General features: G+C 64.6%; 46 protein-coding genes (2 of these 46 running past the window's edge). 26 read left to right on the forward strand and 20 right to left on the reverse strand.

The genetic code is table 11. The annotated features are described in order from the left end of the window. The 3 genes from IFT80_RS02080 to IFT80_RS02090 form a co-directional block, all read right to left on the reverse strand. Positions 1-1,633: the 5' portion of an ABC transporter ATP-binding protein gene (locus tag IFT80_RS02080; protein WP_192136626.1), read on the reverse strand. Its footprint begins 134 nt before the window's first position; only the first 1,633 of its 1,767 coding nucleotides appear in the window; the start codon lies at positions 1,631-1,633; the stop codon falls past the left edge of the window. Continuing rightward, positions 1,627-3,429, reverse strand: coding sequence for an ABC transporter ATP-binding protein (locus IFT80_RS02085; RefSeq protein WP_192136627.1), 1,803 nt, complete (start codon positions 3,427-3,429; stop codon positions 1,627-1,629). Before IFT80_RS02085 ends, IFT80_RS02080 begins: the two co-directional genes overlap by 7 nt. Positions 3,430-3,534: 105 nt before the next feature. Beyond that, positions 3,535-4,056: a sigma-70 family RNA polymerase sigma factor gene (locus IFT80_RS02090; protein ID WP_122478551.1), complete on the reverse strand. Its 522-nt coding sequence runs from the start codon at positions 4,054-4,056 to the stop codon at positions 3,535-3,537. Positions 4,057-4,238: 182 nt separating this feature from the next. Between IFT80_RS02090 and IFT80_RS02095 the strand changes: the two genes are divergently transcribed. Continuing rightward, positions 4,239-6,407, forward strand: coding sequence for a condensation domain-containing protein (locus IFT80_RS02095; RefSeq protein ID WP_192136628.1), 2,169 nt, complete (start codon positions 4,239-4,241; stop codon positions 6,405-6,407). Between the two features lie 437 nt (positions 6,408-6,844). Here the strand turns inward: IFT80_RS02095 and basC are convergent, their stop codons facing one another. Next, complete coding sequence (gene basC / locus IFT80_RS02100) at positions 6,845-8,164, reverse strand: putative histamine N-monooxygenase (RefSeq protein WP_192136629.1); 1,320 nt, start codon at positions 8,162-8,164, stop codon at positions 6,845-6,847. Positions 8,165-8,225: 61 nt separating this feature from the next. Next, entirely contained in the window at positions 8,226-12,584 is a 4,359-nt protein-coding gene (locus IFT80_RS02105) for an amino acid adenylation domain-containing protein (protein ID WP_192136630.1), read from the reverse strand. Positions 12,585-12,701: 117 nt separating this feature from the next. Between IFT80_RS02105 and IFT80_RS02110 the strand changes: the two genes are divergently transcribed. From IFT80_RS02110 to IFT80_RS02125, 4 genes are all read left to right on the forward strand, one after another. Then, a complete protein-coding gene (locus IFT80_RS02110; protein WP_192054382.1) occupies positions 12,702-13,877 on the forward strand; it encodes an isochorismate synthase in 1,176 nt (391 codons plus the stop codon). Between the two features lie 28 nt (positions 13,878-13,905). Beyond that, positions 13,906-15,741, forward strand: a complete 1,836-nt coding sequence (locus tag IFT80_RS02115) for a (2,3-dihydroxybenzoyl)adenylate synthase (protein ID WP_192136631.1) — start codon at positions 13,906-13,908, stop codon at positions 15,739-15,741. 62 nt (positions 15,742-15,803) lie between these two features. Further along, positions 15,804-17,030, forward strand: coding sequence for a histidine decarboxylase (locus tag IFT80_RS02120; protein WP_192136632.1), 1,227 nt, complete (start codon positions 15,804-15,806; stop codon positions 17,028-17,030). A 58-nt stretch (positions 17,031-17,088) separates the two neighbouring features. Further along, a complete protein-coding gene (locus tag IFT80_RS02125) occupies positions 17,089-17,406 on the forward strand; it encodes an isochorismate lyase (protein ID WP_197975687.1) in 318 nt (105 codons plus the stop codon). A gap of 115 nt (positions 17,407-17,521) precedes the next feature. Here the strand turns inward: IFT80_RS02125 and IFT80_RS02130 are convergent, their stop codons facing one another. Beyond that, positions 17,522-18,016, reverse strand: coding sequence for a DUF1543 domain-containing protein (locus IFT80_RS02130; protein ID WP_192136633.1), 495 nt, complete (start codon positions 18,014-18,016; stop codon positions 17,522-17,524). A gap of 95 nt (positions 18,017-18,111) precedes the next feature. Then, positions 18,112-19,047, reverse strand: coding sequence for an alpha/beta fold hydrolase (locus tag IFT80_RS02135; RefSeq protein WP_192136634.1), 936 nt, complete (start codon positions 19,045-19,047; stop codon positions 18,112-18,114). A gap of 93 nt (positions 19,048-19,140) precedes the next feature. Between IFT80_RS02135 and IFT80_RS02140 the strand changes: the two genes are divergently transcribed. Then, positions 19,141-19,725, forward strand: coding sequence for a CGNR zinc finger domain-containing protein (locus IFT80_RS02140; RefSeq protein ID WP_122478533.1), 585 nt, complete (start codon positions 19,141-19,143; stop codon positions 19,723-19,725). 7 nt (positions 19,726-19,732) lie between these two features. Here IFT80_RS02140 and IFT80_RS02145 read toward each other — a convergent pair whose 3' ends face one another. After that, the gene (locus tag IFT80_RS02145; RefSeq protein WP_192136635.1) at positions 19,733-21,136 is read right to left on the reverse strand and encodes a heavy metal sensor histidine kinase; all 1,404 of its coding nucleotides are present in this window, start codon (positions 21,134-21,136) and stop codon (positions 19,733-19,735) included. Continuing rightward, the gene (locus IFT80_RS02150) at positions 21,109-21,804 is read right to left on the reverse strand and encodes a heavy metal response regulator transcription factor (protein ID WP_122478529.1); all 696 of its coding nucleotides are present in this window, start codon (positions 21,802-21,804) and stop codon (positions 21,109-21,111) included. Before IFT80_RS02150 ends, IFT80_RS02145 begins: the two co-directional genes overlap by 28 nt. A gap of 222 nt (positions 21,805-22,026) precedes the next feature. On the opposite strand from IFT80_RS02150, the gene IFT80_RS02155 reads away from it, so the two are divergent. The 3 genes from IFT80_RS02155 (at position 22,027) to IFT80_RS02165 (ending at position 24,237) form a co-directional block, all read left to right on the forward strand. After that, positions 22,027-22,632, forward strand: coding sequence for a hypothetical protein (locus IFT80_RS02155; RefSeq protein ID WP_192054513.1), 606 nt, complete (start codon positions 22,027-22,029; stop codon positions 22,630-22,632). Positions 22,633-22,850: 218 nt separating this feature from the next. Next, positions 22,851-23,474 (forward strand): cytochrome b/b6 domain-containing protein, encoded by a 624-nt coding sequence (locus tag IFT80_RS02160; protein ID WP_185793563.1) that lies wholly within the window; start codon positions 22,851-22,853, stop codon positions 23,472-23,474. Beyond that, on the forward strand, positions 23,467-24,237 hold the full coding sequence (locus IFT80_RS02165; protein WP_192102208.1) for a molybdopterin-dependent oxidoreductase: 771 nt from the start codon (positions 23,467-23,469) through the stop codon (positions 24,235-24,237). The genes IFT80_RS02160 and IFT80_RS02165 overlap by 8 nt, the downstream gene beginning before the upstream one ends. Positions 24,238-24,416: 179 nt before the next feature. On the opposite strand, the gene IFT80_RS02170 is transcribed toward IFT80_RS02165, so the two are convergent. The 3 genes from IFT80_RS02170 to IFT80_RS02180 all read right to left on the reverse strand — a co-directional run bounded on the left by IFT80_RS02170 (position 24,417) and on the right by IFT80_RS02180 (position 28,363). Beyond that, on the reverse strand, positions 24,417-25,382 hold the full coding sequence (locus tag IFT80_RS02170; RefSeq protein WP_192136636.1) for a methyltransferase: 966 nt from the start codon (positions 25,380-25,382) through the stop codon (positions 24,417-24,419). Between the two features lie 16 nt (positions 25,383-25,398). Further along, a complete protein-coding gene (locus tag IFT80_RS02175; RefSeq protein ID WP_192136637.1) occupies positions 25,399-26,760 on the reverse strand; it encodes an iron-containing redox enzyme family protein in 1,362 nt (453 codons plus the stop codon). A gap of 85 nt (positions 26,761-26,845) precedes the next feature. Further along, the gene (locus IFT80_RS02180; protein ID WP_342214322.1) at positions 26,846-28,363 is read right to left on the reverse strand and encodes an MFS transporter; all 1,518 of its coding nucleotides are present in this window, start codon (positions 28,361-28,363) and stop codon (positions 26,846-26,848) included. 104 nt (positions 28,364-28,467) lie between these two features. Between IFT80_RS02180 and IFT80_RS02185 the strand changes: the two genes are divergently transcribed. The 9 genes from IFT80_RS02185 (at position 28,468) to IFT80_RS02225 (ending at position 40,462) form a co-directional block, all read left to right on the forward strand. Next, entirely contained in the window at positions 28,468-29,520 is a 1,053-nt protein-coding gene (locus IFT80_RS02185) for a LacI family DNA-binding transcriptional regulator (protein ID WP_192054399.1), read from the forward strand. Between the two features lie 817 nt (positions 29,521-30,337). Next, positions 30,338-31,369 (forward strand): GDP-mannose 4,6-dehydratase, encoded by a 1,032-nt coding sequence (gene gmd, locus IFT80_RS02190; RefSeq protein ID WP_122478519.1) that lies wholly within the window; start codon positions 30,338-30,340, stop codon positions 31,367-31,369. Positions 31,370-31,412: 43 nt separating this feature from the next. Beyond that, complete coding sequence (locus IFT80_RS02195) at positions 31,413-32,567, forward strand: outer membrane beta-barrel protein (protein ID WP_192136638.1); 1,155 nt, start codon at positions 31,413-31,415, stop codon at positions 32,565-32,567. A gap of 26 nt (positions 32,568-32,593) precedes the next feature. Continuing rightward, the gene (locus IFT80_RS02200) at positions 32,594-33,100 is read left to right on the forward strand and encodes a polysaccharide biosynthesis/export family protein (protein ID WP_122478517.1); all 507 of its coding nucleotides are present in this window, start codon (positions 32,594-32,596) and stop codon (positions 33,098-33,100) included. Position 33,101: 1 nt separating this feature from the next. After that, the gene (locus tag IFT80_RS02205; protein ID WP_122478515.1) at positions 33,102-35,324 is read left to right on the forward strand and encodes a GumC family protein; all 2,223 of its coding nucleotides are present in this window, start codon (positions 33,102-33,104) and stop codon (positions 35,322-35,324) included. Positions 35,325-35,438: 114 nt separating this feature from the next. Further along, a complete protein-coding gene (locus IFT80_RS02210) occupies positions 35,439-36,833 on the forward strand; it encodes an undecaprenyl-phosphate glucose phosphotransferase (RefSeq protein WP_122800674.1) in 1,395 nt (464 codons plus the stop codon). A 14-nt stretch (positions 36,834-36,847) separates the two neighbouring features. Then, complete coding sequence (locus tag IFT80_RS02215) at positions 36,848-38,206, forward strand: lipopolysaccharide biosynthesis protein (RefSeq protein WP_185793558.1); 1,359 nt, start codon at positions 36,848-36,850, stop codon at positions 38,204-38,206. Continuing rightward, entirely contained in the window at positions 38,203-39,150 is a 948-nt protein-coding gene (locus tag IFT80_RS02220; protein WP_122478509.1) for a glycosyltransferase family 2 protein, read from the forward strand. The genes IFT80_RS02215 and IFT80_RS02220 overlap by 4 nt, the downstream gene beginning before the upstream one ends. Before the next feature lie 28 nt (positions 39,151-39,178). Then, positions 39,179-40,462 carry a hypothetical protein gene (locus tag IFT80_RS02225; protein WP_185793557.1) on the forward strand — a complete coding sequence of 428 codons (1,284 nt, stop codon included), beginning with the start codon at positions 39,179-39,181 and terminating at the stop codon, positions 40,460-40,462. Here the strand turns inward: IFT80_RS02225 and IFT80_RS02230 are convergent. Next, a complete protein-coding gene (locus IFT80_RS02230) occupies positions 40,446-41,495 on the reverse strand; it encodes a glycoside hydrolase family 5 protein (protein WP_342214323.1) in 1,050 nt (349 codons plus the stop codon). The genes IFT80_RS02225 and IFT80_RS02230 overlap by 17 nt on opposite strands. Before the next feature lie 181 nt (positions 41,496-41,676). On the opposite strand from IFT80_RS02230, the gene IFT80_RS02235 reads away from it, so the two are divergent. Beyond that, on the forward strand, positions 41,677-42,411 hold the full coding sequence (locus tag IFT80_RS02235; protein ID WP_122478503.1) for a WecB/TagA/CpsF family glycosyltransferase: 735 nt from the start codon (positions 41,677-41,679) through the stop codon (positions 42,409-42,411). A 67-nt stretch (positions 42,412-42,478) separates the two neighbouring features. Here the strand turns inward: IFT80_RS02235 and IFT80_RS02240 are convergent, their stop codons facing one another. The 3 genes from IFT80_RS02240 to IFT80_RS02250 form a co-directional block, all read right to left on the reverse strand. Next, positions 42,479-42,691, reverse strand: coding sequence for a hypothetical protein (locus tag IFT80_RS02240; protein ID WP_185793556.1), 213 nt, complete (start codon positions 42,689-42,691; stop codon positions 42,479-42,481). Positions 42,692-42,784: 93 nt separating this feature from the next. Beyond that, positions 42,785-43,459 carry a histidine phosphatase family protein gene (locus tag IFT80_RS02245; protein ID WP_122478499.1) on the reverse strand — a complete coding sequence of 225 codons (675 nt, stop codon included), beginning with the start codon at positions 43,457-43,459 and terminating at the stop codon, positions 42,785-42,787. Positions 43,460-43,643: 184 nt separating this feature from the next. Next, entirely contained in the window at positions 43,644-44,420 is a 777-nt protein-coding gene (locus IFT80_RS02250; protein ID WP_185793555.1) for an IclR family transcriptional regulator, read from the reverse strand. Between the two features lie 114 nt (positions 44,421-44,534). Here IFT80_RS02250 and IFT80_RS02255 point away from each other — a divergent pair, with 114 nt between their 5' ends. The 5 genes from IFT80_RS02255 (at position 44,535) to dld (ending at position 50,664) form a co-directional block, all read left to right on the forward strand. Continuing rightward, the gene (locus IFT80_RS02255; protein WP_342214324.1) at positions 44,535-46,058 is read left to right on the forward strand and encodes an MFS transporter; all 1,524 of its coding nucleotides are present in this window, start codon (positions 44,535-44,537) and stop codon (positions 46,056-46,058) included. An 8-nt stretch (positions 46,059-46,066) separates the two neighbouring features. Next, a complete protein-coding gene (locus tag IFT80_RS02260; RefSeq protein WP_240998795.1) occupies positions 46,067-47,095 on the forward strand; it encodes an HlyD family secretion protein in 1,029 nt (342 codons plus the stop codon). Position 47,096: 1 nt separating this feature from the next. Then, on the forward strand, positions 47,097-48,503 hold the full coding sequence (locus IFT80_RS02265) for an efflux transporter outer membrane subunit (protein WP_192136639.1): 1,407 nt from the start codon (positions 47,097-47,099) through the stop codon (positions 48,501-48,503). A 65-nt stretch (positions 48,504-48,568) separates the two neighbouring features. Further along, positions 48,569-48,985: a RidA family protein gene (locus IFT80_RS02270; RefSeq protein ID WP_192136640.1), complete on the forward strand. Its 417-nt coding sequence runs from the start codon at positions 48,569-48,571 to the stop codon at positions 48,983-48,985. Then, positions 48,982-50,664, forward strand: coding sequence for a D-lactate dehydrogenase (dld, locus tag IFT80_RS02275; RefSeq protein WP_192136641.1), 1,683 nt, complete (start codon positions 48,982-48,984; stop codon positions 50,662-50,664). The genes IFT80_RS02270 and dld overlap by 4 nt, the downstream gene beginning before the upstream one ends. Before the next feature lie 253 nt (positions 50,665-50,917). On the opposite strand, the gene IFT80_RS02280 is transcribed toward dld, so the two are convergent. Genes IFT80_RS02280 through IFT80_RS02295 form a run of 4 tightly spaced genes read right to left on the reverse strand, consistent with a single transcriptional unit; the run spans position 50,918 to position 54,619 of the window. Next, the gene (locus IFT80_RS02280; protein ID WP_122714218.1) at positions 50,918-51,328 is read right to left on the reverse strand and encodes a PPC domain-containing DNA-binding protein; all 411 of its coding nucleotides are present in this window, start codon (positions 51,326-51,328) and stop codon (positions 50,918-50,920) included. Continuing rightward, a complete protein-coding gene (locus IFT80_RS02285; RefSeq protein WP_192054417.1) occupies positions 51,325-51,876 on the reverse strand; it encodes a hypothetical protein in 552 nt (183 codons plus the stop codon). Before IFT80_RS02285 ends, IFT80_RS02280 begins: the two co-directional genes overlap by 4 nt. After that, positions 51,876-53,453, reverse strand: a complete 1,578-nt coding sequence (locus IFT80_RS02290) for an acyl-CoA synthetase (protein ID WP_197975689.1) — start codon at positions 53,451-53,453, stop codon at positions 51,876-51,878. Before IFT80_RS02290 ends, IFT80_RS02285 begins: the two co-directional genes overlap by 1 nt. After that, entirely contained in the window at positions 53,450-54,619 is a 1,170-nt protein-coding gene (locus IFT80_RS02295) for an acetyl-CoA acetyltransferase (protein ID WP_192136642.1), read from the reverse strand. The genes IFT80_RS02290 and IFT80_RS02295 overlap by 4 nt, the downstream gene beginning before the upstream one ends. Before the next feature lie 412 nt (positions 54,620-55,031). Between IFT80_RS02295 and IFT80_RS02300 the strand changes: the two genes are divergently transcribed. Beyond that, positions 55,032-56,063 carry a TRAP transporter substrate-binding protein gene (locus IFT80_RS02300; RefSeq protein WP_122478479.1) on the forward strand — a complete coding sequence of 344 codons (1,032 nt, stop codon included), beginning with the start codon at positions 55,032-55,034 and terminating at the stop codon, positions 56,061-56,063. Continuing rightward, on the forward strand, positions 56,060-57,671 hold the 5' portion of the coding sequence (locus IFT80_RS02305) for a TRAP transporter large permease (RefSeq protein ID WP_197975690.1). 272 nt of this gene lie beyond the right edge of the window; the window shows 1,612 of its 1,884 coding nt (coding positions 1-1,612); it begins with the start codon at positions 56,060-56,062; its stop codon lies beyond the right edge, outside the window. The genes IFT80_RS02300 and IFT80_RS02305 overlap by 4 nt, the downstream gene beginning before the upstream one ends.

Genomic DNA, 57,671 nt, shown 5'->3' on the forward strand with positions numbered 1-57,671 from the left:
CACTCTCCAGCACCACGATCTGGTCGGCCATTTCCACCGTCGACAGCTGGTGCGCGATCACCACCAGCGTGCGCTTGCCGCGCAACCGGGCCAGGGTTTGCGCGATGGCTGCCTGGTTTTCGGCATCGAGGGCCGAGGTGGCTTCGTCGATCAGCAGGATCGGCGCATCCTTGAGCAGTGCCCGGGCAATCGCGATGCGCTGGCGCTCGCCGCCGGAAAGCCGTGCGCCGCCTTCGCCGACCTGGGTGTCGAGCCCGTGCGGCAAACGTGCGACGATCTCCAGCACGCCGGCCTGCTCGGCAGCCTGCAGGATCTGCTCGCGACTGGCATCGGCCCTGCCGACGCCGATGTTGGCGGCGATGCTGCCCTGGAACAGGTAGGCGTCCTGGAATATCTGACTGGTCTGCGCCGCCAGCCAGGCGCTGGACAGCTGCCGAACGTCCACACCGCCGATCTGTACGCTGCCCTGGCCAACGTCGAAGAAGCGCGCGATCAATCGCACCAGAGTGGTCTTGCCCGATCCTGAGGCGCCGACCACGGCGGTCATTCTTCCCGCCGCGATGTGCAGGTTGATCCCCTGCAGGATCGGCGCCTGGTCGGCGGTGTAGCCGAAGCTCACGTCGTCGAACGCCACGCTGTTGTCGGCAGGCTCCGCCGCTGTCTGCGGCATCGGCAGCGGCTGCACGGCGAACAGCTCATCGACCACGGCCAGTTGTCCGCGCGCGCCGCGCAACACTTCGCTGTAGCTGGCGACCTCCAGCAGCGGGTCGATGAACCGACTGGCCAGCACCAGCGCCACCACCAGCGCTGCCATCGAAGCGGGTGTCGCGCTGCCGGCAGACGAGTGCAACGCCCACCCGGCAGCTGCCAGCAGTGCTGCGAAGCTGGCCTGGACGGCCCAGCTGTTGAGTACCACCGACATGGCCGAGACGTGAATCAGGCGCCGGGCCGACTGCTGCTGGCCGGCAATCGCCTGCTGCACAAACCGTGCGCCACCGTCTTCGCCGTTGAATGCGCGCAGGACCGACTGGGCCTGGGCGAACTCCACCATGCGCCGACTGGCTCGGGCGCTGCTGGCATGGAATCGGGCGTCGCTGCGTTGCCCCATCCGGGCCGTCAGGGTGAACACGGCAAGCAACAGCGGCAGGGTCACCGAGGCGATCAGGGCCATCTGCAGATTCAACCAGAACAGCCCGGCCACTACTGCCAGCGGGGTGATGACGCTGGTGATCAGGGGCGTCAGGACGTGGGCGGGCAGTTGTGCCAAGGCCATCATGCCCTGGGTCGAGACATGGCTCAGACGAGCGGTGTTGTCTGGGTCGAACCAGCCGACCGGCAGTCGCGCGACGTGCTCGCTCAAGCGATGGCGGCCGGTTTGCAGCACGGCCATGCCGAAGCGTACGCCGGCTTTCTCGACCACCCGACGCAGCGCCCAGCACAACCCTGCGCCGACCAGCATCGGGACCAGCCCGCGCGTGGCGGCCGTGATGTCGTGGCCCAGCAACCCGGTGAGCACGGGTATCACGGCGACGATGGTCAGCCCGTTGAGCAGCCCGTACAGCAGGGTCAGCCCCAGGTAGCGATAGAGCACGTCGGCGTCGTTGCCCAGCAGCCGCAGGAAAGTGTTCAGCATGGGCCGTGCTCCGCAAGCTCGGTGTTCGGGTAGTCGCCCGCTTGCCACAGCCGGGCGTACCGGCCGCCAGTGGCGAGCAATTGCGCGTGGGTGCCTTGCTCCTGAATGCTGCCGTGGTCGATCAGGATGATGTGGTCGGCGTGCATCACCGTATTTAGACGGTGGGCGATCACCAGCACGGTGCGGCCCTGGGCGAAGCGTGAAAGGGCCTGCTGGATGTGCACCTCGTTCTCGGCGTCGGCGGCGGCGGTGGCTTCGTCGAGGACCAGCACGGCCGGGTCGAGCAGCATGGCGCGGGCAATGCTGACTCGCTGCAGTTCGCCTCCGGACAGTTGCGCGTCTTCGCCCACCACCGAATCGTAGCCACGGGGCAGGGCGATGATCCGCTCGTGCACATTGGCCAGGCGCGCTGCCTGCTCGATCTCGTCGAGGCTGGCCGAGGCGCGGCCCAGGGCGATGTTGTCGCGCAGGCTGGCGTGGATCAGGCGCACGTCCTGCAGTACGAAGCCGATATGCCGATACAACTGCGTGCTGTCGATCTGGCGCAGGTCGACGCCACCCAGGGTAATGCGCCCGGTATCCGGGTCGAAGAAGCGCAACAACAGGCGCGCCAGGGTCGACTTGCCAGCGCCGGACGGCCCCACCACGGCCGTGACCGTGCCGGGCCTGAGGGTCAGATCGATGTTGCTCAACGCCGGCGTTTCGCCGTCGTAGCTGTAGCTCAGGTTCTGCACCTGCAGTTCGGTTCGTGCCGGCAGGTCGATGGCTGCAGCCGTTGGCCTGGCCAGTTCCGGGGTGGCCAGCAATTGCTGAATGCGCAGGGCCGCGCCCGTTGCGTTGTGCAGGTCATGGGTGATGTAGCTGAGCAGCAGCAAGGGCGCGCACAGGCTGGGCGCCACCAGGACGAAGGGCAGCAGGTCGATGGCTTCGATCCAGCCCAGCCAGGTGAACAGCGTGCCGAACGCCAGCACGATGCCGAGCACCACCACCGGGGTGATCAGCGCATGGGCATTGGCCATGGCACTGACCAGGGGGCGGGCGAAATCCTCGAACGCCAGCGCGAAGCCGTCCACGGCCTCACGGTAGTTGGCCTGGGCCTTGCCCTCGATACCGAAGGACTTGACCACGGTGATGCCGTTGACGAATTCCACCACGGCGTTGTTGATGCGCGCCATCCCGGCGCCGAACGCCTGCATGTTGGCGCTGCTTGCCCGGGTTGCCCTGGAAACGAACAGGAAAAACAGCGGAAAGGGCAGCAGGGAGATGACCGCCATGCGCCAGTCCGTGGCGAACAGGTACACCGTGGCGAACGACACCGCCCCCAGCGAGCGACCGACCGTGGTGTAGAAGTGCGCGGTCAGGCTGTGCAGGGTATCGACGTCATCCTGCATTGCCTGCTTGACCTCGCCCGAGGCCCGCGCGGTGAACCAGCCCAACGGTACCTTGCCCAGCCTGCGGGTAATGGCCAGGCGCAGGTGCGAGGTGATCTGGTTGTCGAGCAGATGGGCGAGCATTTCGCCCAGCGAGAGCAGGATCATGCCCAGCATCAGGCAGGCCAGGCTGCCGGCGATGACGGGCCACACGTGCGCAGTCGACTCCAGCGCCCAGACCCCGCCGTCGGCCGGGTCCAGCGCCAGGCCGGCGAGGTAGGCGATTGCGGCCAGTGGCAGCAAGGTCAGGGCGGTACCCAGGCCGGCGAGGATGGCCGCCACGATCAAGCGGCTACGAATGGGCCGGAGCAGCTGGGATATCGCGCCTTCGGCGACAGGGGGGTCGGTAGCGGGTGCGGCGCTCATTGAATCTCCGTAAAGAGGGCAGGGCCCTCGGCAAGGTGTGCAGGCTCGGCACAGGTCGTGGATGCACGGTGCTTACCGTGTATTACGAGCGACGGCGAATATTCCTCAATGGCTGCAGCGATCGCTGGCGAAGGGCTGGCAGGCGCGCATGGCGCTGGCGATGTACTTCTCCACGGACGACACCGACACATTGATCTGACTGGCGATTTCGCGATGGCCCATTCCGCTCAGGCGATGCAGGAGCAGGGCCTGGCGGGCCTTGGCCGGCTGCTGGTTGATGACGGCGTCGACCTGGGTCAGTGCTTCGAACGCCAGGGCGCGACTCTCTTCCGATGGCCCCAGTGGCACGTCCTGGTGCCTCAGGCGTTCCAGGTGCCCGGCTTCCAGGCTGCGACGACGGTAGAGGTCGATGAGCATGCCCTTGGCGATCTGCGTGAGGTAGCAGCGACAGTGCTCGGGCGCTGGCACGGCGCCCTTGCGGATGAGGTTGAGGTAGATGTCGTGCGCCAGGTCCGCGGCGTCCGTCGAGTTGCCCAGCTTGCGTCGCAAAAGGCCGCTGAGCCAGCCGTGATGATCTTTGTAGAGCCGCTCCACTTGTTGTCTGAGCGCGAACGATCCGTTGTCCACGATGCCTTTCCCCACCCCATGTCGACGCTGCGATTTTGACGAATGCTAATAAGTATGATTATCATTTGCACGATACGGTGTTTGTTTCGCGAGTGCAAACGCACCGCTCTTCCTCGCCGTCCTGCCGCGTTCATGCATCGGCCGCGGCCTTGTTTTTCCTGCCAACCAAGGTGCTTATTTCCATGATGGAAACCCGTCCTGACAACGTATTGCAGACGCCGCTTACGCCCCATGAAGAGCAGGCGTGGCTGCTCCAGCAGCAGTATCCCGAGCAGATCCGCAAGCATTTCTGCGCCTGGTCGCTAGGCTGCGCATTCGATACCCAGCGCCTGGAGTCCGCCCTGAGGGCGGTCATCGATGCACTGCCGGCGCTCAATGCCCGTTATCTGTTCGACGATGAAGGCGAGTTGCGCAAGGTCACGGCCGAGGATTGGCAAGCCTGTGTCGCCGTGCTGCACGTCGATACTCAGGCGCAGGCAGGCGACCTGCTGCTGGCCCGTCAGGCGTCGCCCTGGGACGCCGAAACCCAGGCGCCGCTCGCTGCCCTGGTGATCCAGACCGGGCAGGGCGTGATCCTCGGGTTCGTGCTGCATGAGGTGCTGGACCAGACCTGTCGCGAAGACGACCTGTATCGACTGGTCTTGGATGCCTACGACGGTCGTCCCGTGGGCGTGCCGCACCTGCCGTGGCTGATGCGCCAGGCCACCGACAGCCCACCGCTGGCCTCGCCATCGGCCGACCCCGAGGGGTCGACCGATGCCGACGCCATGGCCGCGCTGATCCTCGGCGAGTTCCGCAACACGCTGGCGGAGCCGGGCATGACGCTGGAAGACGACTTCTTCGAATTCGGTGGCCATTCCCTGCTGGCGACGCGAATCATCGGCAAACTTGCAGACAGCCACGGCGTGGAGGTGGACTTCAACGACTTCTTCAGCGCGTCCACGGCGGGCGCGCTGGCACAACGGGCACGTCGCCGCGAACAGCGTGCATTGGCCGCTGCAGTGGCCTCGTCGACACCTGTGCGAACCGCCCCTTTCGCACCGGCGCAGGCTTCGCTCGGGCGTGCGTACGCCGCCTTCGATTTCGGCACGATCTTCAACCTGCCGTTCGCCGTGGCGTTTCGCGAACCGGTCGACGAGGCCGTTTTCGAGCGCGCCTTCCACGATCTGGTCGAGCGCCATGCCAGCCTGCGCACGACCTTTCATTTCGATGAAGGCGAACCCTACCAGCGGCAGGTACCCCTGGAGCGGCTGAGCCAGTACCGCTGGTTCTGGTCCAGCCAGCACAGCGAGGGTGCCAGCCTGGCCAGCGAAGCGGGGCATGTTTTCGACCTGTCCCGCGAGCTGCCGATGCGCGTGCGCTTCCTGCGTGACGGGCAACAGGCGGGGCAGACGCTTTCGCTACTCGTCCACCACATGGCCATCGACGAGTGGTCGCTCAACGTGATGATGCAGGACCTGAGCCAGGCCTACGCCGCGCGCGCCGCCGACCGGGTGCCGGTCTGGCACGAGCCGGCGCCGGCCTTTCACGAGTACGCCACGCGCGCTCGCATCGCCGGCATCGACCCACGGCACCTGGCCTACTGGACCGACATGCTGGGCGATGCCACGCGCGGCCTGCAGTTGCCTGACCAAGCCGGTGCGGCCGGCGCGCGTGCGAGCGAATCCGGCATCCAGGCACAATGGTTCGAGATCACCCCGAGCCAGGCGCTGACCGATGGCCTGCAGCGGTTTGCCAGGCACAACAATGCTTCCCTGTTCGGCGTGCTGTACACCGCCATTGCCTTGGCCTTGCACAAGGTCGGCGGCCTCGAGGAACTGGTGATCGGTACCTCGGCTTCCGGGCGCACCGATCCGGCCTACTACAACACGGTCGGCTACTTCACCACGATGGTCGCCCATCGCGTGCGCTTCGATGCGCAGCAGGCACTGGGGTCTATGGTCGAGGCAGTCAGCAGCCTGATCAACGATTCCATGGCCTACGCTGACGTGCCGCTGGAGCAGATCCAGCAGGCATTGGGCATGACCCCCGCGGACGGCCTGCTGTTCGACGTCTACATCCAGATTCACGCCAGCAACGCCTTGAATGGCGCGCTGCGTGGGGCCGACGGCGAAGCGATCCGCTACCGGCAGGTCGACCCGGAAAAGAGCCAGTCGATGTTCGGCATGCAGTTCGAAATCATGGAAAACATGTTTGAGGGCCAGCGCTCGTTGCGACTGGTCGTCACCTATCAAACCGCGCGCTACAGCGCCATGCAGATGGACCGGGTCAGCCGCGCGATCGAGCAGGTGTTGACCGCGTTCACTGACAGGGAAGGAGCAAAAGCATCAGTGGGGCAGTTGAGCGTCTAGCGCCGTCCCTTGTAGGAGCGGTCATCGGCCGCGAAGGGTTCACCGCGGTGTATCAGGCTAACCGCGGTGTCCTTTTCGCGGCCACTGACCGCTCCTACGGATGTTGTGCGATTCCCTGTGGGAGCGGTCACCGGCCGCGAAGGGTTCACTCCGGTGTGTCAGGCGGACCGCGGTGTCCTTTTCGCGGCCACTGACCGTTCCTACGGATGTAGTGCGATTCCCTGTGGGAGCGGTCATCGGCCGCGAAGGGTTCACCGCGGTGTGTCAGGCTGACCGCGGTGTCCTTTTCGGGGCCACGGACCGCTCCTACGGATGTAGCGCGACTCCCTGTAGGAGCGGTCATCGGCCGCGAAGGGTTCACTGCGGTGTGTCAGGCTGACCGCGGTGTCCTTTTCGCGGCCACGGACCGCTCCTACGGAGGGGTGCGATGGCGCGGTTCAGTCCTGATGCATGCCGTAGCGCTGGAAAGACGAGCGTTTCGGCAGTCGGTAGCGGGCGCGCCCCAGCAGTTGGTTGACGATGGTGGCGTTGCGCGTCGGGGCGATGCCCAGGTCGGGTGAGCCGACGCCGTGCTGAAAGATTTCCGCGTTCTGGATGAAGATCTTGCCGGCGCCGTCGTCACGGCGGCGCGCGGTGAAATCCGCCTGCACCACGCAGTCACCATAGCTGTCGGTGTCCAGCAGTGTGTCCTTGAGCCGTTCGAACCACTGCGGCCAGGTGTGCCGGTAGCCCGTCGCCGCAACGATAGCGTCCGCTTCGAGGGTGCCGGTCTGGTCCAGTTCACGGTGCCGGTAGGCGATACGCAGTGCGCCGTGAACATCCTCCACACGCTGCACATCGCAGTTCGACAGCAAGGTCAGCCCTGGGTCACGCCCGCCGATGGAGCGCTCGTAGATCAGGTCGTACAAGGCGCCGATGGTCGAAAAACTGATGCCCTTGTACAGCAGCCCTTGCCCGGCAACGACTTCGCGCCGTCGCTCGGGCGCCAGACTATGGAAGTAGTCCATATAGGCAGGGGTGAAGCATTCCTGGCCCAGCTTTGAGTATTCCATCGGATGAAAGCCCGGCGAGCGCGTGATCCAGCGGATCGAGGCGCCTGCCGCGACCCGCGCCGGCGTCAGTTCGCTGAACAGTGCCAGTACACATTCCGCTGCGCTTTGCCCGGAACCGATGACGGTAACCTGCCGGCACTCGGCCAGCTCCGCCTGGCGTTTGCCGAATTGCGCCGAGTGCATGATCGGCGCAGTGCTCCTGACCTGTGCCCACTGGGGCAGCAGGGGCTGGGTGCCGATGCCTACGGCCAGGTGTCGGCTGCGGTAATGACGCTTGAACCCCGAGATCGACTGGCTCTGGATCAGGAAGCGCTGGGTGTCGGCGTCATGGGTCACCTCGCAGACTTCCTCGTCGAAACGGCAGGCACCCAGGCGCTGCGCTGCCCAGCGGCAGTAGTGGTCGTATTCCAGCCGAGGTACCTGGAAGTTGTCGTAGTAATAGAACGCGTGCAGCCGATCGTGGTGATGCAGGTAATTGAGGTAGCTCAACGGGTGGGTTGGATCGGCCATGGTCACCAGGTCCGCAAGAAAGGGCACCTGCAAGGTGGTGCCGGGAAGGAGCAGGCCCTCGTGCCAGCGAAACTCGCTCTTGCGTTCCAGGAACAGATGACTCACCTCGGGGTGGCCATCGAGCAGCGCGGCCAGGCCCAGATTGAACGGGCCGATGCCTATGCCCGCAATGTCTATCGTCGTTACATCCGTCATCCCGTCTCTCCATGAGCATTGTCGGGTGGGCGCGACGCCGTTGCAGGGCGCCGCATTCGATTCAGTCGGTCAGCGTGGCTGCGCTCCTGGCGAGCAGGCGCTGCACGTCGTGGGCGTTACGGCACTGCAGCAGTTGGCCGGGCGACAACGTCACTGCGAAACGCTCGCGTAGCCCGGCCGCAATGGCTTTCAGGTGCTGTGGTCGCAAGCCCAGGCTAATGAAGTGGGTGGTAACGTCGTCGGCATGCTGCGCCGGGCGGCCCAACACGCTCAGGTAGACCTGCAGCACGGACAGCGCCAGCGTGTCGGCAGCCGGCGACGACTCGGTGGCCGGTACGGCGAGCAGCGCGCGTGCCTGCCGGCGGTCGACCTTGCCGTTCTGCGACAGCGGCAGCTGGTTGACGGCCAGCAGGCGCGTTGGCAGGTGCGAAGGCTGCAGGTGTTCGCGGGCGTAATTGCGCACTTGGACGACGCTGACTGGCGGCATGCCGGCAGCGCTCACGTACAGCACGCCGAGGTTGGTTTCGCCCTGGCTGGAGTCCTGGTAATCCACTACCAGCACTTGGCACAGCGCAGGATGGTTGCTCAGGACCTTCTCGACATCGGGCAGCGAGACGCGCACGCCGCGTACCTTCACATAGCCGTTGACCCGGCTGTCGAAGAGCAGGGTGCCATCGCTCCGGTAGCGTCCGCGGTCGCCGCTGCGAAAGGCCCTGATCGGGTGGCCCTGTTCATCGCCGACCGTGATGAAATCGGTCTGCGCGTATTCGCCGCCTTCCAGATAACCGAGCGCCAGGTTCACGCCCGCGGTATGGATACGCCCCACAACGCCCGGCGGGCAATGCCGGCCGTGGTCATCGAGCAGCAGATAACGGTTGCCCGGCAACGGCTCGCCGTAGGGAATCAGCGTGCGATCGTCGCTGCCGATCTCGTGCCAGATGCTCCAGATGGTGGTTTCGGTGGGCCCGCCCAGGGAGATCAGGCGGGCGTGCGGCAGGCATTCGCGCAACTGGGCGATCACCACCGGCTTGATGTAGTCGCCACCCTGGGCGATCAGGCGCAGGCTGCGCAGGTCATGCTCGCCGCGACCGGCCAGGAGCATTTCCACGATCGCTGGTACCGAACACCAGAGGCTGACCCGATGCTCGGCGATCAACTGGTTCCAACGCACCGCGTCCTTGTCCTCGCTCACCGCCGGCAGCACCAGCGTGGCTCCGGCGCTGAGGCTGCCGAAGACGTCGAACAGCGACATGTCGTGGTGCAGCGGCGTCACTGACATGAGCACGTCGTTCTGGCTGACTTGCCACCGCGCCAGCGTGCTGCCGATGACGTTGGCGGTCGCGCGGTTGTTCAGCACCACGCATTTGGGTTGGCCCGTGGTCCCCGAGGTGTACAGATAATAGGCGGGCGCTTCACTCAGGGAAAAATCGGGCAACGACACGGGGAAGGGCGCGTGCTTGGCGAGCAGCTCGGCCATGATGGCCATCGGCTGTTCGATGGGTTCGAGATCGGCCAGCACGACCAGATCAGGTTGGCAGTTGTCCAGCAGGTAGCGGCGGCGTTGCTCGGGTGCTTGAGCATCGATGGGCACCCAGATCACACCCGTCAGCGCGCAGGCCAGAGTCAGCATCGTGTGCTCCGGGCTGCGCGGCAGACAGATCGCGACCACGTGACCGCGCGTGAGGCCTCGGGCCTGCAAGGCGGCGATCACCCGTGCCACGCCGTCGCCCAGTTCGGCGTAGCTCAGCCGCCGGGATCCGCAGATGAGTGCAGTGCGGGTGTTGTCGGCATCGAAAACCTGCTCGGCGATGTGGGCCAGGAAAGGTGTCTGGCAGGCATCGCGCTCGGGGCTGTTGCGGCGATAGTGGGCGGTGTCGAGCAGCGGCGCCGTTTCCAGGGTGAAGCTGTCGTGGGCGGCGATCTGGCTGACGGCGTCGTCCAGCATGCGCAGAATGTCGCTGACTTGCGCCGAATCCATCACCTCGTGCGCATAGTCGATATCGACCCGCAGCGAGCCTTGGGCGTCGGTCGACAGGCGAATGTCCATGGCCACCTGCGGCGTCTGGGTCAGCCCGCCGTGCAGGCCCATGGCGCTGTCGGCTGGCGTCACCGGCCACGACAGGCCGCTGGTGATCACCACCGGCAACACCGGCCCCGGACCGTGGCGCTCGAACAGCAAACGAGTCAGGTCGACACCGGAATACGCCAGGTGCTGCAGTCCCTCCAGCACATCCACCTGCAGCGCCTTGGCACGTTCGGTGAACGGTCGCCGATCGGCAATCCAGTTGATGGCGATAAAGCTCGAGTGGTTGGCCAGGTCGGCGCTGCGGGTTGGCGCGACCGGCAGGGCGACGCACAGATCGCCCTCGTCGAGCCAGTGCGAGAGCACTTCCAGAACCACCGCCATCAGTGCGGAATTCTTGAACAGGCGCTGTTGTGCGGCCCGTCGGCTCAGCGCTGCAAAGCGCGATTGGGGCACCCGCAGACTCTGCCGTTGGTAGCGAGACGGACCAGCCTGGGCAAGCGGTCGTTTCCACGGCAGGCAGGGCGGCCCGCTGACCGCCGCAAGCTTCTCGCGCCAGTAGGCCATGTCTGCCTTGCGTTGCTCGTTCGCGGCCGGTGCTGGCAGCGGGGCCGCTGCTGCCGAGGGCTGCTCGGGCGTGCCGGTGAACAACTCCACCATCAACGCTGCGATGGAGTGGCCGTCCACAATCAGGGCGTCCATGCGCACGAACACGACGTGCTGGTCCTGCGCCAGTTCGAACAGCGTGACGTTCCACGGCGCCGCGTGCAGGCCGAACACGGCATGTGCGTAAGCTTCGCGGCGCTCTTCCACCTCGCGCAGGCCATCGCTCAGGGGCAAGTGGCGCAGGTCGATTTCATCCAGATGGGGCTCGGCCACATCGCTGACGTACTGCACGCAGCGCTGGGCATCGATGTGGGTACGCAGGCTCGGGTGGCGCCGGACCATGTCGGCCAGGCGGGCACGCAGCACGGCTGTGTCGATGTGCCCGCGGTATTCGCGAAATTCTTGCATGGCCACGCCGCCCAGCGGCATGTGCGCGCCGCGCCCCAGCAGGTAGGCCTGCTGCAAAGCGTTCAACGGGCGTCGGGCCGGCGACGACGACAGGGGTTGATCCAGGCGGGTCGGATCGGCGGCAACCGCTTGCACCCGCGCGACGAAGCGCTCGAACAGAGGGGACACCCAGGCCAGCGGCAGGGCATCGACACGGATGTCCCAGTTGATCGAAAGCCCTTGGTCGATGTGAGCGACCTGAACGTCCAGGGCCACCTGCGGACCTTGGGAGATCACCCAGTTCATCGGGCCGAACGCCCGCCGCACACGTTCGGAGAACAGCTCGCCCTTGCTGCGCTCCAACGCAGCGGTGAAGACCACCGGCGCCAGTTGCGCCGAGCCCGTATGCCGCGACAGGTCGCGCATCAGGTCGACGCCGGAATAGGCGCAGTGCTCCAGGGCCTGGATCAGGCTGTCACCCAGCTGTCGGCACAGAGTCGCGGGACTGCTGGCGTCGGCCATCTCCACGTCGACGATCAGCACGTTGGCGAATTCGCCGATGATGCCCTGCACCTGGGGCTGCACCGGCGCGCGCCAGAAGCTGGGGACATTGAGGCGAAAGCGTGGATCGCCGGTGCGCTCGCCCAGCACCGACGCGAACAGCCCCAGCATCAGGCTGGACAGGGTCAGTCGGCGCTCCCGCGCCAGCTTCTGCAGGGCCTGGTAGTGCCCGGCGTCGAGCCAGGTATGCAGGCGCTGGCTGTGCGGCTGCGCTGCGCTTGATTCGAGCAGGGGCAGGGTTGGGGCGGGCGCGATGTGGTCCAGGCGCTGGCGCCACCAGTGGCGATCGCGGTCGCGGGCAGCCTTCACCGCAGGGTCTGCCCGCAAGGTGTCCAGCCACTGGAAAAACGTCGGCGGCGTCGAAGCCGGCTGCTCGGGTGCTTCGTAACCGACGGCCAGGTCTTCCATCAGCGTGGGAAAACTGGACGGGTCGATGGCGATCATGTCGCTGTCGACGTGCAGGCGGAAGCGATTCTCGGGCAGCAGGCTGACGCCCACGCGCAGCCCGCCGACGTCTACCAGATCCAGCTGCTGATGGGTCCAGGCTTCGCGTTTGCGCTGTAGCGCCTGTTGCAATTGCACGGCCGGCAGATCGCTCAAGTCGTCGACTTCAAGCGCCGGCCCGCGCGCCGTTGGCGGGGTGTGTTGCAAGCCCTCGGGGCTGACCCGCAGGCGCAGCATGGGGTGACGGCTACAGGCATCTTGCAGCGCCGAGCGCAGGCGTTCGAGGTCGATTCCAGCGCCATCGAACTCGGCGTACAGGTGAGCTGACACGCTCCCCAAGGCCGCATGAGCAGTACGCCCGATCCAGCAGGCGGCTTGCATCGAAGTTAACTCTCGCATGGCTCACTCGTCTCACATGATTGACAACGTTCCGTTTATGTCGTCACCATTAGAAACAATAATCATTCACATTCGCAATTAAAACTTACATTCCAGGGCAGGGAGGCGACACCTCAGATGAGATCAGCCATCGTCAGGGCGACTGCGCCGCAAGACGTGCAACACGTTGTGCAAGATGACAATTTTTCGTTCATGTCGGGTCAGCGCGAGTTGCGTGCCCGCGGGCTGGCACAGCGCATCGAGACTCCGGCGGTGGGCGGGCAGGACGCGCAGGGTCGCTTCCAGCAAGCCATCCAGCGCGCTTTCGAGCAGGCGCGAAAGGCCGGGCAGGCCGTGCCGATGGTGGTCGGTGCGATTCCCTTCGACCCGTCCGAAGCGTCGTGCCTCTACGTTCCGGAGCAGGCGCAGTGGCACGACTTGGAGCCGGGCGGGGCGGGTACGCCGAGCCCCATGCCGTCGTTGCTGGAGCAGCGCAACCTGCCCGACCAGCACGCGTTCATGCGCTCGGTCGAGCACGCCGTGGCCAACTTCGGCTACAGCGACGTGCGCAAGGCGGTGCTGTCGGTGCAGCGCGAACTGGTGTTCAGCCAGGCCATCGACGTGAATGCCCTGGCCCATAACCTGCGGGTGCAGAACCCGAGCGGTTATCACTTTCGCGTGCCCATGGCCGACGGCGCCACCCTGCTGGGCGTGAGCCCCGAGTTGCTGGTGCGCAAGCACGGCGCCTCGTTCGTTTCCAATCCGCTGGCCGGTTCGGCCAAGCGACTGACCGATGCCGACGCCGATCGACGCAATGCCCAGTGGTTGTCCGAATCGGACAAGGACCACTACGAGCATGGCTTCGTCACCGCAGACATCGCCGCGCGGGTCAGCGAGCTGTGCACCCGGCTGGACGTACCGCCGCGGCCTTCGCTGATCAGCACCCCGACCCTCTGGCACCTGTCGACGCGCATCGAAGGCACCCTTGCCGACCCCTCGGTGTCGGCCCTGCAACTGGCCTGTCGCCTGCATCCCACGCCTGCCGTGTGCGGTTTCCCCACCGAATTGGCGCGGCGTCTGATTCGTTTCGTCGAACCCACCGAGCGCGGCCTGTTCACCGGAATGGTCGGCTGGTGCGACGCCCAGGGCAACGGCGAATGGGTCGTGACCATTCGCTGCGGCACGGTTTCAGGCCCGCGGGTCAGGCTGTTCGCCGGCGCCGGCATCGTCGAAGCCTCGCAACCGGCGGCGGAATGGGCCGAGGTCCAGACCAAGCTGCGCACCATGCTCCAGGCGTGCGGACTGCACGCGTGATTTCCCCTTCCTCATGACGAGTGAAACCATGACTATCGAATTCACCCGCTGGCCACAGGACCGTGCCCAGGCCTACCGCGACCTCGGCTACTGGCTCGACCGGCCACTGACGCGGATCCTCGAAGAGCGCTGCAAGGCACAACCCGACGCACCGGCAATCATCTGTGGCGAGCGCAGCTTCACCTACGCCGAGCTTGACCGCCTTTCGTCCAACCTGGCCTCGCGCCTGGCTGCGCGCGGCCTGGGCCGCGGCGATGCGGCGCTGGTCCAGCTGCCCAACATTGCCGAGTTCTACATTGTATTGTTTGCCTTGTTCAAGGCCGGCATCGTGCCGCTCAACGCGTTGTTCAGCCACCGCAAGCTGGAGCTGGGGGCGTACGTCAAGCAGCTGTCGCCGCAATTGTTGATCGCCTCGCGCGAGCACGAAGTGTTTCGCGATGACAGCTATGAAAGCCTGTTCGAACAAGCGACGGCCCAGCCTCGGGTCGCTCTGTTTCTGGGCGATTCGCGTAACCAGCACAGCCTCGCCCAATGGCTCGAGACGCCGGCCACCGAGCAGGTCGCCTACGCGCCCACAGCCGCCGATGAAGTGGCCCTGTTCCAGTTGTCCGGGGGCAGCACCGGCACGCCCAAATTGATCCCGCGTACCCACAACGACTACCACTACAACGCGCGCGCCTGCGCCGAAGTCTGCTCCCTTACGACACAGACACGCTTTCTGTGTGCCCTGCCGGCCGCGCACAATTTCCTGCTCAGCTCGCCAGGCGCGCTGGGCGTGTTTCACGCCGGTGGCTGCGTGATCATGGCCGACAACCCCGAGCCGCTGGCGTGCTTCGCCCTCATCCAGCGGCATGCGGTCAATACCGTGGCCCTGGTACCCAGTGCCGTGGCCCTGTGGCTGCAGGCCGCGCCTCAGCACCGCCCGCAGCTGCAGTCGCTGCACCACCTGCAGGTGGGCGGCGCGGTGTTCGCCGACTCGTTGGCGCGCCAGGTGCCGACGGTGCTGGGCTGCCAGTTGCAGCAGGTGTTCGGCATGGCCGAAGGGTTGATCAACTACACCCGGCTGGACGACAGCGACGAGCAGGTGTTCACCACCCAGGGGCGTCCGGTCAGCCTCGGCGATGAAATCCGGATCGTCGACGAGCAGGGCGCCGAGGTGCCCACCGGCGAGACGGGAATGCTCGCCACCCGAGGCCCGTATACCTTCTGCGGCTATTACAACAGCCCGGAGCAGAACGCCCAGGCGTTCGACGAACAGGGCTATTACTATTCCGGCGACCTGGTGCAGCGCCTGCCCAGCGGTGATCTGCGCGTGGTCGGCCGTATCAAGGATCAGGTCAATCGTGGTGGCGAGAAGATCGCTTCCGAAGAGATCGAAAACCTCATCGTGCTGCACCCGGACGTGACCCATGCCGGGCTGGTGGCAATGCCGGACCAGGCCCTGGGCGAGAAGAGCTGCGCGTTCGTGGTCAGCCGCGATCCGACGCTCAAGGCGCCCGCGCTGCGCCGTCACCTGCTGGCGCTGGGCATCGCCGAATACAAGTTGCCCGATCGCATTCGGATGATCCCGAGCATGCCGTTGACGGCCGTGGGCAAGATCGACAAGAAGCGGCTGCGCCAGCTGCTGGCGGTGGAAGACAACCGCAGCTGGCTGCAGACACGTCTGCTGCAACTGATCGAGGACGGTGACGCCCTCGACCCTCAGGAGAATCTGAATTTCTACGGGCTGGATTCCCTCCAGGTGATGCGCCTGGCGGCCGAGCTCAAGGAGCGCGGCGTGGCCGTGAGCTTCGAGGAACTGGCTACCGAACCGACCCTGGCCAACTGGTGGGCACTGGTTGAGAGCCGTCAGAAAGCTGCCTGATTCAAACGGCGAGCCGTGCCGGCGCAGTGCGGCTCGCCTGGTCATTCCAGAAAGGATCCACGATGACATTGTCTACTGCCGACACCGCTCGACTCGATGATTTCTGGCGACACTGCCTGGAGCATCAATTCTTCAATATTGGCTACCCGGAAAATGCCGATTTCGACTACAGCACGCTGGAGCGCTTCCTGCGCTTTTCCATCAACAATTGCGGCGACTGGGGCGAACACAGCAACTACGTGCTCAACTCCTTCGACTTCGAAAAAGACGTGATGGCGTACTTCGCCGACCTGTTCGACATTCGCCGCGAGGACAGCTGGGGCTATGTCACCAACGGCGGCACCGAAGGCAACATGTTCGGCTGCTACCTGGCGCGAGAGCTGTTTCCCGATGGCACCTTGTACTATTCCAGGGATACCCACTATTCAGTGGCCAAGATCGTCAAGCTGCTGCGCATCAAGTGCCGCGCGGTGGACGCGCTGCCCAATGGCGAGATCGACTATGACGACTTGCTGGCGAAGATCGCGGCGGACGGGGAAAGGCACCCGATCATCTTTGCCAACATCGGCACTACCATGCGCGGCGCCGTCGACGACATCGCCATCATCCAGGCGCGCCTGCAACAGGCCGGTATTGCGCGGCGCGACTACTACCTGCACGCCGATGCCGCCCTGAGCGGGATGATTCTGCCGTTCGTGGATACGCCGCAGCCATTCACCTTTGCCGCGGGCATCGATTCGATCTGCGTATCCGGGCACAAGATGATCGGCTCGCCGATTCCCTGCGGCATCGTCGTGGCCAAACGCAGGAACGTCGAGCGCATCTCGGTGGAGGTGGACTACATTTCGGCGAGCGACAAGACCATCAGCGGTTCGCGCAACGGCCACACGCCGATGATCATGTGGGCGGCGCTGCGCACCCATTCTCCGGCCCAGTGGCGCCGCCGGGTCGCGCATAGCCTGAAGAGTGCCCAATACGCGGTCAATCGGTTGCGTGCCGGCGGCATCGACGCGTGGCGCAACCCGAACTCCATCACTGTGGTGTTTCCCTGCCCCTCGGCGGGCATTGCCCGCAAGTACGGTCTGGCCACCTCGGGCGATACCGCGCACCTGATCACCACGCCGCATCACCGCGACACCCGGGTCATCGATGCGCTGATCGACGAGGTGATCGCCGAGGCGCGCCCGGAGGCCTGGCGCGCCACTTTGCAGCGAAGCTGGCACGCGAACACCCAACTGCCGCCACGCAGCACGTCCTGGGCCGGCGGAGCCAGGCTCGACGGGCGGTGATGACCGGCTCATGGCGTGACACGTTGCCCATTCCACCTGAAGAACGAGGGAGACCATCTTGAATCAGCCACCCACACCCCAGGACTGTGCCAACCTGGAAGACATCCGTTGCGGCATCGACTGGCACGACCGGCAGATCTTCGACGCCCTGGTGCAGCGTTTGCAGTACGTCAAGGCCGCAGCGCAGTTCAAACCCAGCGAGCAATCGATTCCGGCACCCGAGCGAGTTGCTGCCATGCTCGAACAGCGCCTGGAATGGGCCGCTTTGGCAAGCTTCGACCCGGCGTTCACCGAGGCACTGTTCGAACGGATCATCCACTGGAACATCCAGCAGCAGATCGCCCACTGGCGCACGACCCGAGCGTCCAGCGCCTGATCCACCGCGGCGCCCTCTTCGCGGGCAGAGCCCGCTCCCACAAGGGGGGCGGGGTTCGATGTTCTGTGGGAGCGGGCTCTGCCCGCGAAGGGCGCGTTGCGGTAGGCCTGATGTTCTACGGCAGCACGATGTATTCGTTGCGCTGTTGAATGCCTTGGTGGGGCCCCTCGATCAGGTGCACGTAACGACCGCCGACCTGGTCGATCGGCACGCAATCGTCCACGTCCAAGACGGCGTCGGTGTGGGGCTGGCGCCAGTGTTCGAGGCACTGGCGGCGGGCGCTGCTCTTGGCATCGCGCGCCGTGTGCGCCACCACCAGCAGGTAGTGGTGTGCTTCGCCGAACGACTGCGCCTCGTAGCCACCAAGATTGATCACATACAGCCGCGGCATGCCGGCGCCAGGCGCCAGCGGGCTGAACTCGACCTTCCACTGTTCGACACCGTCCACCGCCATCCAGGCATCGATGTGCAAACCTTTCTGACTGCCGAACCAGTCTGCCCTCAGCTGCGGATAGGTCGCTTCGAGCGAGTCGGCGACGACGCAGGCGATGTCGTGCACTTCGATGCGTGCCTTGGGGTGCTTGCCGCCAAGCAGAACGACGTAGAGCATGGGTCGGGGTCCTCGAGTGGGGTGCTGGTACGACAGCATCCTGCCACTCATTGCTCAACGCCGTCTCGCTGAATGGGGCATTCGGCATCGCCCTCTCAACGAACGTTCTTGTCGAGGAATTCGCGGATCACCGGAATGATCTCCCGGCCATGGGTTTCCAGGGCGAAGTGGCCGGTGTCGTAGAAGCGAATGTCCGCCTGGGGCAGGTCGCGCTTCCAGGCCTGGGCGCCGGCTGGAAGGAAGAACGGGTCATGCTCGCCCCACACGGCCAGCAGGGGCGGCTGGTACTGGCGGAAGTAGTCCTGAAAGGTGGGGTACATCGCCACGTTAGAGGCGTAATCCAGCACCAGGTCCAGCTGGATGTCGGCATTGCCGGGCCGCGAGATCTGCAGGCCTTCCAGGGTGTAGCCGTCCGGCGAAACCGCGCTTGGGTCGCTGACCCCTTCCAGGTACTGCCATTTGATCGAAGCCGGTGTCGGAAAATCCCGCAAGGCATCGCGGTGCTCTTGGGTAGGCTCGCGCCAGTAGGTCTGGATGGGTGCCCAACCAGCGCCCAAACCTTCCTCATAGGCGTTGCCGTTCTGCGAGATGATCGCACTCACGCGCTCGGGGTGCGCCACGGCCAGGCGCCAACCCACTGGAGCACCGTAGTCGTGGACCATCAGCGCGTAGCGGTCCAGCTCGAGCTGTTCGGTGAACTGGCCGATGGTCTGCGCCAGTTGGCTGAAGGTATAGGCGTAGTCGCCGCGGGCGGGCGCTTCGGTGAAGCCGAATGCAGGCAGATCCGGCGCGATCACATGGTAGCGGTCGGCCAGTTGCGGAATCAGGTCGCGAAACATGAACGAAGACGCGGCAAAGCCATGCAGCAGCAACACCGTGGGCGCGCCCGGATCGCCGGCTTCTCGGTAGAACACGTTGACATCGCCGACCTGCTCGAAACGGTAGTGCACCGTGCGGTCGGCATGGGCGTTCGGCGCGGTGCTGGTCAGCAGCGAAGCGGCAAGCGCGGCTGCGGATTTCGAAATGGTCATGACGGCTCCTGATGTAACCCTTGATTGGTGTGTTTGAAGGTTACGGAGCATTCTGGTAACCTGTCAAACTAATTTTATGGGTTACAGAACGTCATGAATCTTACCGCCATCGCTCCTGACACGTTGTTCGTGGCCGACAACCTGGCTCTGGATTTCATCAATACCCAATACGGCGTGGGCGATCAGCAGCACGATTGCCTGCGCGACGACGAGGACGTACTGAAGTGGCTCGACGCTGCTGGCCTGCCTGCGCGGCATGACCAGGCGGACACTGCTCGCGGACTATTGACCCAGGCCCTTGCGCTGCGCGCGTGTGCCAAAGGACTGGTGAACGCCGCGATGACCGGGGAAGAAGCCGACCCTGAAGTGGTCAACCAGATTCTCGAGGCCGGGCGTCCTGTCAGCGGCTTGCAGTGGAATGGCGCGGCACCGGCGTTTCGCATCGCGGTGCAGCCCAGGGATGCTGGTTCGGCAAGCCTGCTGTGGCCGGTGGCCGACGCTCTGGCCAGACTGGTCACGGGGGACACATTCGAGTTCGTTCGGCAATGCGAAGCCCATGACTGCGTGCTGTTCTTTCACGACCTGAGCAAGTCGCATCGACGCCGCTGGTGCAGCATGGCGACCTGTGGCAATCGCATGAAAGTGGCGGCGTTTCGGTCCAGGAAGAAGCCCGAATAGACTTGTTTCAGCGGCTTCCCGGCGCCGGGAAATGCAACGCAAAGCGGATGCGTCCGGGCTGGGGTTGGGTCACGCTGGCCTCACCGGCGTGCAGTTGCATGATCGCCGCGACAATGGCCAGTCCCAAGCCATTGGAGTCCGAATTATGCTGGCGCGAAGCGTCGCCTCGGTAGAAACGATCGAACAGGCTGGCCAGCGCCGAAGGCTCCAGGGCAGGGCCCTGATTCTCTACCACGATCACGCATTGCCCCTCTGCCGACTCGACGCTGATCAGGGCATCGCTGTGCGGGTCGGCGTAGCGGATCGCGTTGGCCACCAGGTTGCTCAACGCGCGCCGCAACAGCAGCGGGTCGGCGTGCAGGGTGGCGTCACCGGAAATCAGCAGGCGGATCTTGCGTTCTTCGGCGAGCCCTTCGAAATACTCGGTGACTCGCTCCAGTTCATCGTGCACCTGCAGCGGCTGGCGCTGTACCACCGCCTGGGCGTCGTCGGCGCGCGCCAGGAACAGGATGCTTTCGACGATCCGGGAAATACGTTCCAGCTCCTCCAGATTCGACGCCAGCAGTGCCTGGTATTCGTCCGCACTGCGGCCTTGGCGCAGGGCGACCTGGCAGTGCCCCATCAACGAGCCCACCGGGGTGCGGATCTCGTGGGCGAGGTCTGCGGAAAATTGGTTCAGCCGCTGGTAGCCCTCGGCCAGGCGATCGAGCATGGCATTGTAGGCTTCGCTCAACTGTTGCAGTTCGACCGGCGTGTTGTCGCTGCTCATGCGGCTGTGCAGGCGTGCCGGGGAGATGTCGGTGGCGTGCGCCGCCATCTCGCGCAGCGGCCGCAAGCCGCGGCGCAGCAGCACGAAGCCGAGCAAGGCGGTGAGCAGGAACGCCATGCCCACGGCCAGGTAGATCCGCTGGCGGAACTCGCTGAGCATGGCCATTTCCTTGACCATGATGTGCGCGGCCGTCAGTTTCACTTCGCGGCCGCCGGAGGTGGTCAATACGCTCGCCGCCCGCAACGGTATGCCCGAAGGTGCCATTCCCGTGCGCAGGTCGGCGCTGCCGGGAGTTGCATCTTGGGCGACCGCAGGCAAAGAGGGCAGGGTCGCGTGCAGTGGGTTGACCTGAATCACCGGTGGCTGGCCGGTCTCGGCAATGACGAAGATGTCGTCTTCGCTGCCGAGCATGTTCTGGAAGATCTGCGGGCTGCTCGACAGCTTGTCCAGGGTCAGGTCGTAGTGCAGCAGTTTGCGAAAGTGGTCGAGCCGCCCGAGCACGGCGTTGTCGCTGCGCTGCAGCACCGAAGCTTTCATCGATTCGTACAGGTACCAGCCGGCGCCGGCCACGGTGAGCATGGCCACCAGAGAGAAGGCCAGGGTCGAGCGCAGGGTCAGGGAAGGTTGGCGTCGGCTTCGCATGCCCGCACCTCGCAGACGTAACCGATGCCGCGCACGGTGTGGATGAGCTTGACCGGGTAGGGCTGGTCGACCTTGCTGCGCAGGCGCTTGACCGCAACGTCGACCACATTGGTATCGCTGTCGAAATTCATGTCCCATACCTCCGAGGCGATCTGGGTGCGCGAGAGCACGTCGCCCTCGCGCCGCAGCAGCAGGTGCAGCAGGGCGAACTCCTTGTTGGTCAGGGTGATCACTTCCTGTTGCCGCGTCACCCGGCGCCGCAGCAGGTCCAGTTCGAGGTCGGCGAGGTGGAAGCGATCGGCTTCACGGGCGCCGCCGCGGCGCAGGATGGTACGAATGCGCAACAGCAGTTCGGTGAACGAAAAGGGCTTTACCAGGTAGTCGTCGGCGCCCAATTCCAGGCCCCGAATGCGGTCTTGCAACTGGTCGCGGGCGGTGAGGAACAGCACCGGTACATTCTGCCGCGCGCGCAGCACCTCCATGATCTGGAAGCCGTCGATGCCGGGCAGCATGACGTCGAGCACCAGCAGGTCGTAGGGGTTTTCCAGGGCCAGGTGCAAGCCATCGGCGCCGTGCTGCGCCCAGTCGACGTTGTAGCCGGATTCGCCGAGGCCCTTTTTCAGGTACTCGCCGGTCTTGGTGTCGTCTTCGATCAAGAGGATGTGCATCGATCAGGCTCGCTCGGGCGTTCGCGGTTGCCGTTGAGGGTTCGTGGCGGGTGGGTTCGCACAGCGCAGTCTAACCAAGCGGCGCGGCGCTGTCGGTTACATTACCGTCATTGAGGCGCATGCCGCGCGAATGACAGAAATGTCATCAAGCGGTCATGCGCGCGTGCGGGTTGGTGGCCGAGGATGGGTGCACACCTACCGCAAGGAGTCGTACCGATGAAGATCAAAACTGCCCTGTCGACCACTCTGGGCACGTTGCTGCTCAGTGCCGCCGTGATGGCTTCGGCTGCAGACATGCCGGTGGTCAAGCCGATGCGTGGCACGGTCGATGGCCTGGACAACAACACCTTGTCTTTCACCACTCGCAGCGGCGCGCACCAGACCATCGGCCTGACCGACAAGACCGGCATCCGCCTGGTGTCCAAGGCCAACATCGACTCGATCAAGGCTGACAGCTTCATCGGCTCGGCGGCTACTCCCCAGGCAGATGGCACGCTGAAAGCGCTGGAAGTGACCGTGTTCGAACCCAGCCTGAAGGGCAGCGGGGAAGGGCACTACGGTTGGGAAAACGCCGACGGTACCACCGGCACCATGACCAATGGCACGGTCGGCAAGCTGGCCCAGGCCAATGGTCGGACCTTGACCGTGAACTACAAGGGCGGCGAGAAGCAGGTCGTCGTGCCTGAAGATGTGCCGATTGCCTATGTCGAAGCCGGCAAGTCGGAGCAGCTGGTGAAAGGCGCCAAGGTCGTCGTGTTCCCTGCCGAAGACGGCAAGACCGCCCGTGGCGTGGCAGTAGGCAAGGATGGCTTCCAGCCACCGATGTAACCTTTGTCATACCCCCGTGGCCGCGCTCCCACAGGGGGCAGGCGCATCCTCTTCGTTGTGGGAGCGGGTCTCTGCCCGCGAAGGGCGCGCCGCGGTAAGGCTGATCCATCGCGGCGCCCTTTTCGCGGGCAGAGCCCGCTCCAACAGGGGTAGATGCATCCTCTTACTTGTGGGAGCGGTCATTGGCGTGTGTTTCTTTGACATGGGAGGGCCATTCGATGGCCGTGCGTCGCATACATTCACTGACGGTACGCCTCACCCACTGGATCAATGCCTTCGGCATGACCTGCATGTTCATGAGTGGCTGGGGTATCTACAACGCCTCTCCATTGTTTGCGTTCCGTTTTCCGCCCTCGTTCACTCTGGGTGGTTGGCTGGGTGGCGCGATAGCGTGGCATTTCGCGGTGATGTGGCTGTTGGTCATCAATGGCCTCGTCTACGTCCTCTACGGATTGATCAGCCGCCACTTCAAGCGCGATTTGCTGCCGATCACTCCCCGCGCGGTCAAACGCGACCTGCGCGATGCCCTGCGTTTGCGGCTGATCCATGAAAAGGGCGTCTACAACGCGGTGCAGCGCCTCATGTACTGGCTGGTACTGGCGGCCGGGGTGCTGATTCTGGTATCCGGGGTAGCCATCTGGAAGCCCATCCAGTTCCAGGAGCTGGTAGCACTGCTGGGCGGCTACGATTTCGCCCGCTACGTCCATTTCGCCGCGATGTCTGCCATCGGCGCCTTTACAGTGGTGCACCTGGCCCTGGTGCTGCTGGTGCCCAAGACGCTGCCGCCAATGATCACCGGCGGGGTGAGGCCTTCGACTACCGGGAAGACCGATCATGAATGAACCCAAATCCCGCCGGGTCGCTCCGATAATCCTGGAACCGGCCCAGCGCAGCCAGCTCGAAAGCCTGCAGCGGCGACATTTCCTGCGCGGCGGCCTCACCGTCGGCGCCATGGCGATGCTCAGCGGCTGCAATCTGCAGGACGGTGATCAGGTCGACAAGGTGCTCTGGGCCATGTCGCGCTGGAACGATCGAGTGCAAGCCTGGCTGTTCAACGGCCAGCGTCTGGCGCCTACCTACAGCAAGGCGCAGATGACCCAACCGTTCCCGTTCAACGCGTTCTACAGCGAGGACGACATCCCCGATATCGACGTATCGGGCTACGCCCTGGCAGTATCCGGCCTGGTGCGCGACAAGGCGTCGTGGACACTCGAAGGCCTGCGCAAGCTTCCGCAGCAGACAGACATCACCCGGCTGATCTGCGTCGAAGGCTGGAGCGCCATTGGCCAGTGGGGCGGGGTGCCGTTGAAAACCTTCCTCGAGCACATTGGCGCCGATACCACAGCCAAATTCGTCGGATTCAAGTGCGCCGACCGCTACTACTCCAGCCTGGACATGCCCACCGCGCTGCATCCGCAGACGCTCCTGGCCCTGGACTATGGCGAGGTTGCGCTGCCGCCCGAATATGGCTACCCATTGCGGGTCCGTGTTCCGACCAAGCTGGGCTTCAAGAACCCCAAGCACATCGTCGAGATCTTCGTCAGCAACGATTATCCCGGCGGCTATTGGGAAGACCAAGGCTACAACTGGTTCAGCGGCATCTAGCCGCGCGCGACGCGGCTTGCGCCGCTGCTACAGGGGTTCAGCGGCATCCAGACGCGCGCATCACCCTGTAGCAGCGGCGCAAGCCGCGTCGGCGGTGGATGCGTTCAGCCTGACACAACGCAGTGAGGCCGGACGCGGCTCGCGCCGCTGCTGCAGGGCTTTGCAAAACCATCGCAAGGTCAGGTTCTGGTGACGGTGAGGACCACGGCGGCGATTCGTTCGGCCTGGCGATACCCGGGGGTTTCCAGCTCTTCGCCGAATACGTCCGGGTCCACCTCTTCGTAGGTCCATTGAAACCCTGGTACGTCCACCAGTGGTTGCACCTGACTCAGAAACAAGTCGACGCCGGCCACCGACGGCGCGCCGGTGTACAGCAGCAGACTGCCGCCGGGCGCCAATCGACCCAACGCCTCGCTGGCGATGCGCACCGACAAGGCCGACCCCAGTTCGCCGCCGCCGTCGCGGTAGGCCCGTGCCTGGGGATCCTGCATGTACGGAGGGTTGGCAACGATCAGATCGAAATCCCCGCTGGTGCCCTGCAGCACGTCGCTGTGCCAGGCCGCTACATTGGCTACGCCCGCCAGTGCCGCATTGACTGCAGTGAAACGCAACGCCGCAGGATTGATATCCACTGCCTGAACCTGCGCTTCGCGGCGCGCCAGGGCAATCAGAATCGCCCCTGCGCCGCTGCCGCAACCGATATCGACCGCGCTGCGGATCGGCTGCCGGGACTCGTGCAGGTGCTTCTCGATGGCCCGTGCAAAACGATAGGTATCGGGCCCAAAGAAAACCGAATCGTGGGCGACGGTCGGATAGGCCGAGTGAACGAACAACTGCCCGCCCAGGCTGGACCAGCGCACCTCGCTGCGCAGCAGCCCCGACTGCTCGCTGACGATGGCGTTTTCCAGCAATGCCGCCGTCTCCACTTCGGGCAACAGGTTGGATTCGAACGGGCGACTCCAGCCGAACACATCGCGCAGGTCACGGGCGATCGCGTTGTCAGGCCGCTCGTTGTTGCGCTGATGGGTCAGCGGCGTGACCGTCACAAAGCGGTAGCCATCTGCTTGCAAGCGGCGACCCAGCTGGAGCAGCACCTGATCCAGTTCCGCGGCCTCGACGGTTGGGCACGCGTTCACCTGGTTCATGTCAGAGCCTCGGACCTCAATATTCATGGCTCAGCGCTCCCTCGCTCAGTCGCTGAGTGAATGCCCGGGTCGCTTCCAACCCCTCGGGCGATGCGTGCAGCGATGGCGACATCTTGCGAATCAGTGCCTGGGTCGGTTCCGCAGGCCGGGCTGTGCCGGTCGCAATGGGCGCCGCGGGTGCGCGCCGGCGAAAGCGTGCCCTGAACGGATTGCTGGCGCCGGACTGATCGTCCAGCCAATCGCCGGCGATCCAGTCCTTGAGCAGCTGCCGTTCGTAACCGTTGAACACGCCGAACATGGGCGCGCCCGGCCCATCGAGCATCTGCCAGAAACGGCTGGCCTCGGGGTCCTGGTGTCGCTTGATCCAGCCCTTGTTTTCCAGCGCGGTCAGAAAATCGCCGCACTGGCCCGGCTTGGCCAGCCACTCGTTGACGGTCCTGCCTTCGAGGCGGCAGTAGTCTGAATGCATGTACTGGCCAAAGCCGCGCTTGCGCTCCAGCATCTGCACCACCTCATGGTCCAGATCGAAGTCCTCGATCACTGCGGCAGAGCCGATACCCAAGTCGTTGAGGTTGTAGCCTGCCCGCAGCCTCTGCAGAAACGCAGCGTTGTCCGCACCGCCCGGCAGCAGATCGAGAACAGCCGCTACCGCCTTGTGTGCATGCCCGGTGCCAGCGTTGTCGATGGTCACGTGCAAGGTGAAATAGTAAGGGTCGATGCCCAGCTCGTTCAGTTCGAACGCAGTGATCAGCAGGTGCAGCGGCAGTTGCTCGTAGCCCAGGTTGTAGCCGATCACCTCGGGCAGGAAGTCCTCGCTGGCCTGGCCCAAGGCCAACTGAATGGCGCCTTGCAGGTACAGCTCGTCGGCCAGGTCGTGGGTCGCCAGGCAGTCGTGCTCGGCCAACAGCGCGCGGTACAGCGTGACGTGGTTGAGCGAGGGATCACCGTCGCCCAACTCTTCGAGGTAGGTGCGGATCAGGCCGTGATAGCGCCAGTCCGCCGCATGCTTGACGGTGCCGAACAACCACGCGCCATCGACCAGCTTGCTCGGTGCCACCTGTTGCAGAAAATACAGGGCGTGGGCTTTGTTGCTGAAAAACCGTCGGGGCGCCCCGGCGTGGCGCAGGGCAAGATACTCGGAATACTGGCGACCCACCGCCGCGGCGTTGTCGGCCACCCACTGCAGCAGCTGCGCAGGTTCCGCGGGCATCGGGCAGGGCAACTCGGCCGCCAGCGCCAGTTGTTCTTCGAGAAACTGCTTCGCCAGCCCTGGCTCAGTGGCGTCGGTCTGGTCGAGCAGCGACCGGTAGAGCGGCAGGGCAGTACGCTCGGGCCTGGCCCCTGAATGCGGATGGCCAGTGGATTCAAGCGGGATCATGACAGCACCCATCGTGTTTTTGGTGTCTGGTTTCGAGTGAGTGCGCCTGCAGAAATTCACCTGGACCGACGAACGCCCCCGCCGATCACGCCGCTTGGCTGTGGGTGTGCCCATGGCGATGCAGCGCCACCCAGATCACCACGCTGAGAACCCCGATCAAGGTCGCTGCCGATCCCAGCACCAGGTTGTGCGACGTGCTGAACGCGGCTTGGCCAGCGGCGACCAGCTCGGCAGCCTGCGGGCCACCCAGCGCCTTCGCCGCGCTCATGGTTTCACCGATCGAATGCCGGGCCGTCTCCGCGATTGCCGGGGGCAACCCATCGGGCAGCTGGATGGAGCGGGTGTAGCCGCTGCCCAGGACGATACCGAACCCGGTGATGCCCAGCCCTGTGCCCAGGTCATAGCTGGTGGCTTCGAGCGCGCCGGCCGAGCCGGCCTTGTGCGGCGGTGTACTGCTCATGATCGCCACCGACGATGCCGTCAGGCCAATGCTCAGGGACAGACCCAGCACCACCAGCAGGCCGATCACGGCCCATCCGCTGTGGTGCAGGTCAGCCATGGCCAGCCCTGCCAGGCTGGCGCTGGCAGCAGCCAGCGACAGACTGCCGACCCAGCGCAGGCCAATGGCACGCAACAGCAGACCCGCCATGGGCCCGCCGACCGCCGAGGCGATCATCAACGGCAAGAGGAACATGCCGGCCTGGAGCGGTGTCTGGCCGAGCACGAATTGCAGCTCCTGGGCCAGCATCAATTCGACCCCGGCCAGGGCGCCCATCACCACCAACGCCATGACCACGCCTGCGCTGATCGCCGGTGAGCGGAACAGGCTGAGGTCGAGCATGGGGCGTGCGGCGTGCAATTGCTTGTGCCCGAACCAGCCCAGCATGGTCAGGCCGATTAGTGCCGAGGCGCTGGTGACGAACACCGAGCTGCCGGGCTTGAACCCGGACTTGAGCGCATAGACAGTGGCCATGATACCCAGCATCAGGATCAATGCCTGGCCGATGGTCCAGTTGCCGTCGCCGGTGATGGAGGTGCGCGGCACATGCTTGAGCACCAGCGGCATCACCACCAGCATCACCGGCACATTGACCAGAAACACCGCGCCCCACCAGAAATGCTCGAGCAGGGCGCCGCCCACCAATGGCCCGATGGCCGCACCTGCTGAGCCGGTGGCACCCCAGACGCCCAGCGCCAGGGCCCGCTCGCGCTCGTCGTCGAAGGTTTGGCGGATGATCGCCAACGTGCAGGGAATGATCATCGCCGAGCCGAAGGCCATGAACGCCCGAGCGGCGATCAGAGTGGCCACGCTGGGCGAGAACGCCGCAAGCACCGAGCCGAGGCTGAAGATGCACAACCCGGTGATCAACAGCTGGCGATGGCCGATCCGATCGGCGAGGGTACCCATGGGGATCAGCAGGCTGGCCATGATCAACGGGTAGATATCGATGATCCACAGCACTTCGGTGCCAGTGGCCTGCAGCGCCAGGGTCAGCGAAGGGACCGCCACGTGCAGGATGGTCACGTCCAGCACCACGGGCAGAAACACCATCATGACCGCGACCAGCACCCACCAGCGTTTTGCAGATTGAGACGACGACACGGGACTTCCTTGAATTATCGAACGGGCCGCAGGTGCAGCGGCCCGGCACGCGCTGATACCATCACGCCATTGTTCCTGAAGCAAGCTGAGGCACGCGGCACACCATGACGGCAAAGCAACCGGGCAGCAAGGGACGCAGTACCCGCGGTATCACCTTGGTGGATGTCGCGCGTCTGGCCGGTGTGGCGCCGATGACCGTCTCGCGTTATCTGAACGCGCCGGATGCGGTGCGCGAGGAAACCCGGCTGAAGATTCAGCAGGCCATCGTCCAGACCGGCTACGTGCAGAACCGCCTGGCCAGCTCCCTGGCGAGCAATCGCAGCCGCCTGGTCGCCGTGGTCCTGCCGATGGTCACCAACCCGCTGTTCTCCGACACCTTCCAGGCGATCAACGAACGCCTGATGCAGGCAGGCTACCAGGTGCTGCTCGGCGTTTCCGGTTATCAGAGCGAACAGGAGCAGCACCTGCTCGACGTCATCCTCAGTCGACGCCCCGACGGCATCATCCTCACCGGCACCCTGCACACCCAGGCCAGTCGCGCGCGCTTGCGTGCCGCGGCTGTACCCGTGGTGGAGACCTGGGACCTGACCGACGACCCCATCGACATGCTGGTGGGCTTTTCCCATGAACGCGTGGGCAGCGAGGTCGCGCAACGCCTGCTGCGACTGGGCTACCGTCGATTCGCCCTGCTGGCGGTGGACGATCCGCGTGGATTGCGCCGTGCCCAGAGTCTGCTCGATGCTCTCACCCAAGCCGGCATCGGCGATGTTCAGCAGCAGATTTTCGCCGGCTTGCCGACCCTGGAGCAGGGGCGACGCGGGCTCGCTGCGCTGCTCGAGGACGATTGGCCAACCCCGCAGACGCCACCCTTGATGGTGGTCTGTACCTCCGACACCCTCGCTCATGGCGTGCTCACCGAAGCGGCTGCGCGTGGCTTGCCGGTGCCCGAGCGACTGGGTGTGATGGGCTTTGGCGACATGAACTTCGCCAGCCATACCTTTCCGGCCTTGTCCACGGTGCGCATTGACGGTGCGCAATTGGGTGCCTGTGCGGCTGACCTGTTGCTGCGCCGTCTGCAGCAGCCCGAGCAGGTTGCCGAGATCGTCGATATCGGCTTCTCCCTCATCGAGCGACAGAGCACTCGCGCCGTGTTCTGATTCAGCACCGCTGGAAGTCTTCTGCGTCTGCCGAAGCGACCGAAACCGATTTGAAGGAGTGGTTTCAGTAACGTACCCACGGTGCCTGGCTTTGGCACAGCGCTGCGCCCGCAAGTCAAGGCCCGTGCCGACGCACTGATCGATGAGACCCGTTGAGTCGGTTTACTGGCGTTTGTGCCTCCGCCAACGGTCAGGGTCCTGGCGGTATGGCCGCAAACCTGTTTCGCGTGCGTTGCACAGTGTTCCGTGGCCGATAGGTGCAGCCCTCGGCCACCGGGGGCTGTAGCGTGTCGGTCGTCGGGCGGTGGGCAATTTCGCCAATGAACCGTCGCTTTGCGCTGGCGATCTGCCATACACTGTCGCCATGAGCTTCATTGACGCCAATAAAATTGACGAATTGGGCCTGCAGATATTTGGCGCCATCAATCCAGTTTGCATAAGCCACTGATTTATAAGTACTTTCTAAAAAAATACAGCCCTGATAATTTATTTACATGCGGGTGATAGCACTCGGCTTGCACTGCCGGACTTCTGCCACCTAGTATCACCTCGCCTTACCGATGCCGCCCCAGAGTCGGCACTGACAAACAGCGACCTGTGGGTCGCACGAGATCGCCAATGCCTGGGTCACTCCGATTCGTTTCAGCGCCTTTGAGGACTAAACGAGAGGTGTACCTGTTTTTTTTGCTCCGATGCTGCGTTTAAACGACGTCCGGACTGAACCTTGTCGCAATAGCTTGTCCAAGGTCAGCTTCGCAGGATGTGCCGTTGGCGTTGCACCGGTCGTTGTTGCTTACCAAAGACTCTGGAGATTTGCATGAAAGCGATTGTCACCGGTGTAACCGGCCAGGATGGAGCGTATCTGACGCAGCTGTTGCTGGAGAAAGGCTACACCGTCTACGGTACCTACCGCCGCACCAGTTCGGTGAATTTCTGGCGCCTGGAAGAGCTGGGTGTCGCTGGCCACGCCAACCTGCACCTGGTCGAGTACGACCTGACCGACCTGTCGGCCAGCATTCGCCTGCTGCAGAACACCGAAGCCACCGAGGTCTACAACCTTGCGGCACAGAGTTTCGTCGGCGTGTCGTTCGACCAGCCGTTGACTACCGCCGAGATCACCGGAGTAGGGGTGGTCAACCTGCTCGAAGCGATCCGCATCGTCAATCCGAAGATCCGCTTCTACCAGGCGTCCACCTCGGAGATGTTCGGCAAAGTGCAGGCGATCCCGCAGATCGAAAGCACGCCGTTCTATCCGCGCAGCCCGTACGGTGTCGCCAAGCTCTACGCCCACTGGATGACCATCAATTACCGCGAGTCCTACGGGCTGTTCGCCACCAGCGGCATCCTTTTCAACCACGAGTCGCCACTGCGCGGCCGTGAGTTCGTGACCCGCAAGATCACCGACAGCGTGGCCAAGATCAAGCTCGGCAAGCTCGACGTGCTCGAACTGGGCAACCTCGACGCCAAGCGCGATTGGGGTTTCGCCAAGGAATACGTGGAAGGCATGTGGCGCATGCTGCAGGCCGACGAACCCGACACCTTCGTGCTGGCGACCAACCGTACCGAAACCGTGCGCGATTTCGTCAGCATGGCGTTCAAGGCTGTGGACATCAGCCTGGACTGGTCGGGCAAGGATGATGCGGAATGCGGCACCTGCCGCGCGACCGGCAAGGTGCTGGTCAAGGTCAACCCGATGTTTCACCGTCCGGCCGAAGTCGATCTGTTGATCGGTGATCCGGCCAAGGCGCGCGAGATACTGGGCTGGCAGCCGCAGACCAGTCTCGAGGAGCTTTGCCGAATGATGGTCGAGGCAGATCTGCGACGCAATGAAATCGGCTTTTCTTTCTAGGCGCCCTTGGCGTCTACCCCGAATCACGGCAGTGGGAATGGATATGAATAAACAACAGTGGATGGCATGCCTGGCGCTGGCGCCTTGGCCCTTGAGCGCTTGGGCGTTGGAACCGGCAAAGGTCGAGCTTGGTCCCGTGAACTTCACTCCGACATTGGAGATAAGCGAACGCTACGACGACAACTTTCGTGCAGTGGATCGCGATGAGGATGCGTCGTGGATCACCTCGGTCAAGCCGACCCTGTTGTTTACCCGCGAAACCCGCAACACCGGCTACAAGTTCCAGTATTCGGCCGACAGCCAGACCTACCTGGACCACGCCGACGCCAGTCACATCGACCACGATGCCGAGCTGAGCGGCGTGTGGGCCTTCGATTCGCGCAATCGTCTGGACGCCATTCTCGATTACAAGCGTGGTGAAGAAACCGTCGATTCCGCCGACGAGCGCGAAAACGACAAGTACACCCGTCAGGGCGGTCGCCTGAAGTACACCTTTGGCGCACTCAGTGCCATGAACCAGATCGAACTGGGCGGCGGCTACCGCCAGCAGCGCTATCGCAATGCCGAAGGCATCAACGATGACAAGGAATACGACGCTACCAGCGTCAGCGGTACCTGGTTCCATCGCCTGGGCGGCAGCACCCGTGCCCTGGTCGAACTGAACCACGTCGACTACGACTACCTGGACTTCGATCGTCGCAACAGCAAAGGCAACCGCGTGCTGTTCGGTATCGACCGCGATGTCACCGCCAAGCTCAGCGGTACCGCCCGCCTGGGTTACGAGCGCAAGGATTTCGAAAGCTCGCAGAGCAACGACTACGGCAGCGGTACCTGGGAAGTGGGCATGGACTACAAGCCACGCACCTATTCCACCATCTCGGTGAACATGCGCCGCGCCTTCGACGAAGGTGACGACGGTGCCAACACCGTGCACGTGACCAGCAGCCGCCTGGGCTGGCGCCACAGCTGGTCGTCGTTCTTCGCCACCGACGTCAACTATCGCTATGCAGATCGCGAGTACCTGGGCACGGGCGGTCGCGACGACAAGCAGAACGCCGCCGGCGCCGAGATCATCTACACCGCCAGCCGCTGGGCCGAGGTCGGCCTGGGCTACAGCCGCGTCGACAACAACTCGAACGTGAACAGCGAAGACTACGTTCGCAACATCTACCTGCTCAGCCTCAAGCTGTCCCTGTGAACTCAACCCAAAGGGGAGAAGCCACCATGTTCAAGCATGCATTGATTGTCGTACTGGCACTGTTCAGCCTGGGAGCCCAGGCCGATGCCTACAAACTCGCTTCGGGCGATGTCATCCGGGTGTCCGTACTGGGTGAACCCGATCTGACCAACGAGGAAGTCCACCTCAACGATTCCGGTACCTTTTCCTACCCCTTTCTCGGCAACGTGAAAGCCCTGGGCAAGACCACCGACGAGATCGAACGCGTCATCACCAAAGGTCTGAGCGGTGATTACCTCAAGGATCCGAAAGTGACCGTGAGCGTGGTCGAATACCGCCCCTTCTATATTGGCGGCGAAGTCAAGGCACCGGGCGGGTATCCCTACAAGCCGGGCCTGACCATGGACCGTGCCATCGCGCTGGCCGGCGGCCTGACCGAGCGTGCTTCGGTCAACCGCATCAACATCAATCGCGGCGGCAGTGCCAAAGCGGCCCAGTTGGCAACACCGGTAGAACCGGGCGACACCATCACCATTGACCAGGGGTTCTTCTGACATGAGCCAGATTGCCGTAAGAAACAGCCAGGGCGTTGCTCCCTGGCAGGCTGTGCCCGCGTCAGAAGAACGCGATGCGCTGGATTCGCGCAAACTGTGGCGCACGCTGTGGCGTCGCCGCGGCATGATCCTCGGCGTGTTCGCGGTAGGCACCGCCGCCGCCGTGATCTACGCGCTGAACATGACCCCGACCTATCGCTCCGTCGCCACTCTGGTCATCGAGCCCAGCGGTAACCAGGTCATCACGTTCCAGCAGACGCCGGACCGTCCCGATCCCAACAGCGATTACCTGCAGACCCAGATGGGCCTGATCCAGAGCCGCGAAGTGGCCGAGCGCGCCGTGCGCGAGCTCGACCTGTCGCACCACGAGGAACTGGACCCACGGCAGAAGCAGTCGCGCCTGGCCAAGATCAAGGCCCAGCTGTCCAACTGGCATGCCGACTGGTTCCCGCAGAGCTGGCACCAGGAGCTCAACTACACCGAGCAGCAGGCGTTCAACAGCGCCGTGATGGAACTGCGCCAGCGCACCAGCGTGACCGTCGTGGGCAAGAGCCACCTGGTCAGCATCGGCGTGACCATGGCCGATGCCGAAACCGGCGCGGCCACCGCCAACGCCTTGGCCCAGGGTTACCTGGCCAGCCGGCAGAACTCGCAGCAGCAGGAATCGCTGACCGCCAGCCGCTGGATGAACACCCGCATGGTCGAGCTGCGCACCCAGCTGCAGCAGGCTGAAAGCAAGTTGCAGGCTTATCGCGATGGCCAGGGCCTGGTCGATGTCGGCGGCGTGGCTACCATCACTGCCAACGAACTGGCTCGTACCAGCGACCGTCTGGTCGACGCACGCCGCGAACGTGCCGATGCCCAGAGCCAGTACCGTCAGGTGCAGGGTCTGTTGGCCCGCGGTGGCAACCTGGACCTGTCCAGCGTGCCTGCGGTCATCAACAACCCGGTGATCCAGCAGTTCCAGGCCGTGGCCGCTACTGCTCAGGCGCGGGTCGACGAATACAGCCAGCGCTACGGCGACAAGCATCCGCAGATGGTTGCCGCACGCTCCGAACTGCAAGCCGCCCAGGCCAGCCTGCGCAGCCAGGTCAGCCAGGTCGTCGCCGGCCTGCAGCACAACTATCAGTTGGCGCAGGACAACGAGAACTCGTTGCGCTCCTCGTTCAACACCAACAAGCAGGAAATCCAGGACATCTCCCGCAAGGAGTTCGCCCTGCGTGAACTGCAGCGCGATGTCGACAGCAACCGTGACGTGTACAACACGTTCATGACCAAGCTGCGCGAAACCATGGCGACTGCCGACCTGGTCTCGGGCAACGCCCGCGTGGTCGACCCTGCCATTGCACCGCTGTTCCCGACTACGCCGCGCAAGGCCATTCTGGTAGTGCTGGCCGCGCTGCTGTCGCTGATCGCCGGTTGCGCCATTGCCCTGCTGCGTGAAGCCTTGAACAACAGCTTCAAGAACAGCGCCGATGTCGAGCGTGCCCTGCAGCTGCCGGTACTGAGCGTGGTGCCGTTGCTCAAGCGCCGCAACCGTTCGCGCATCCACCGCCAGTTCGAGCGCAACGACGACGCGGCATTCGCCGAAGCCGTACGTACCCTGCGCACCGGCGTGATGCTCAACGACGACGATGTACGTCGCAAGACCCTGGTCCTGACCTCGACCACTCCAGGCGAAGGCAAGACCACCCTGGCGATCAACCTGGCCGGTGCCATGGCCCGCGTCGAACGCGTGCTGTTGGTGGAAGCCGACCTGCGCCGTCCGAAAGTGGCCACCAACCTGGGCCTGGACGCTCAGCACATCGGCCTGGCCGAGTTGCTGGCGGGCAAGGCGGGCGTCGATGACTGCCTGCAGACCATCGGTAGCCTGGACGTGATCTGCGCCGGTGAAATGCCGTACAACCCGCAGGAACTGCTGGCCAGCACGCGCATGCAGACCTTCCTGGAGTGGGCACGCCACCGCTACGACCGCGTGATTCTGGACACCCCGGCGAGCCAGTCGGTGAGCGACGCAGCACTGTTGTGCGGCATGGCCGATTCGGTGATCTACGTGATCAAGTCCGAAGCCACCAGCATGCCGCTCGTGCGCAAGAGCATCGGTCAGCTGTTGCAGACCGGCGCGCCGATCACCGGTGTGGTCCTCAACCAGGTGTCGCGTCCCGAACCCGGTCAGCGTCGCGACCACTACTATGACTACCTGCCGGCAGCCCCGGCCCAGTAAACCTTTCCGACCTTGCAGCCGCGCCGCTCTCCCTTCGGGGTGAGCCGTGCGCACGGCTGGTCGCGTTACGGAAAATGCCCAACCACGCCGCACTTGTCTGCAGAGGATACATCTATGATTGCGCCTCGCTTGCACCCGATGGTAAATCGTCGGGGCCTGACGTTCTGGACCATGTGGCTCGCGGGTGCCACGCTGGCATGCGCGCTGACATTCAGTGTCCTGTACGCACACTTCAACGAATTCCCGCCCCAGTATCGGGTCCTGATGATGATCGGGGTTCTGGCTTCGGTCCCCGTCTACAGTTTCCTGCACGTTTACCACAAGCGCTTGAACTACCTGAGCGGCCTGTTGCGCCTGCTCGGCGGCTGGCTGACCCTGGTCGCCGCCCTGGCGGTGGTCATCTGGCTCAGTGGCAGCCCGCAGACGTTGGCGCCCGGCATGGCCGTCAAGCTGATCGTCTACGGCTTCCTCGCCCAGGCGGCAACCTTTATCCCGCTGCGCTTCCTGCTCAACCGCCACAACCAGCGTCTGAAGAACGAGCGCAAGGCCGTGATCATCGGCGCCGGTGAACTGGCCGGCAAGCTGGCGCGCCAGCTCAAGCCGCGGGTTCCGGTGCTGGGCGTGATCGCGCCGGACGCCGAAGTCGATGCCGACTGGGTACCGGTGCCTGGCGTGCCGCACCTGGGCGGTTTCGACGAACTGCGCGACATCGTTCAGCGCGAGCAAGTGCGTCGGGTGTACATCGCCCTGCCACTGGATCGCATGGTGCAGATCGAATCGATCTACGTCGACCTGCTCGACCTGGCGGTGGACGTGGTCTGGGTGCCGGACTTCGGCAGCATGATGCTGCTCAACCAGTCGATCTCGCAGATCGAGCAGTTCCCGGCCATCTACCTCAACGAAACCCCGCTGAGCTCGCACCCTGCTGCGGCCATGGCCAAGGACCTGATCGACCGCAGCCTGGCGCTGCTGGCGATCATCGCCCTGGCACCGGTACTGATCAGCTGCGCAGTGGCGGTCAAGCTGTCCTCGCCAGGCCCGGTGTTCTTCCGCCAGGGTCGCGACGGCTGCAACGGCACCGTGATTCACGTCTACAAGTTCCGTTCGATGCGCATGCACGACGACCAGGAAGTGAAGCAGGCCACCCGCAACGATTCGCGCGTGACCCGCGTCGGTGCATTCCTGCGTCGTTCTTCGCTCGACGAGCTGCCGCAGTTGATCAACGTGCTGCGCGGCGAAATGGCTCTGGTCGGCCCGCGTCCCCACGCCATCGCCCACAACCATTACTACTGCGACAAATTGATGGCCTACATGGCACGTCATCGCATCAAGCCAGGCATCACCGGCCTGGCCCAGGTCAGCGGCTTCCGTGGCGAAACCGATACCCTGGACAAGATGCAGGGGCGCCTGGAGCGTGACCTGGCCTACATCAATCACTGGTCGTTGTGGCTGGACATCAAGATCCTGATCAAGACCCCGTTCACCCTGTTCTCACGGAACATCTATTGAGCCCGGAGGCTGGGATGGAACACGACTTGAGCCAGGGGCCGACACCGGCCCCCGGCCTCATTCAGCAGTTGCGCCAGAACCGCATGGTGCGGAATCTGGCGACCGCGCTCGGCGGCTCGGCCGGCGCGCAGCTGATCAACCTCGCGCTGATCCCGGTGATCATGCGTATCTACGGCCCCGAAGCGTTCGGGGTGGTGGGTACCTTCCTCAGCCTGACGATCATTCTGATCCCGGCCTGCAGCCTGACCTGGTCGATGGCCATCGTCCTGCCGCAAACCCACCGCGACGCCAGCGGGCTGGCCAAGCTGGCGACCGTGGTCGCCTTGCTGGTTTCCATACTGGTTGCCGGCGTGCTGTTGTGGTGGGGGCCGATGCTGGCCGAACGCTGGAACCTGTCACTGCTCACCCCGTACCTGATGCTGCTACCGCTGGTGATGTTCAGCTCGGCGGTGCTCGAAGTGCTGCAGCAGTGGCTCTACCGCCATGGTCGCTATCGCCTGACCGCCCGAGCCGCCACCAGCCATGCGCTGGTGTACAACGGCATGCGCAGTGTCGGCGGCCTGTTCAACAACAGCGCAACCATGCTGGTGGTCACCAGTGCCCTGTACTACGTAGTGCACAGCCTGCTGATCCTGATCGGCATGGCCATGAGCAAACCGGCTCCGGCCGAGGTTGCCGAAACCGACGAAGCGCCGCGCAAGACCCTGCGCCAACTGGCCAGCGAATACCGCGACTTCCCACTTTTCCGTGCCCCGCAGGTGTTGATCAACGCCTTGTCGGTGCACATGCCCACACTGGTACTGGCCTCGCTGTTCGGCGCCATACCGGCCGGCTATTTCGCCCTGTGCCTGCAAGTGCTGGCAATGCCCAGCAACTTCATCGGCAAGGCCATGGGCAGCGTCTTCTACCCGCGCATCGCCGCCGCCGTCCATGCGCGTGAAGCGGTGGTCGGCCTGCTGCTCAAGGGCGTCGGCGCGATGACGGCGATCGGCTCGGCGGGCTTCCTGATCCTGGTCATTGCCGGGCCCTGGCTGTTCACCGTGGCCTTCGGTGCCCAGTGGCACGAAGCGGGTGAATACGCGCGCTGGCTGGCCCTGGCGGAATTGGCCCGGTTCGCGGCGATGCCGTGCGAAGTAGCCATCCCGGCCTTGCGCCTGCAGGCCTACTTCCTGGGCTTCGAAGTCTTCGCGACTTCGCTGCGCTTCGGCGCGGTGGCCCTGGGCGCCTTCTGGGGCGGCTCGGCCCTGGCGGTGGTGATGGCCATCGCGGCAGCAAACATTTTCATCTATCTGGCGATGCTGTCGATCGTCGTATTCAAGGCGCGTGCCTGGCAGAACCGCCAGCGTGGCACTCTACAGGAGGCTGAAGCATGACCAGATCCAATAATGACGTATGCGCGATCATCCTCAACTGGAATGGCGCCGATACCACCATCGACTGCATCCGTGCTCTGGACGCGCACTGCCGCGTTCCGGTCGTGGTGATCGACAACGATTCCAAGGACGACAGCGTGTCGCGCCTGCAGCAGTTTCTCAACGATTCGACCGGCCCGGACGTACGGGTGATCGACGAGCGCGCCGCCGGCAGCTATGACACGCCCCATGAGCGCGTCTTGATCGTCAACGAAGGCAACCACGGCTACGCCGGCGGCAACAACGTGGGCATCGACTACGCGATACGCGCAGGCTATCGCTACATCTGGCTGCTCAACAACGATGTGACCGTCGAGGCCGGTGCGCTGGAAGCGCTGCGCGATACCCTGGAGCAGTCGCCCAAATGCGGCTTCTCGGCTTCCGTGCTGGTGTATTCGGACCGGCCACAGGTGGTCCAGTGCGTGGGTGGCGGAATGCTCTTCCCCTGGCTGGGCAAGACCAAGCTCATGGGCAAGAACCTGGATCGCACGCAACTGGCCACAGCCGGGCTGCCCGAGCCCGACTACCTGATGGGCGCCAGCCTGATGGTGCGTCGCGAGGTGATCGAAGAGGTCGGCATGATGGACCACCGCTACTTCATGTATTCCGAAGAAGTGGACTGGGAACGTCGCGCCGCCGCCGTGGGCTGGCATGGTCGTGTCGCTCTGAACAGCTTCGCTCGCCATGGCGACAGCGGCAGCACCCGTGGCCGCAGCCACATGTTCCACTTCTACCGCAACCGCGCGGCCATCATGTACAACAAGCGCTTTCATTCGACCGCGTGCACCTTCGTCTCGGCGATCGCGCTGGGCGCGATCACCGTGCTGCAGAACCGCGGCAGTGCCAAGAACATCAAGTTCGGCATCAAGGGCATCACCGAGGGCTTGGCGTTCAAATGGCGCTGAGTGATCTATCGTCCACGAGGTAACGGACATGCTCCAGGCTTTGTTCAATCCGCGCACGTTGCTGTGCCTGCTGGTGGTGGTCAACTCCGGCTTCGTTTTCCTGACCGACAACAAGCTGGCGGGGCTGCCGTACCTGCGTGAGCTGTACCTGGCCGGTGTGGTGGGCGCAGCGGTGTTGTTGCTGGCCATGTGGCAACGCCCGTGGCAGTCACGGGCCAGTATGTGGATCCTGTTCATGGGCGTGGCCCTGCCGGTGATGTCCGCACTGTTCTCCTGGTATCACTTCGAGCAGCCGCTGTTCTACGGCCTGCTCGAAGAGCGCCGCAACTTCCTCTACCTGCTGTTCTTCCCGGCCTTGTACCTGATGTTGAAGGCGCAACCGACCCAGGAGCAGCTCGAGCGCTATTTCCTGATCGGTGGCCTGGCGTGCGTGGCGGTAGGCTTCCTCTACTACTTCAAGATCGTCCCGGAAAACGCCGCCGTGGCGTTCAACGTCGACGAGAAGGACTACGGCCTCAACCCGTTGCGTCCGGATCGCTTCAGCATTGGCGGGTCGTATGTGTCGCTGTGCGCGATGATGCTGATGTACCGCCTGCGCCGTCGTATCGAATTGGTCCCGGTGCTGTTGCTCGGCTTGTTCGCCGCCTACCTGTGGCTGGTTCTGCAGACGCGTAACACGATGCTGGTGTGGACCCTGGCGGCGCTGTGGATCTTCCGTGCGCACCTGCATGTGCTGGTCAAGCTGGGCCTGGCAATGATCGTGGTGGGCGGAATCGCCTACATGGTGATGCCGGCGCCGTTCGAAGCGCAGTACGAGCGACTGATGGCCCTGGTGCAGGAAGCGACCGAGCCGGGTGGGGTGCGTGCCGATACCACGGCGATCATTCTGCGTGACACCGCGGCGAACTGGTACGTAGGGATGGGGGCGTTGTCGCTGCAGTGGCAGGGCGGGTTCTCGCGCCTGTACAGCTCGTACTTCTACCTGTCGGACGTGGGCTTGCTGGGCGTGCTGTATCGCTACGGCTTCATCATGCCGCTGATCATTCTGGTGTACTTCGTCGGATTCTGGAGAATCAGCCGTCAGTGCCGCAACAAAGGCGACCTGCTGGCTGCCTTCGTCCTGGACATGTGCTTCAACCTGATCAATCTGTTCCTGTCGCCGGCCATGATGTACGACGGCAACATCGCAGCGCTCGCGGTTGCGGCATTCGTCTATTACGGTCAGGTGAGGGTGCCGGCATCGCAACCGGCCGATCGTCCACTGGAACGACCGGCCGGCCCTGTGGGACTGCCGATCAGGTCGGGCCGATAGCCTTGCACTTCGGCTCTTTCAGGTACCTGCCCATGACCGACCATTGAGGACGGGCCTTGCCGTTGATCGGCTCGACCGCCATGAAGTAGCCACCCCAGTAAGGGCCGCTCGACCAGTAGGTGAGCGGCATGCACTGCAGGGCCAGGTACTTGTGCAGCCGCTCGGCCGCGTCCAGCCAGCGGGGGTCATTGTCAGGGACGCCGAACTCGCCGATGTGGCCTTTCTTGCCGTTGCGCTTGAGCCACTCGACGAAGGGCTTGGCTCGGTTTACCCCGATATCCGGATCCCATTTGCCGGAAATTCGATTCTTGTAGTTACCACTGCCGTCTGGATCGATGTAGATATGCGCGGAAAAGATCAGCTTGTTCGACGGGTCCTTGAGTTTGAGCAGCTCGTCGTTATAGTGCGGCCAGCGTTCGGCACTGGCCCACGAGCGGCCCTCGACGTAGATCGGACGAGTCTTGTCGATGCTGCGTATGGCGTCGATGCCAGCCTGCGCCGCAGTCGGCCAGATGGCGTCGGATTCGTCGTGCGGCTCGTTCATCAGGTCGTAGCCGGCCAGCGCACTGTAGGGGCTCCAGCGGCGGGCCATCTGAGTCATGAGGTTCTTGTAGTGAGCCACGGTGACTTCCTTGGTGCCGATGATCTTGCCGCGGTAGCGCCCGTAGTTGTGCACGTCGAGGATCACTTGCATGTTCGCCTGTGCAGCCTGCACCAGCATCTTGTCGATCAACTTGGCATAGGTGGGGTCGAATGCCCCACCCAGCGTGGGTTGCAGGCGCTCCCACTTGAGCGGAAAACGCACGCTTTGAATGCCGCGACGCTTCCAGTTGGCAAAGAAACCTTCGCGCGGAAAGAAATAATGCGTACCTTCCACGCCCGGAAACGCATTCTCGGAGAACTCTGCCCCCGATACGTTGATCTGAACCATCGGCACATCCGCGAATGCGGCGCCAGAGCCCAGCACCAGCGCCATCGACATCGCCGCACTCAACAGTGCACGACGAGGACGAGACGGGTGGAGTTGAGGCACGAAAGGTACTGCGCGCCCGGAATCTGCACGTGAATACAACCTTTTGCTGTTCATTGGCTCAGCCTATGGATGGAAACCAGTCAATTACCATGCTTCAGACGAATAAGCCGAATCGTCCAAGCTCCCGCAGCCTTTCTATGGCGCTGCATTAACGCATTCTAGAACTGATAGGACGGCCTGGATGAAAGTTTTTGGAATAGATTTCTACAAAGGTGACCAAACGCACTTGATCCGTGCCATCAAGGGCGACGTGAACAAGCCGTTTGGCTACGTGGTTACCGCCAACGTGAACCACGTTGTGCTGCTTGAAAACGACTCGGTTTTCCGCAATGCCTATGACGCGGCGGCCTACCGGGTCTGCGACAGCCGCGTACTGATGCCCGTGCTGCGCAAGTTCGACGCCGGTGTGCCCGAAGCCATCCCAGGCAGCACCCTGACCGTGTCGGTGATGGATGAAGCCCAGCGTGAAGGCTGGACCGTGACGGTCGTCGGCTCGACCACCGATGTGCTGCAGGTGCTGGCCCAGCGCTACCCGGCGGTGACGTTCCTGCACTACAACCCGCCGATGGGCTTCATCGACAACCCTGCAGAAGTGGAGGCCACCCTGCAGTTCGTCGAACAGCATCGGGCGCAGCTGGTGATCATGTCGGTCGGTTCGCCGCGCCAGGAACTGCTGTGCAAGATGATCGCCGACCGCGGCCTGGCCCACGGCGTAGGCTTGTGCACGGGCGCAGCGCTGAACTTCCTGTCGGGCAAGGTGCAACGCGCGCCGATGTGGGTGCAGAAGCTGTCACTGGAGTGGCTGCACCGCATCCTCAGCGAGCCGCGTCGCCTGGCCGGGCGCTATTGGCACGACGGACGGCGTATCGTGCCGATCATCGCGCGGCAGTATTCCCAGCAGCGCCAGAAGCCCTGAAAACGACAAAGCCACCCTAGGGTGGCTTTGTCGTTGTGCATTCCGGGGTTTTGCCTACGGCGGGCGCTCAGCGCTTGCCCATGGAGCGGCGCGTGCCGTTCGGCGCGCGGCCTGGGGTCTTGTCGTGGTTGGACTTGCCGGCGCCGGGGTAGCGAGCCGCTTCCTTGGCCGCGAAAGCACCGGGCTTGAACGGGAAGGTGAACGCCGGGACCGCTGCCTGGCTGTCGAGCTCGGCGTCCTGGACGAGCGGATCGGCATCGGGATGTTGACTGACAGGCATGGTGACTCCGGGGCAAGCGCGTTGAAAGGGAGGGGCAGTATACCCGAGCCTCCCTTGCAGCGCTTGGTGCCACTCACACGGCCCTGGCCGGTGTCAGACCGGGCAAGCCGTATGGCCGTTGTCCAGACCCTGCTTGACGTTGCGCGAGAGCAGGCTGGCCTTGCCGTCGTGCCAGGTCAGGGTCAGCACGTAGAGTGAGTCGAAATCGCCGGATTCCCAGTCGTCGGTGATGTTCATTTTCTGGCCCACGGCGCGGCCGGCCACTTCGTTGATCAGTTCCGGTAGGTAGCCGTGCGACCAGGCGGTGTAGATGACGGCATTGTGGTACTTGTCGCGCATCAGTTCCTTGGCCAGATCCTGGGTGTCGTTGGCGCCGTATTCGATGTTCACCGGCAGGCCGAGCTTGATCGCACTGGGGCTGATGGTCATCAGCGGGCGCAGGTAGCTGTAGGATTCGTCGTTCTCGCCTTCCTCGACGTGCCGGCCAGGGTCGGCGGCGAACACGAAATCGGCATTGCCGAACCGTTGTGGCAGCACCTCGGCCAGGTTCAGTGCGCGGTTGAGGCCCTGACAGTTGAGCTGGCCGAGGCCACCGGCGGGTTTCTCGGCGTGGCGCAGGAACACCAGGGTCTGCGTGCCATCCACTGGAGCCGCACGGCTGTCGCTGATTTCGAAGGCCAGGAAGGAACAGGTACCGGCCAACAGCATGGCGGGCAATGCGTAGTAGTAGCGTTTCAACTGCCGGGCACAGTTGCTCAAAGTTTTCATAGGATGGGTCTTGAACTCTCTTTGGGTTAGCTGACACACCCGTCCAATGCGTGCTGCGAGCAGCCGCCTGGGTCTCCCTGTCTTTGTTTTTCCTGCCTGTTATCCTGTGGCAGGGGCGACTCTCTGAGTGTCATGTTGCCTTTAGGTTCGGCACTTGTGCCAATCAAGATAGTGGCATTTTGTTTCAAATTGACGACGTCTCGCCTGTGCGCAGGCCTGCGCCCAGAGCACGGGTCAAGGCCTGGCGGGTATCGAACAACGCCTGGCGAAACACCTCATGCTGCGCCTCGACCCGCCATACCGGACCTACCAGCGCCAGGGCGTACTGACCTTGCGAGGTCTGCAGGGCCACGGCCACGGCACCAACGCCCATCATGTGCTCATTGGCGTCGCAGGCATAGTCCCGCACGCGAACCTCAGCCAGTTGTTCAAGCAAGTGCGGCAGGTCCGGTGTGCTGGGCGTCAGCGGCTCGAGCACCGGGCCGAGCAGTTGCACGACGGCTTCGTCGCTCATCTTGGCCAGCAATGCCTTGCCCCCCGAGGTCGCGTAGACGCTGAGGAAACTCCCGGAGGAGGGCGCCACACGCAGCGGCTGCGGCGACACCACCGAGTGCAGCAGCATCAGGTGGGTGCCGTTGCGGTTGACCAGTACCGAGGTTTCTCCGGTGCGCTCGGTCAGTGCCTCCATATAGGGGCGGACCTGCTGGATGATGTCGACATGGCTGTTGGAGGCCAGGCGCATCAATGCCGGGCCCAGGCACACGCCGCCGGCGCCGTGCACCTTGAGCAGCTCTTCGTGGGCCAGGGCGTCGACCAGCCGCTGCACCGTGGAGCGGGGTAGCTCGATGCGCTTGGCGATTGCGCCCAGGCTCAAGCCGTCGGGTTCGCTTTCGAGGCAGCGCAGGATAGCCGCTGCCCGGGAAATGACTTGAATACCGTTGCGATCGTTGTCGCTGCTCATGCAATTTGCCTTTTGTATCGCTGTTCGGTACAGTGTACCGAAATAGTGACCCAGCCAACAGGTTACCGAGCCAACAGTCAGTCTGTCGTTGGTTGCCGCCAGCAGGATTTCTTTGTGTCCCCACCTTCACCCCCAGCCCCGACCCCTTTCGGCGGGCGCCTGGCACTCGGCCTGATCGGCGTATTGATCGCCGCGCTGACGTCCGGCATCAATGACCGTGTCACCGACATTACCCTGGCCGACCTGCTGGGCATCTACGGTTTCGGCCACGATGAAGGCAGTTGGGTCAGTTCTGCCTATGCTGCCGCCGAGGTCTCGGCGATGCTGCTGGCGCCCTGGCTGGCGGTAACGTTTTCGCTGCGCCGCTTCGCCATCGTGGTCACCGTGGCCTTCGCCGGTTTCGGCGCACTGTGCCCGTTCGCGCCCAATCTGGAAAGCCTGCTGCTGTTGCGCGTGCTTCAGGGCCTCGCCGGCGGGGCGCTGCCACCGCTGCTGATGACCGCCGCGCTGCGTTTCCTGCCGTGGCACATCAAGTTGTACGGGCTGTCCGCCTATGCGCTTACCGCCACCTTCGGGCCGAACCTGGCGATGCCGCTCGCCGCGCTGTGGACCGAGGGCGGCGACTGGCGCATGGTGTTCTGGCAGATCATTCCAGCGTGCCTCATCGGCGCCGCCTGCATTGCCTACGGCCTGCCCCAGGATCCCTTGCGCCTGGAGCGCTTCAAGCAGGCCGACTGGCGCGGTGCCTTGCTCGGGACCGCGGGCATCAGCATGCTGATCATCGGCCTGACCCAGGGCGAGCGGCTCGACTGGCTCGACTCGCCGTTGATTGCCTTGCTGCTGATCGGCGCCGGCGTCTGCCTGCCGCTGTTCCTGCTCAACGAGTGGTTCCACCCGCTGCCACTGTTCAAGCTGCAGTTGCTGGGCCGGCGCAACTTCGCCTTTGGCATCACCACGCTGTGCCTGTTCCTGTTCGTCGGCATGGCCGGCAGCGCGATTCCGGCAGGCTACCTGACCCACATCCAGGGCTATCGGCCGCTGCAGACCATGCCCACCGCGCTGTGCATCGCCTTGCCGCAGCTGCTCGTCGCGCCACTGGTGGCGTTCGTCATCAACCGCAACTGGGTGGATTCGCGCTATGTGATGGCGGCCGGTTTCGGCCTGCTGACCCTGGCCCTGCTCGGCGGCTCGCAGATCACCGGCGAGTGGATCCGCGACGACTTCTATCTGTTGCAGGCTTTGCACACGTTTGGCCAACCGATGGTGGTGGTGCCGTTGCTGATGATCGCCACCGGCGTGATTCATCCGCTGGAGGGCCCGTTCGCCTCGTCCATGGTCAACACCCTGCGCGGGCTGTCTTCGGTGGTGGCCGGCGTGGTGCTGGAGAATTTCGTCACCGCCCGCGAGCACCTGCACTCCAACACCTTGCTCGACCAGCTCGGCAACAGCTACCAGAGTCTGATGCCGCTCTACGGCGAACCGGCCGCCGAGATGGCCGGTCGCGTGCGCGCGCAAGCGTTCGTGCTCAGCTACAGCGACGCGTTCCTCGCGCTGCTGGCCTTCATCGCCGTGCTTCTGGTGGTGTTGGTAACCCTGCCCAAACGCGCCTATCCACCGCAACCCCCGGTACCGTCATGAAATCCGTTATGAACAACCGAACCGCTGTATCCCTCATCGGCGCCGCCATCCTCGTCTGCGCGGCCTATGGCCTTTATCACGTGCTGCACAGCGATGGTGTGCAGCGCACCGACGATGCCTACATCCGCGCCGACTCGGTGCTGGTGGCGCCACGGGTAGCCGGGGTGGTCACCGAGGTGCTGGTGCAGGACAACCAATCGGTCCAGGCCGGGCAGTTGCTCGCGCGTCTGGACGAGCGCGACTACGCGGCATCGGTCGCGGCCGCCCAGGCCAATGTCGGTGCCGCACAGGCACAGGTGAAGAATCTGCGCGCCAGCATCGAGCGTCAGGCGGCCGTGATCGACCAGGCCAGCGCCGCGACCCGTGCCACTGCCGCTTCGCTGAAGTTTGCCCAGGCCAACGCCCAGCGCTACCGCAACCTGTCCCAGGCCGGCGCCGGCACCCAGGAAGAGCGGCAGAAGGCTGAGGCCGAACTGCAGGGCTGGGAAGCCTCGCGTGACCGCGATGCGGCCTCGCGGGTCGCGGCCCAGCGGACTCTGGACGTGCTCAAGGCCGAACTGGAAGTGGCCGAGGCAGCAGTGGACAAGGACCGCTCCGCGTTGCAGCAGGCCGAGCTGAACCTGTCGTACACGCAGATCCTGGCACCCGCCGATGGCATGATCGGCCAGCGTTCGGTGCGTGTGGGCGCCTACGTCGCGCCCGGTCGACCCCTGCTGGCCCTGGTGCCGCTGCACCAGGCGTTCGTGGTCGCCAATTTCCGCGAAACCCAGTTGGCACACATGCACGCCAGGCAGCGTGTGGACATTCGTGTCGACAGCATTCCCGACCAGGTTTTCCGCGGCCATATCGACAGCGTGGCACCGGCCACCGGCCTGTCGTTCGCGCCGATCAGCCCGGACAACGCTACAGGCAACTTCACCAAGGTGGTGCAGCGCATCCCGGTGAAGGTGGTGTTCGAGGCCGACCAACCGCACCTTGACCGTCTGCGGGTGGGCCTGTCGGTGGTCGCGTCGGTCGATACCACCCAGGAGCCCTGAAATGAAACGTGCATTGCTGGTTCTAGCCTTGAGCAGCCTGGGCGCCTGCAGCGTCGGCCCGGACTTCCAGCGTCCTCGGGCAGCGTTGCCAACCCAGTGGCAGGACAGCGCCGGGACGCGCGCCGACGCGGCGCTTGACGCCGCCTGGTGGCAGCAGCTGGGCGACCCGCAACTGACCGCGCTGGTCACCCGTGCGGCCAAAGCCAACCTGGACATCCGCTCGGCGAGCAACCGCGTGCAGCAAAGCCAGGCCCTGCGCCAGGTCAGCGGCAGCCAGCAATTGCCCGGGCTCAGCGCGCGTGGTGGCTACCAGCGCGAGCGCAACAGTGGCGAGGGGTTGAACGATCCGTCCGGCCAGAACGGCCGGGCGCCTTTCGAACTGTGGAGCGGGGCGCTCGACGCCAGCTGGGAAGTGGACCTGTGGGGCCATGTCCAGCGCAGCGTGGAGATGGCCGAGGCCGACGTCCGGTTCAGCCAGGCCGAGCGCGATGCGGTCGGCTTGAGTATCGCGGCGCGCACCGCCACCGACTACATCCGCCTGCGTGGCGTGCAGGCACGCCTGGCGGTGGCGCGGCAGAACCTGGATATAGCCCGGCAAAGCCAGCGCCTGACGCAGACCCGGTACGACAACGGCGTCACCACCAACCTGGACACCGCCAACGCCGCCGCACTGGTGGCAACCATCGAAGCGTCGCTGCCGATGCTGCAGGCGCAACAGGACCGCTTGATCAACGCCCTGAGCTACTTGCTGGCGGAGCCGCCCCGGGCCCTGGCCGACGAACTGCGCACCCCGCAGGTCATTCCCAACCCCGCCCCGGACGTGCCCATGGGGGTGCCCTCGGAGCTGGCGCGGCGCCGGCCCGACATCCAGCGCAGCGAAGCCGCCCTGCATCGCGCCACGGCAGCCATCGGCGTGGCCAAGGCGGATTTCTATCCGCGGGTCAGCCTGGGCGCCAGCTTCGGTTTTCAGGCGCTGGCCGGCTCGGACCTGGGCGGCTGGGATTCGCGCAGCTGGTCGTTCGGCCCCAGCCTTTACCTGCCGATCTTCCAGGGCGGGCGACTGACCGGCACCCTCGAGCTGCGCGAGCACCAGCAGCAGCAAGCGGCGCTGGACTACCAACGGGTGGTGCTGGCGGCCTGGCACGAGGTCGACGATGCCATGAGCGACTATGCCGCCGAACAGCAGCACCACGCGGCGTTGGGCGAGGCAGTGCGGCAGAACACCGTGGCCCTGGGCACTGCCCGCGACCGCTACAACCAGGGCGCCACCGACTTCATCAATGTGCTGGGTGTACAGCGTGCGCTGCTGGCCACGCAAACCCAGCTGGTCGACAGCGACACCGCGGCGGCGATCGACCGTGTGCGTCTGTATCGGGCCCTTGGCGGAGGATGGCCGAAAGACGCCTGAAGAAGCCGCGATGTGCCCGGCCAGCCGTGCTAGGGTAAGGTCTGTCAGCCAACAGGAGCCTGCCCATGCCCGACCTCGCCCCGTTCACGCTCAGCAACCCGCCCGGCCTTTTCGACCCGGCGCCCTATGGCTACTCCCATGTGGCCGAGGTCGCCGCTGGCAGCAAGTTGCTGTTCATCGCAGGCCAGGGCGGTGAAAGCCTGGACAGCAGCATCTCCCCGGACTTCCAGCTGCAGGCCGGGCAGGCCCTGGCCAACCTGCGCACCGCGCTGGCCTCGGTCGGTGCCGATTATTGCCATGTCGCCAAGCTGACCGTGCTGGTGGTCGATCACGACCACGAGCGCCTGGCCATCTGGAGCGACACCCTGCGCGAGGCGTGGGGCGACGGAATGACCCCTGCCTGCACGTTGATCCCGGTGCCGCGCCTGGCCCTGGACGGTATGCTCATCGAAGTCGATGCGGTCGCGGTGGTGCCGCAATGAGCGAGTTGATCAGCGCCCTGCGCGGCATCGTCGGCGCCACCCACGTGCTGACCGAGTCGGCCGAGACCGAACGCTTCCGCCAGGGCTTCCGCTTCGGCAGCGGCAACGCACTGGCCGTGGTCCGCCCCGCCTCGCTGCTGGAGCAGTGGCAGGTGGTCAAGGCCTGCGTGGCGGCGGACGTCATCGTCATCATGCAGGCGGCCAACACCGGTCTGACCGGAGGTTCCACGCCCGACGGCGGCTACGACCGCGAAGTGGTCATCATCAGTACCTTGCGCATGCGCACGGTGCATGTGATCGAGGAGGGTCGGCAGGTCATCTGCTTTCCCGGTTCCACCCTCGATCAGCTGGAAAAAGTCCTCAAGCCGCTGGGCCGCGAGCCCCACTCGGTGATCGGTTCTTCGTGCATCGGGGCGTCGGTGTTCGGCGGTGTCTGCAATAATTCCGGCGGCTCGCTGGTGCGCCGCGGGCCGGCCTATACGCAGATGGCCGTGTATGCCCAGCTCGGCGCGGACGGCACCTTGCAGCTGGTCAACCACCTGGGCGTCGAATTGGGCGACACGCCCGAGCAGATTCTGGGCAACCTCGACGCCCAGCGCTACACTGCAACCGACATCAAGGCCGATGCCGGGCTCGGTTCCGACCATGGCTATGCCGCCTATGTGCGCGAGGTCGACGCGCCCACCCCGGCGCGCTTCAACGCCGACCACCAGCGCCTGCACGAGGCCAGCGGCAGTGCCGGCAAGCTGGCGGTGTTCGCCGTGCGCCTGGACACCTTCGCCGCCGAGCGCGACACCGCCGTGTTCTACATCGGCAGCAACGACACCGCCGACCTCACGCAGATTCGCCGGCACATGCTCGAGCAGTTCGACGAACTGCCGATTGCCGGCGAGTACATGCATCGCGACGCCTACGACGTGGCTGCCGAGTACGGCAAGGACACCTTCCTGATGATCCATCACCTGGGCACGCAGCGCCTGCCCAGGATGTTTGCCCTCAAGAGCCGCGCCGACACCTTTCTCAAGCGTTTTCCCTGGCTGCGCGCCAACCTCGCCGACCGGGTCCTGCAGGTCGCCGCGCGCTGCTTCCCCGATCACCTGCCACCGCGCATCCGCGATTTCCGGCAGCGTTACGAGCATTACCTGATGCTCAAGGTGTCAGCCGGCTCGGTGGCACCGACCCAGAAGCTGCTCGAAGGATTGTTCGCCGGGCGCGAGGGAGACTTCTTCCGCTGTACCGCAGAGGAGGGCAGCAAGGCCTTCCTGCATCGGTTTGCCGCTGCCGGTGCGGCGGTTCGCTACCGCGCGGTGCATGACCGCGAGGTGGAGGACATCGTGGCCCTGGACATCGCCCTGGCGCGCAACGATCGACAGTGGTTCGAGACGCTGCCCGACGACATCGAGCAGCAGATGATCGTCAAGCTGTACTACGGGCATTTCTTCTGCCACGTGTTCCACCAGGACTACATCCTGCGCAAGGGCAGTGATTGCCTGGCGGTGGAGCATCGCATGTGGGCACTGCTCGACGAGCGCGGCGCCGAGTACCCCGCAGAGCACAACGTCGGCCATCTGTACCCGGCCAAGCCGGCGCTCAAGGCGTTCTACCAGCAGCTGGACCCTTGCAACGCGTTCAACCCGGGTGTCGGCCAGACATCCAAATGTCGCCACTGGCAGGAATGATAGAGCGGGCAATACGAGATTGTGCACGACCCTGTAGGAGCGGTCCGTGGCCGCGAAAGGTTGACGCGGTCGGCCTGATCCACCGCGATAGCTTTTTCGCGGCCGATGACCGCTCCTACGGGGAACCGAAAACCGCGCAGGACCTTGTAGGAGCGGTCCGTGGCCGCGAAAGGTTGACGCGGTCGGCCTGATCCACCGCGATAGCTTTTTCGCGGCCGATGACCGCTCCTACGTGAGGGCCACGGGGGGGGCGTCAGTCCGGCAGCCACTCCTGCAGGGTCAACTCGACGGTGATGAACGACAGGTTGCGGCCGCGCTCCAGTCGTCCGGCGAAGATGTTGCCGTCGGCGTCCGCAACCACCGCCTGCAGGCGACTCTCGCCGATGACGATCTCACCACTGATGCTCAGAATCTCCACCCCCGGTCCCGGCACGTTCAGGGTCTTCATGCCGTGTCGGCCCAGATAGCCCAGCTGTGCATCGATCAGGCTGCCGAGCCCGCCACGAATCACGGCCAGTGCGATCCCGTGGCTGGCGCACAGCGCCTCGGCGCTTTCAACGATGTCTTCGTTGGGTTTGAGCCGGGCGACCACGAGTCGGCCCAGGCGGCCGGTCTGGATGCTGGAAGCGGACAGGTCGGGTTCGAGTACGGCGCTGGCGTTCATGAGGCCTCCTGGTCGATCGGGTGCAAGAGATTGAAGTGGGTTTCGGCATCGGGCTGTGCCTGATAGGCGACCTGATCGAACAGGCACAGGCGGATCACCAGGTTTTCGCTGCCGACCACCAGTTTGTCGAGCACCAGATGGCCACCGTGCTGCTGCCCGTCGCGGTCCAGGAACCCGGCGTGGCAATGCAGCAACGGCATGTTCTGCGCATCGCGGCCGACGGTGATGGCACCGCTGATGAACGTGATGTAGCCGTCCAGTACCACCGGCGCACCGTAGTCGTAGGGGCGCTCGGCCTTGTCGGTGACCACCATGCGGTGATAGCTCAGGTGCGCCGCGCCGCCACAGAGAATGCGCCCCACCGCGCTGCCGTAGCGGCGCCCGCGCAGGGCGGCCAGCAAGCCTTCGGCGACGTTGCACGCCAGGGGCAACACGATGCGCAACTCTTCACCCTGGGCCACGCTGCGGTCCAGGCGCCGCGGCTGCTGCGCCGGCCCGCCGTGGACGAACACCCGTACGCCATCGCGCTGTTCGAAATGGGGGTTCATCAGGCCACCTCCTCGCGTTCCTGCAGCAGTGCGCGGATCTGCTTCTTGACGATCTTGCCGTAGCCGGACTTGGGCATGTCGTCCCAACGCACGAAGTGCTTGGGCCATTTGTAGCGAGCCAGGCGCGGTTCCAGATGGGCCAGCAACTGCTCGTCACTGACCGGGCCGGTGGTGACGATCACCGCGCAGCCGCATTCGCCCCATTTCGCGTCCGGCATGCCCAGCACGGCCACTTCGTTGACAGCAGGATGGGTCAGCAGGGCTTCCTCGACCTCGCGCGGGTAAACGTTGGAACCGCCGGAAATGTACATGTCCGAGGCCCGGCCGGTGATGAACAGGTAGCCGTGCTCGTCGACGTGGCCCAGGTCGCCGGTGTGGAACCAGCCGTGCTTGAAGCAGCTGGCGTTGGCCTCGGGGTTGTTGTAGTAGCCGCTGAACACCGCCGGACCGCGCACGCAGATCTCGCCGTCCTCGCCGGTTGCCAGTTCCTGGCCCGACTCGTCGAGAATCGCCACTTGCATGCCAGTGCGCGGATAGCCGCAACTGCCGACCTTGGCGGCCGGGGAATCCTCGGCATCGTGGCAATCGGCGGGCAGCACGGTGATGTTGCCGGTAACTTCGCCCAGCCCGTAATACTGCACCAGCACCTTGCCCAGCTTGCGCAGGGCGTGACATTGGTCGGCGCGGTACATCGGCGCGCCGGCATAGATCACCTGGCGCAGGCTGCTGTGGTCGTAGCGGTCGACGGCCGGGTCTTCGGTGAGCATCTTGACGATGGTCGGCACGGTGAACAGGTTGTCGACCCGGTGTTCCTGTACCAGGCGCCAGGCTTCGTCGCAGTCCAGTCGATCGCCGGCCGGCAACACGCAGGCGGCGCCGCGTGCGACGTTGACCAGCGCATGGATGCCGGCGCCATGGGACAACGGCGCCAGCACCAGGGAGCGCGAATGCTGGGTCAGGCTGGGCATCAGGTCGGCGATGTGGTTGTTGATGACGAAGGCCATCTGCCCGTGGGTGAGCACTCCGGCCTTGGGGTGGCCGGTGGTGCCCGAGGTGTAGAAGAACCACAGCGGGTCATGGTAGTTGACGTCGGCGGGGCGGAAAGCGCTGGCGTGCGGCGCGCCTTCGTCCAGCAACTGCCCGTAGCTGAGTTCGCCTTCGCGGGGTTCGCCAAGGGCGATCACATGCACCAGGGCCGGCGACTCGGCGCGCACGGCATCCACGTAGTGAGCCAGGCCGTCGTCGTAGAACATGGCCACCGCGCCGCTGGAACTGCCCAGATAGGCAGCCTCGGGCGGGGTGATGCGCACGTTGGTCGGTACCCATACCGCGCCCAGGCGGAACGCCACCCAGGCGCTCTCGAACAGCGGCAGGTTGTTGCGCGAATGCACCAGCAATTTGTCGCCCTTGCCCAGCCCGCGCGCGCGCAGTGCGGCGGCGACGCTGTCGACCCGCTGCGAGATGCTGCGCCAGGTGTGCACCTGGTCACCGCGGATGAACCCCGGTGCATCCGGGTAGCGGCGGGCAATCTGGTTGAGCAGTTCGCCCAGGTTCATCACATTGTCGATGCCGGTCATTGCACGCGCTCCAGAATGCTCACGTAGTTGGTCACCGCGGCGCCGCCCATGTTGAACACGCCAGCGCGGTCGGCCTTGGCCAGTTGCATGTCGCCGGCCTGGCCGCTGAGCTGCATGGCCGCCATCACGTGCATCGACACGCCGGTGGCGCCGATCGGGTGGCCCTTGGACTTGAGCCCGCCAGAAGGATTGATCGGCAGCCGGCCGTCCTTGCGGCTGATGCCCTCGGCGATCACCCGTGCGCCCTGGCCGCGTTCGGCCAGGCCCATGGCTTCGTATTCGAGCAGTTCGGCAATGGTGAAGCAGTCGTGGGTTTCCACCAGCGACAGGTCGGCCAGGCTCAGGCCAGAGGTGCCCAGCGCTTGCTGCCAGGCGCGCGCCGCGCCTTCGAAGAAAGTCGGGTCGCGGCGCGACAGCGGCAGGTAGTCATTGACCTGCACTGCCGCGCGGAAACTCACCGCCTGGCCACGGCCGGGCGCATGGTCGTCGCGACTGATGACCAGGGCGGCGGCGCCGTCGGTGATCAGCGAGCAGTCGGTGCGCTTGAGTGGCCCGGCCACGAACGGGTTCTTTGCCGACGGCTCGCGGCAGAATTCATAGCCCAGGTCGCGACGCATGTGTGCATAGGGGTTCAACGCGCCGTTGGCGTGGTTCTTCGCGGCGATCATCGCCAGCGCGTTCGACTGGTCGCCGTAGCGGTCGAAGTAGGTCTGGGCGATGGTGCCGAACACCCCGGCGAAGCCGCCCTCGATCTGTGCTTCCTCCTTGGCGTAGCAGCACTTGAGCAGGATCTTGCCGACTTCCTCGGTGGGCAGCGTGTTCATCTTCTCGAAGCCCACCACCAGCGCGTGGCGCGCCTGGCCGGAGAGCACTGCCTGCAACGCCGAATGGATCGCCGCCGAGCCAGTGGAGCAGGCGTTCTCCACGCGCACCGAAGGGGTGAAGCGCAGGGCCGGGATGTGGTTGGCGAGCAGGGCGGAGGGGAAATCCTGATAGAGAAAGCCGGCGTTGAAATGGCCGACGTGGACCGAATCGATCTGTTCGGCGTCCAGCCCGGCATGCTCGAGCGCAGCCACGGCCGCATCGGCCATCATCTGCTCGGGGTCGAGCTGGTCGAATTTGCCGAAGGGGGAGTGGTACCAACCGCTGATGACTGGCGAACCCATGAGGTCTTTCCTCGAATGAAATCTGGATTGATGTTGTTTGCCAAGCTCGATAGCAAGAGCGGTGCCAAGGGCTTGAAACGCCGGCCCGTGGCGGGCTGGCTGTTACCGTGGCGAGGTGTCGTGTCGCCACAGGTGTCGCTTCGCTCGCGGCAGGCGACACCTGCGGGAGACACCTGTTACATCGGGCTGGACGGCGCTTGAGCCGTGACACGTGCGGATACATTCGAGTCGGTACAGTTTTGTTCAAGAAAAACAGGGGCTTGCTTGCCGGCGGGCGCCCTTGGATACGCTTTTTGCGCCGACGGGGCAGGGGTGGCACCCGATTTGCTTTCTCACCCTGCATCCCCAGCGCCAGCCACGGCAGCCCGGTCATCAAACCGGTCAATAAAAACAAGAAGGTCAGGAGAGCTACATGAGTGATTTCTCGCGCCGCAGTTTCATCAAGACCGCCACCCTCGCATCGGCGGCGGTCGCAGCCACCGGCCTGGGCTTGTACAGCTCGAAAAGCCAGGCGGCGGACTTCAAGCTCAAGTTCGCCAACAACCTGCCCATGATTCACCCGATGAACGTCCGGGCGCGGGAAATGGCCAAGGCGATCAAGGAAGAGACCGACGGCGCGGTGCAGATCCAGGTGTTCCCCAGCAGCCAGTTGGGCAGCGACACCGACACCCTGGCCCAGGTGCGCTCCGGCGCGGTGGACATGTTCGCCCTGTCGCCGGTGATCCTCGGCACCCTGGTGCCTTCGGTACAGATCAGCGCCGTAGGCTTTGCCTTCAAGGACTACGATCAGGTCTGGAGTGCGATGGACGGCGAGCTCGGCGCCCATGTCCGCGGCGAGATCGCCAAGACCGAGACCCTGTTCGCCTTCGACAAGATCTGGGACAACGGCTTCCGCGTCACCACCACCAGCACCCGTCCGGTGCTCAAGCCCGAAGACCTGGTCGGCATGAAGCTGCGCGTGCCGCCCAGCCCGATCATCATGTCGATCTTCAAGGCGTTCGATGCGGCGCCCACCAGCATCAACTTCGCCGAAGTGTATTCGGCCCTGCAGACCCGCATCGTCGAGGGTCAGGAAAACCCGCTGACCCTGGTGTCGTCGGCCAAGCTCTATGAAGTGCAGAAGTATTGCTCGCTGACCAACCACGTGTGGGACGGCTTCTGGATGCTCGGCAACAGCAAGTCGTTCGCCCGCCTGCCGGCGGACATGCAGGCCGTGGTGCGCAAGCACGTCGATGCCGCGGTCATGAGCCAGCGCGCCGACCTGGCGGCCTTGCAGGGCAGCATCCGCGACACCCTCAAGGAAAAGGGCCTGGAGCTGGCCGACACCGAGCCGCAGGCGTTCCGCGAGAAGCTGCGCAGCGCCAACTACTACGCCGACTGGCACGAGAAGTTCGGTGAAGCGGCCTGGGCCATCCTCGAAAAATACTCCGGGAAGCTGGCATGATGAGCGCCGAGGCGATGCCGGTCGAAAACGCTGCCATGCCCCTGCCGGCCCGGGCGCTCATCTGCCTCAACCGCGGCGCCATGCGCGTGGTCGAGGTGCTTGCCGTAGCCTTGATGCTGGTCGAGACCTGTGTACTGCTGGCCGGCGTGGTCTCGCGCTACGTGTTTCACAACCCGCTGGTGTGGACCGATGAGCTGGCCTCGTCGCTGTTCATCTGGCTGGCGATGTTCGGCGCCGTGCTGGCCCTGGATCGGGGCGAGCACATGCGCATGTCGGCGCTGGTGAACAAGCTGCCACCGGCCTGGCGTGGTTTCAGCGAAACCCTGTCGGCGCTGATCGTGGTGCTGTTCGTGGCCATGATCATCACCCCGGCGATGGTCCACTCCCACGAGCAGATGGCGATCACCACCCCGGCGCTGGGCATCCCCGACGGGGTGCGCGCGGCAGCCTTGCCGGTTGGCGCCATGCTCATGCTGCTGGCAGCGGTGTCACGCATGGCGCGCTACTCCACGCTGCGCCAGTTCGTGGCCGGCGTCGCCGTGGTCGCGGTAGTCGGCGGCACGCTGTGGCTGTCCCAGCCGCTGCTGGCGGAGATCGGCAACTACAACCTGGTGGTGTTCTTCCTGGTGCTGCTGGGTGCCTGCGTGTTCGGTGGCATCCCGATCGCGTTCGCCTTTGGCACCGCGACCATGGCCTATCTGGCGCTGGCCACCCATGCACCTTTGTCCATCGTGGTCGGGCGCATGGACGAGGGCATGTCGCACATGGTCCTGCTCGCCGTGCCGCTGTTCGTTCTGCTGGGGGTGGTGTTGCAGCTGTCGGGCATGGCCCGCACCCTGATCGATTTCATGGCCTCGCTGCTGGGCCATGTGCGCGGTGGCCTGCAATACGTGCTGCTCGGCGCGATGTTCCTGGTGTCGGGAATCTCCGGCTCCAAGGTGGCCGACATGGCCGCGGTGGCGCCGGCGCTGTTCCCGGAAATGAAGAAGCGCGGCTCCGAGCCGGAAGAACTGGCCGCCTTGCTGGCCGCCACCGGCGCCATGACCGAGACCATTCCGCCCAGCCTGGTGCTGATCACCATCGGTGCGGTGTGCAGTGTCTCGATCACCGCGTTGTTCATCGGCGGGCTGATGCCGGCGGTGGTGGCCACCGTGGTCATCGCCATCGTCTGCTGGTGGCGTTCGCGCAAGGAAGCCATGCCCACCGTCAAGCGCGCACCGATGTCGGTGGTCGCCAAGACGTTCATGATCGCCTTGCCGGCCCTGGCGTTGCCGCTGCTGATCCGCGTGGCCGTGCTCGAAGGGGCGGCGACCGCCACCGAGGTGTCGACCATCGGTGTGGCCTACGTGGTGCTGGTGGGGCTGGTGATGCACCTGTTCATGCGCCACATCGAGTTCCGCAAGGTCTACCCGATGATGATCGAGGCTGCGGCACTGTCCGGGGCAATCCTGTTGATCATCGGCATGGCTTCGGCGATGGCCTGGGCCCTGACCCAGTCGGGGTTCTCGGCCAACCTGGTCGACCTGATCAGCGAGATACCGGGCGGGGCGATCGGCTTCATGTTCGTCACCATCGTCACTTTCCTGATCCTGGGCAGCGTGCTCGAAG

The sequence above is a fragment of the Pseudomonas sp. CFBP 8771 genome (genome assembly GCF_014841695.1).
Taxonomy (GTDB): Bacteria; Pseudomonadota; Gammaproteobacteria; order Pseudomonadales; family Pseudomonadaceae; genus Aquipseudomonas; species Aquipseudomonas baltica.

Bases quoted from the DNA above. Each gene is read 5' to 3' on its own strand.
- IFT80_RS02130 (WP_192136633.1), bottom strand. From the start codon at position 18,016: ATGCTCTACGTCGTTCTGCTTGGCGGCAAGCACCCCAAGGCACGCATC.
- IFT80_RS02160 (WP_185793563.1), top strand. From the start codon at position 22,851: ATGGCCGTGCGTCGCATACATTCACTGACGGTACGCCTCACCCACTGG.
- IFT80_RS02140 (WP_122478533.1), top strand. From the start codon at position 19,141: ATGAATCTTACCGCCATCGCTCCTGACACGTTGTTCGTGGCCGACAAC.
- IFT80_RS02240 (WP_185793556.1), bottom strand. From the start codon at position 42,691: ATGCCTGTCAGTCAACATCCCGATGCCGATCCGCTCGTCCAGGACGCC.
- IFT80_RS02110 (WP_192054382.1), top strand. From the start codon at position 12,702: ATGAGATCAGCCATCGTCAGGGCGACTGCGCCGCAAGACGTGCAACAC.
- IFT80_RS02220 (WP_122478509.1), top strand. From the start codon at position 38,203: ATGACCAGATCCAATAATGACGTATGCGCGATCATCCTCAACTGGAAT.
- IFT80_RS02295 (WP_192136642.1), bottom strand. From the start codon at position 54,619: ATGGGTTCGCCAGTCATCAGCGGTTGGTACCACTCCCCCTTCGGCAAA.
- IFT80_RS02280 (WP_122714218.1), bottom strand. From the start codon at position 51,328: ATGAACGCCAGCGCCGTACTCGAACCCGACCTGTCCGCTTCCAGCATC.
- IFT80_RS02120 (WP_192136632.1), top strand. From the start codon at position 15,804: ATGACATTGTCTACTGCCGACACCGCTCGACTCGATGATTTCTGGCGA.
- IFT80_RS02235 (WP_122478503.1), top strand. From the start codon at position 41,677: ATGAAAGTTTTTGGAATAGATTTCTACAAAGGTGACCAAACGCACTTG.
- IFT80_RS02300 (WP_122478479.1), top strand. From the start codon at position 55,032: ATGAGTGATTTCTCGCGCCGCAGTTTCATCAAGACCGCCACCCTCGCA.
- IFT80_RS02205 (WP_122478515.1), top strand. From the start codon at position 33,102: ATGAGCCAGATTGCCGTAAGAAACAGCCAGGGCGTTGCTCCCTGGCAG.
- IFT80_RS02195 (WP_192136638.1), top strand. From the start codon at position 31,413: ATGAATAAACAACAGTGGATGGCATGCCTGGCGCTGGCGCCTTGGCCC.
- IFT80_RS02095 (WP_192136628.1), top strand. From the start codon at position 4,239: ATGATGGAAACCCGTCCTGACAACGTATTGCAGACGCCGCTTACGCCC.
- IFT80_RS02150 (WP_122478529.1), bottom strand. From the start codon at position 21,804: ATGCACATCCTCTTGATCGAAGACGACACCAAGACCGGCGAGTACCTG.
- IFT80_RS02250 (WP_185793555.1), bottom strand. From the start codon at position 44,420: ATGAGCAGCGACAACGATCGCAACGGTATTCAAGTCATTTCCCGGGCA.
- IFT80_RS02270 (WP_192136640.1), top strand. From the start codon at position 48,569: ATGCCCGACCTCGCCCCGTTCACGCTCAGCAACCCGCCCGGCCTTTTC.
- IFT80_RS02185 (WP_192054399.1), top strand. From the start codon at position 28,468: ATGACGGCAAAGCAACCGGGCAGCAAGGGACGCAGTACCCGCGGTATC.
- IFT80_RS02165 (WP_192102208.1), top strand. From the start codon at position 23,467: ATGAATGAACCCAAATCCCGCCGGGTCGCTCCGATAATCCTGGAACCG.
- IFT80_RS02215 (WP_185793558.1), top strand. From the start codon at position 36,848: ATGGAACACGACTTGAGCCAGGGGCCGACACCGGCCCCCGGCCTCATT.
- IFT80_RS02285 (WP_192054417.1), bottom strand. From the start codon at position 51,876: ATGAACCCCCATTTCGAACAGCGCGATGGCGTACGGGTGTTCGTCCAC.
- IFT80_RS02290 (WP_197975689.1), bottom strand. From the start codon at position 53,453: ATGACCGGCATCGACAATGTGATGAACCTGGGCGAACTGCTCAACCAG.
- IFT80_RS02105 (WP_192136630.1), bottom strand. From the start codon at position 12,584: ATGCGAGAGTTAACTTCGATGCAAGCCGCCTGCTGGATCGGGCGTACT.
- IFT80_RS02260 (WP_240998795.1), top strand. From the start codon at position 46,067: ATGAACAACCGAACCGCTGTATCCCTCATCGGCGCCGCCATCCTCGTC.
- IFT80_RS02175 (WP_192136637.1), bottom strand. From the start codon at position 26,760: ATGATCCCGCTTGAATCCACTGGCCATCCGCATTCAGGGGCCAGGCCC.
- IFT80_RS02085 (WP_192136627.1), bottom strand. From the start codon at position 3,429: ATGAGCGCCGCACCCGCTACCGACCCCCCTGTCGCCGAAGGCGCGATA.
- basC (WP_192136629.1), bottom strand. From the start codon at position 8,164: ATGACGGATGTAACGACGATAGACATTGCGGGCATAGGCATCGGCCCG.
- IFT80_RS02115 (WP_192136631.1), top strand. From the start codon at position 13,906: ATGACTATCGAATTCACCCGCTGGCCACAGGACCGTGCCCAGGCCTAC.
- IFT80_RS02145 (WP_192136635.1), bottom strand. From the start codon at position 21,136: ATGCGAAGCCGACGCCAACCTTCCCTGACCCTGCGCTCGACCCTGGCC.
- gmd (WP_122478519.1), top strand. From the start codon at position 30,338: ATGAAAGCGATTGTCACCGGTGTAACCGGCCAGGATGGAGCGTATCTG.
- IFT80_RS02245 (WP_122478499.1), bottom strand. From the start codon at position 43,459: ATGAAAACTTTGAGCAACTGTGCCCGGCAGTTGAAACGCTACTACTAC.
- IFT80_RS02200 (WP_122478517.1), top strand. From the start codon at position 32,594: ATGTTCAAGCATGCATTGATTGTCGTACTGGCACTGTTCAGCCTGGGA.
- IFT80_RS02225 (WP_185793557.1), top strand. From the start codon at position 39,179: ATGCTCCAGGCTTTGTTCAATCCGCGCACGTTGCTGTGCCTGCTGGTG.
- IFT80_RS02265 (WP_192136639.1), top strand. From the start codon at position 47,097: ATGAAACGTGCATTGCTGGTTCTAGCCTTGAGCAGCCTGGGCGCCTGC.
- IFT80_RS02210 (WP_122800674.1), top strand. From the start codon at position 35,439: ATGATTGCGCCTCGCTTGCACCCGATGGTAAATCGTCGGGGCCTGACG.
- IFT80_RS02135 (WP_192136634.1), bottom strand. From the start codon at position 19,047: ATGACCATTTCGAAATCCGCAGCCGCGCTTGCCGCTTCGCTGCTGACC.
- dld (WP_192136641.1), top strand. From the start codon at position 48,982: ATGAGCGAGTTGATCAGCGCCCTGCGCGGCATCGTCGGCGCCACCCAC.
- IFT80_RS02170 (WP_192136636.1), bottom strand. From the start codon at position 25,382: ATGAACCAGGTGAACGCGTGCCCAACCGTCGAGGCCGCGGAACTGGAT.